Raw genomic sequence first — 55,994 nt, 5'->3', positions numbered from 1 at the left:
CAGCCGGACAAGTACAGGGTGGCCGGATGGTTCCGGCCCGGTCGCACAAGGAGTGGAACAGATGACCAGCACCCCGAAGCGGCGGCAGTCGCTCGACCACACGGAGCTGAGGCACCTGCTGCCCGCGGCCGAAGCAACTGCCGCCCCGCTCGGCCGGCAGCGCCAGATCGAGGAGTTCCTGATGAACGAGATCGCCCGCACACCCGAAGCCGCAGTTCCGGTCCGCCCGGCGGCCAGGAGCCGTCGTCGGCTGCTGATCGCCGTGCCCGCCACGCTGGCGACCCTCGCCGTGGCCGCCACCGTGGTGGTCCTCACGCCCGGCGACCAGGGAGCAGCCCCCGCGCGGAGCGAGCGCGTCGCCGCCCCCGTCGTCCCGGTCACGGTCGGCTCCGTCACCGGCCTGGCCGGCGCGGTGGAGCGGATCTCCCAGGCCGCGCAGGCCACGCCCGACCTCGTCCTGCGCCCGGGCCAGTACGTCTACATCGAGAGCACCGTGTCCCACCTCGCGAGCACCGTCGACGCCGACAGCGGCACGGCGAAGAGCTGGGTCGACAAGCCCCACCAGCGGCAGGTGTGGCACTCGGCCGACGGCCGCAGCGGCTGGCTCACCGAGGAGGGCAAGACCCCGGAAGGCGGCACGGCGTTCAACTCGGGCACCGGCGCCGCCCTCAACGGTCCCTCCTACGACTACCTGCGCACCCTGCCCACCGACCCGCAGGAACTGCTGCGGAAGATCTACGCCGAGACGAAGGGAGCCGGCAGCGGGCCGGACCAGGAGGCCTTCGTCACCATCGGCGACCTGATCCGCGAACAGGCCGTGCCCGGCACGCTCGCCGCCGCGCTCTACCAGGCCGCAGCCCGCATCCCCGGCGTCGTCCTGGTCGACAGCGCCACCGACGCCGCCGGGCGCACCGGCATCGCCATCGCCCGCACCAACGCCGCCAGCGGCTCCCGCGACGAGATCATCTTCGACCGCACCTCGTACGCCTTCCTGGGCGAGCGCAGCGTCCAGGTCACCGAGGTCTCCGGGGTCAAGCCCGGCACCGTCACCGCCAGCACCGCGGTCCTCAAGCGCGCCGCCACCGACGCCCCGGGCATCCGGCCCGGCACCGCACAGGCCTGACCACCCCGCCCGCCGCCCCCGGCCTCATCCCCGGGGGCGGCGGGCGGACGGATCCGAGTCCTCGTCAGGAACCGCCGCTGCGGTCCGCAGCGGGTCGGGTCCGGCGCCGCCTCCGCGAGGGTGCGGCCACCCCGGGCGGCCCACCGGCCGTACGGGAGGGTGACGTAGACCTCGCCGCTGACGGCGCTTCGGCGGCGGTCGGCTTAAGGAACGGGGCCACTCGACGGTGAGCAGGCGCGCCCGGCCGTCGGTCCGGGTGTGTCGACGGGCTCGGAGAAGGCTGCCACAACGGGCGCGGGCCGGACGGCAACTGCCCAAGCCTGGCAGCCCGGCGGCGCCTTGCCCGCGTCGTCGTGGGGGAACCTCTTCGGTCGGCACCTCGACTGCGTAGAACCGTCGCCGTGGCACGTGCGTCCGGAGAAGCATGAATATCCCTGTCGATGCAAGGTCCGGGCGGGCCCCCGGGGTTCGGGGGCCCGCCTTCCTGCGGGGGGTCGCCGGGGTCGGGATCGGGGCCTTGGGCCTGGCCGGTGGGTGCGGGGCGGCCTTTCTGGTGGCGTCTGCGCGGAGCTACTGCGATGCGGCCTGGGAGCCGCAGCACCAGTTCGTGTTCTCGTTTGTCGAGTGGCCCGGCATGGAATTGCTGTGCTTGGTCGTGGCGGTGGCGGTGTGGGCGGGCGCGAGGCGGCTGACCGCCGGGCTGTCCATCGCCTGGCGGGGGATCGTGCCGGTAGGACTGGTGCTGCTCTCGCTCGCGGTGCTGGCGGCCGGGTGCTTCGCGCTGCTGGGCGCGCCGAGCGGGTACCACGGTGACTCAGGGCTCTGCCCGACCAGCAACGTTCCCCCGTGGTGGCCGTCCTGGTTGCCCGCCTGAGCGGACCGCCACCGTGCGCGGCGGCCCCGCGGACCGCACCTGGGACAGGCGGATCCGCGAGCTCGTCCGCCCAGCACAGCGGCGAGCCAGCCGAGCAGGTGGGTACGGCCGGACTGCTGCTCCTGCCGTCCGTGTTCGCCCACAAGCCCGTGCCCCCGGTCAGCCCGGACCGGCCACCCACGGTGGCTTACCCCAGCAGGGGAGCAGCGACGCTCTGGGCCCCGGCCCCCGTGGCCGACGCAGCCGCTCTGGCCTCCCTGCTCGGCGCGCCCCGGGCGGGGCTGCTCCGCCTGATCGAAGAGCCGCTGCCCACGGTCGAGATCGTCCGCCGCCTCAGGGTCACCCCGAGCGCCGTGTCCCAGCACCTGCGCGTGCTGCACGCCACCGGTCTCGTCACCCGGGCGCGCGACGGGCGCCACGTCCTGTACCGTCGCAGCCCGCTCGGCGACCAACTGACGGGGAAGCGAGGGCGCCCGGGGCGGGGGGAGTCGGTGCTTGTTCGGCAGGCTGATTGAGCTGCTGCTGCCTGCGGCGCTGCGCATCGCGTAGGTCCTCGACTCGCTGCGTGAACTCTGCGAGCAGCTGATCTTCCTGATCGAGGCCGAACTCCTCGGAGACACCGGCTCCCAGAGCTGACGCGTCCCCGCGCGACGTAGCCGGCGCACCGGGGACAGCCTGACCCCGCGACGCGTCTGAGTGTACGGCCGCCTGCCACGTGCGGCCGTCGTCGCACACCGTGCACCGCGCACCCGGAACACCCGCCGGTGCGAGCCGGGCCCGATGGTCGCCCTGGCCAGGCTCTCGTTCAGGCCGGGTGTCACTGAGCCGCGATCAGTGGGTGCTCCTCGAGGAGGAAGCGCGTGCGACGGGTCGTGATCGTGAACCGTGCGGGGGCACGCTGACCTCACGTTCGCCCAGCATGCGGTCGCGGTGAACAGGACGATCGCCGCGTTCGTCCTCGGTCGGACTACGAGCCCTTGGGGACGCCCGGGTACCACTCGCTCCAGCCGTCCCAGGGGGTGAGGGTCCGGGACCAGGTCACGTTGTTGCTGTCGAGGGAACTGATGGTGAAGTTGAAGTCGCCCTGGTGGTTGAGGACCTTCACCTGCCGGACGAAGGGGCCGCCGCCGAGGGAGCCCCATGCTCCGTTGTCGTCGTTGATCCACACCGCGTGGTCCAGGCCGATCACGAAGCGGACCTCGCCCTTCGACGTCTTCATGATGGTCTCGCCGGAGCCGTAGGCGAACCCGCAGTAGAAGAGCCCGCCACGGTTGGAGCAGGTCTTCCCGACGACGACCGGTTTGTCCGATGCCCCGGCGGCGGGGGCGGCGGCCAGTACGGCGGCCAGTGCCGATGCGACTGCGACCGCACTTCGGATCTTGTTCATGGTTCTCTCTCTTGCTCTTGGCAGGGCTGTGCGCCGGAGATGGTGATCCGGGCGCGAACCACCCTGTCGTCCTTGCAGACGCCCGGTCAAGATCCCGCCGTGACAACGGCGCGAGCCCACGCAGTGCACTGCCCGATCGTGCAGGCCGGCTTCGTTCAATCGTGAGGTCGATCGGCAGGTCCTGATGCCGGATCCGCTCCCTCGCGGCCCTCTCGGCGGCGGTCGAACCGCCGCCCTGCGCATACCTCACAGTGCAGGGCCACCGACAGCATCTGCCGGTTGTCGGGCGAACGGCACCGACTCCACCCAATCAAGTTGACCACATGTCACTCTCCACGACGGCGCCTGTAGTACGCGTACGTCAGAGCCAGGAGAAGAGGGCCCCACAGAATCAGCGGGAGAGTGGCCGCTGCCGCGAGGGCCTTCCACCAGCCGTTGGAGTACTCGACGAGGGGGACCCCGCCGATGTGGAGAAAGGCGAGCGGCAGTGGGTCCCACAATGCGATAAGCGCCAGACCGCCCAAGGTGGCCGGAACGATCGCTGCGAGCGGTGGAATACGTCGGCCGCCGATGATCGGGATCCAGGAAGGAGCCACTTCGCCCCATCCGGCCACCAGTCCGAAGGAGAGGTAGGCGAGCCCCTCGGAGAGAAGGCTGAGCCCGAAGACGTAGAGGATCACCCACCAGTGCCAGGTCTTGTGGACGGCGTAGACCTGGCCCATCTCGTAGTCGAACGCGAACGGCAGGCGCCAGAGGCACGATGGCAAAACAGCCAGGGGTATGACCTGGGCGGAGCGGACGGCCCACTTGGGGACCGGCTGCGCGGTGTCACCGACCGTCGGGGATGGATGAAGCGTCTTGAATCGCATGAGCCGATCCTCCTTCCCCGGCGGGCGCAGGGGATCGGCCTGAAGTAGTGCCCGACGGTCACCCCCGCGAGGGGCATCGAGTCCTCCGCTGGAAGGGCGGCCGCGGCTCCGGGCGAGTTTCGATGGCAGGGATGGCTGCTACGAGCCGGGCGGACGGCTGCTTCGCCGGCACCAGCCATACCCCGGAAGGCTGACCGACATCACGCTTTCAAGTTCGGTAGCTCGTCATACACGGGGAAGAAGGCCAGGTCACCGCGACCGGCCGGTTCCGACCACCGCGTCACGTCACAGTTCGCCGGAGACCAGCCACCGCCAGCGTCGGCGCTCCGTGACCAGGGTCGCGGCGGCCAGCAGGGTCACGGGGCCGGCCGCCCACACGGGCCAGGCCAGCCATGAGGAAACCACGGCCGCGGCGAGCTGGAGCAGCACCAGGAGGATCGTGACCAAGCCCGGTACTGCGATGATCACCTGCGCTTTGTCACCTGGAGTGGAGAAGCACGTGGGAAGGCCGACCAGGAGCACCACGGACAGAGCGGCGAGCAACCAGGAGTGGCCGGCCAGCGCCCAGGGTGTCGCCACCCAGGCGACGAGTTCCACCACGAAGCGCAGAACGGACGCGGCGCGGTCGTCCGGTCGAGCCGAAAGCGGTCCCCCCGCAGTATTGATCACCTGTGGACGGTTTCATCGCCCGCACCCAACGGTCAAGTGCCTGAGCACCGTTGCTCGCCAAGCAGGCTTCTTCCCGTGCCCTGTGCAGCTGGCTACCGCGCGGCCCGGCTGACGGAACCGCAGGACGAGGACCGGCTGCTGTTCGCCGGCGAGATCGGCACGGCCCGGCTGTGCGCCGCGACCGGCTGCACCGGCCGACCCTGGAAGCGTGGGCACGGCGCAACAGGACACGCCGGTAGTGCGGTCAACGGGTCGGTGGACGGCCTTGCCCGAGGAGGACAGCCGGAAGGAGAACAGCAGGACACCAACTCGCCCGGCGAGCCGCACCGTCACGTCGCCGAAGTCGACCTCGGCCTCCATGTCCGGTTGGTGAGTCTGCGGGAGGCCCAGGGAGCCGCCAGGCGCTGAAGCGGAGCGGAGGGGCCCGGGGCCCGGGGGCTGCGGGAGCTCGTCGTGGTGCGCGGCGGGGACAGGGCTACTCGGCGGGCGGGCGGGCGGGCGGCCGGCGCGGTGCGGCCCGGCGTCCGGGTGCCCGGCGGGGCGCTTCCCGGTGCCGGGGTCCGGGTTGCTCCTGGGCCTGGGCGTCGGCGCTGTGCCCCGGGGCGGCGCGGCCGCCGCAGCGGGGTTGCGGCCGCAGCGGGGTGGCGGCCGCTGATCAGGGCGTCGGCCCCGGCGAGCGCGGGCGGCCTGCCCTCGGCTAACCTCCCCCCTCGTGGACGATCACCCCGAGCCCTCGACCCTGCGCGTCTTCGTGGCGCTGGCTCCGCCCGACGATGCCAAGGACGAACTGGCCCGGGCCCTGCAGCCCGCCTACGCCATGTATCCGCGGCTGCGGTGGAACCGGATCGAGGACTGGCACATCACCCTGGCTTTCCTCGGCGAACTGCCGTCCACGGCAGTGCCGCTGCTGCGGTCGGCGCTGGCCGGTCCGACGGCGTCGCGCCCCGCCCTGCAGCTAGGCCTGCGGGGCGGCGGCCACTTCGACCAGCGGCTGCTGTGGAGCGGGATCGACGGGGACCTGGAGGGACTCCACCTGCTCGCCGCCGACGTCCGGGACCTGGTCAGGTCCTGCGGGATCGAGTTCAGCGACCGGCCGCTGCGCCCCCACCTGACCCTGGCACGGTCCCGCCGCGACGATCCCACCAGCGTGCCGCAGGCCGCGGCCGGGCTCACTGGGTTCGTGGGCCGGCCGTGGCAGGCCGAGCGTCTCCACCTTGTCGGCAGCAACATCGGCCGTGGCCCCGGGCCGATCCGCTACCGCGACATCGAGGCGTGGCGATTCGGTCCCGCCGTCCGGGCCGGGGGCGACGGCGCTCCCACTGGGCCGTAGCCGGCAGGCGAGTGCCTGCGGTGGGTGGGTGGCTGTGTCGGTCCGTTGGTGACGGAACCCCGGGTGGGGTGGTGCTGCGCCGGGAAGGGTCGGGCCGTGTTTGCCGTCGTCGGTTCGTTGTTCCGGCTGGCCTGCGAGAGCCGCCCGATCCCCCGGGCTGTGGGGTGTGCCTGAATCCGCCGCCAGCGCCCTGCAGGTCTTCAGCTCCCCGGCCTGGCGGCCTGGTCGAGGACGACGAGGACCCTCCCGAGGCGCTGCGCCGGGAGCTGCGCGAGGAACTCGGCCTCGACCCGGCGGTGCTGCCCGCGCCGCCGGCGGGTGCTGCGCTACGTCCAGGACCAGGTGACCGGAGCGCCCGGGCGAGAGCGCGCCGTTCCGCCGCCGGTACCCGGTCTTCACGGCCCACCCAGACGACTCAGGGCCCGACACACAGCACTGCCCCGTGGTGCGCACCGCCGTGCCGGAGGAGCGCACCATGGGGCGTCACCGGCGGGCGTCGTGCGAAGCGGGCCCGAATCTCTCAGCCGGCTGCTCTTCCGTTCGAGGCGGAGGTCAGAGCGTGAGGTAGACCAGCCCGCCGAGCCCGGCCAGTGAGCAGTACCAGGCGAACGGTTTCAGCGTGTGCGTCTTGAAGTACTTGCTGAGGAAGTGCACGGCCGCGTACCCGCCGACGAAGGCCAGGACGCTCGCGACCGGGACCTGTGCACCGAGGTCGGCGCCGTCCGCGTCGACCAGCGAGGGCAGTTCGAACAGGGCGGCGGACCCGATCACGGGCGCGGTGAGGAGGAACGCGAAGCGGGCCGAGTCCTCGTGGGACAGGCCGTTGAGGACACCGGCGCCGATGGTGATCCCCGTGCGGCTGATCCCGGGCAGGAAGGCGGCGATCTGCGCCGCCCCGATGCAGACCGCCTGCCAGAAGCTCAACTGGACGATTCGACGGTCCGACTGTCCCTCGGCGGAGAGGTCCTTGTCGCCCGGGGCGACGAACGGCTGCGCCCGTCGTCGGCCGGAACCGTCGCGCCGGAGCAGCTCGACACCGAACAGCAGGAGGCCGTTCACGGTGAGGAAAACGGTGGCGGGGACGGGCCTGCCCAGCGTCGCCTTGAACACCCCGCTGATGGCCAGCCCGGCGACACCGACGGGTGTGGCCCCCGCGATCACCAGCCAGGCGAGGCGCTGGTCCGGTTCGCGGATCAGCCGCCGGCGGACCGAACTGCACAGGCCACGCGTGATCCGCGCCCAGTCCTGCCGAAACCTGATCACCAGAGCCAGCGTGGTGGCCAGGCGAAGCCCGACCAGGACGGCCAGGTACGGGGAGCCCGGCGCGGACACGTCGAGGTCGTGCCGCCAGCGCCCGCCGACCAGCGCGGGCAGCAGGATGCTGTGGCCGAGGCTGGAGACCGGGAACAGCTCGGTGACACCTTGGAGCAGGCCGACACCGACGGCCTCGGGATAGGTCAGGACGGACATCTTCGACGATGACTTTCACAATCGGCGGGAGATCCGTACAGGGCCTCCGCACGAGGGTGACGCCGCTTCCCCCGTCCCTCGGGCGGAGCGAGACTACTACAAGATGATCTATGTACTCCGCCGGCTCCCCTACGTTCGGTCCCGATCGGTAACCAGGCCGAATGGACCGACGGACCGTCACGAAAGACCGGGGCCAGGCCCGCTGCGCCCTCGGCGAGCGGTTCGGCGCCCTACGACCAGCACGGCGCAACGACGCCCCCTGGGCGCCCCGGTCGACCGGCCGTTTCGTTCAGGCCTTCAGCCGTTCCCGTCGGGAGGTCCGCGTCCTCCCGCCGGGGGAGCGCGGCGAGGACGAACGAGCCCGCCCCGCTGCGCAGCCCGGTTGTCGACCGCTCTCCCGCTTTCGGCCGGTCGGACGGAGGCGGCCGACCTCGTGGTCACCTTCGGCGATGCCAGGACCGATGCCCGCAGCGCGGCCCGCGGTCGAAGCCCGCGGTGCCGAGCCACGTCATCGCGGACGCCGCCTGGCGGCACCGGCCGGCGGGGGACGGTCAGGACGGCTGCCACGGCTGGAGCTTGTCCGGGTTGCGCACCGCCCAGATGTGCGTGACCCGGTCGTCCTCGGCGATCTCGAACGCGAACACCGTCTCGATCCGGCCCTCCGAATCGATCACCAGGCCCGGCAGGCCGTTGACGGTGCGCTCGAGGATCGTTCGGGGCGGCGCGAGCCGGGCGATCGTGAGATAGAGGCGGGCGATCCGCTCCGCGCCCTCGACCGGCAGCAGGTGGGCGATGGCGCGGCCACCACCGTCGGAGACCGCGGTGGCGCCTGGGGCGAGGAGGCCGAGCAGGGCCTCGATGTCCTGCGCCTCCCAGGCCGCCTTGAACCGCCGGACGACGCTCGCCTGCCGGGCCGCGCCGGGGCTCGCCTCCGCCCGCGCGGCGATGCGACGGCGAGCCGAGGACGCCAGCTGACGGCAGGCCGCCGGGCTGCGGCCGATGACCTCGGCCACCTCGGCGAACGGGTAGCGGAAGACGTCGTGCAGCACGAACGCGACGCGCTCGGCCGGGGTCAACGACTCGAACACGACCAGGAAGGCCATGGTCACCGACTCGTCGAGGGTGATCCGGTCAGCCGGGTCCCCGCCGACGCCGCCCGCCGCCCCGGCGATCCACTCGGCCGGATCGGGCAGGGGCTCCGGGATCCACTCCCCGACATAGGTCTCCCGTCGGCTGCGCGCCGAGCCGAGCAGGTTCAGACAGAGACGGCTGGCCACCGTCGTCAGCCAGGCGCCCGGGGACTCGACGGCCTCCTGCCGCGCCCGGGACATCGCGTACCAACGGGTGTAGGTCTCCTGGACGATGTCCTCGGCGTCGGCCAGGGACCCGAGCAGCCGGTACGCGAGATTGAGCAGCTGTCGCCGCTCGCTCGTGATCGTGTCCAGGCCCGGGTCGTGTTGCTCCTCCGCCTGCCGCTGCGACTGTTCCCACGGCGTGGTCATACGCTCTCCGGCTCCCTCGTTCGCGGCCCCTCTCCCTTACGACAAATCAGAGCGGCGGAATGTGAGGTCGGCGGCTCGCCTCACATTCGGCAGGGCTGCGTTGTCGGACCGGGTGAAGGGGAACACGCCGGCCACAGGACAGGACGCCTCACATGAACGACTTCCAGGAGATCGCCGACCGCGTCGAGATCGAGGCGCTGCGCGGCGAGTTCACCGACGCGGCGATGATGCGCGACCGCGCCCGCCTCGCCGCGCTGTTCACCCCCGACGGCGTGCTGCGCATGCCCAACGTCCCGGTCGAGTTCGTCGGCCGCGGGGAGATCCGGACCGGAGGCGAACGCCTGCAGGCCCAGTGGGACTTCTTCGTGCAGAACAGCCACCCGGGCACGATCCGGCTCGACGGCGACACGGCCACGGGCCGCGCCTACATGCAGGAGATCGCGCGGATGCTCGACGGCCGCTCGGGCCTGAACTTCGCCGTGTACCACGACAGCTACCGGCGGACGCCGGAGGGTTGGAAGTTCGCCGAGCGGGTCTACGAGGTCAGGTACGTCGACACGACCCCGCTGCGGGGCTCCGCGTCCGGTCCCGACGTTCAGTCGCACGGCTTCGGTGAGGTCCGGGACGCGGGTCCGGCCTCGGAGGCCGCCGGGACGGACGGGTCGGTCACGGGTGCGCCCGACGACTTCGGCGCACCGGTGTCCGCCGAGCGGCTGGACCGGGTGGTCGCGGCACTGCGGGCGAACGGCTTCACCGCCGAACTGCTCGACGACGCCGCGGCGGCCCGCGCCCGCGTCAAGGAACTGATACCGGAGGGCGCGAGCGTGTTCACCGGGGCCAGCGAGACGCTCGGGCTCTCCGGCATCGCGCAGGACCTCGAGGAGGGCGACCGCTACCAGGCCATCCGGCGCAACGTGCTGGGGATGGACCGCGCCACCGAGTTCGACCGGATCCGCCGGCTGGTGGCCACCCCGGACGTCTTCGTCGCCAGCGTCGCGGCCGTCACCGAGACCGGCTCGCTCGTCATCGCCTCGGGCAGCGGCAGCCAGCTGCCCGCCTCCGCGGGCGGCGCCGCAAAGGCGATCTGGGTCGTCGGGGCGCAGAAGGTGGTGCCCGACCTGAGTACCGCACTGCGCCGGGTCGAGGAGCACGCCCTCCCGCTGGAGAACGCGCGCGCCCAAGCGGTCTACGGGCAGCCGAGCGCGGTCAACCGTCTGCTCGTCCTCAACGCCGAGCCGCAGTCCGGCCGCGGCACTGTCCTGCTGCTGCGCGAGGCCATCGGATTCTGACGTCCCGCGCCGGGCCGGGCGGTCAACGCCTGCGCCAGACCACCCAGTTCTGCTGGGTGTCGGCCCGCTCGACGTACCAGCCGGCGGGGTGGCCGGGCGGACCTGCCGCATGCGCTCGTTGAGTGGGTCACCACGCTGATCGTCACCCGGTATGGTGACCGTCGGTGCAAGCTCCGGCCCTCGCAACGGGCGCTCGTCGCACTGGTGTACCTGCGCAAGCACGACACCCCCGCGCAGATCGCGCCGGCTTCCGGATCAGCGTCGGCACCGCCCACGCCTACGTCCATGCGGTCACCGCCCTCCTCGCCCCCCCTGCGCGCCCGGCCTGACCCAGGCCCTGCGCGAGGCCGACCCCGAGTACGTGCTGGTCGACGGCACTCTCGCGGAGTGCGACCGCGTCTGCGACGGCCGCGCCGACTACTCGGGCAAGCATCGCCGCCACGGCGTGAACCTCCAGGTCATCGCCGGCCCGGAAGGCAAACTCGTGTGGGCTCACGAGCGTTGGCGGGCCGCACCCACGACCTGACCGCGGCCCGGACCCACCGCATCGTGAAGACCTGCGTGAGACTTCGCATTCCTGCGCTGGCCGACCTGGCCGACCTGGCCTATACCGGCGCCGGCGGGACGTTCGCCGTGCCGGTCAAGCGAAAACGTCGGCAAGGAGCTCACCGCGGGCAGAGATCGCTGAACCGGGCCCACGCCCGGTTTCGTTACCCCGTCGAACGAGGCGTGGCGACACTCAAGCGGTGGCGGATCTTCCGCCGTGCCCGCTGCAGCCCGAACTGGCTTACGTCAGCAGCTGAAGCCGTCCTCACCCTCGAGCGGCAACGCTGAAAGGCTCACTGTGCCCGATCACGGCCTGGTGGCCAACCAGGCGGTCACGGCCGCGGTGGCGGTGAGTCCGACATTGAGTGTGATCCGCCGGTCCTCGCCGGTCAGGTGAACGGCGATCGCACCGGTCTGCAGGAGTACGAAGCCGATGGCTGCGGCCGGCGCCAGCGCGGGAGCGGTGCCGGTCATCGGTGGCAGGATCAGACCGGTCGCGCCGAGTATTTCGACTGTCCCCAGTGCCCGGAGGGCGGGCAGAGGTATCCCGTCGACCCAGGCCATCATCGGTCGGAGTTGATCGCGGCTGCGGATCACCTTCAGCGTGCCTGCGTAGAAGTAGAAGAGCGCGAGGAGTCCCGCGACGATCCAGTAGGCGATGTCCATGGTTTCCCGTTCATGGGCCCCCGGTTCGCGGGGGCCCGTCGATTGCGTCGATTTGCCAGGGAAGCCCCTGGAGAAGCCCGGTCCGCCGTCCGAGGAGTTTGGACACGAAGGCGGGAGCGCCACGGCCCCACCGGACGGAAGTCGGAGGGAGGCGGCCGGGCCACTCCGTCCCGTCGGCTTCAGGTGAGGTCGGTGGCAGGCTGTGTCGCGTAGCGGCTCATCGCGTCGATGTTGGCCTGTGGCGTCAGCGGCCGGCCGCCGGCGAGCGCCTCCTGAAGGTCTCGGAAGTACTGCATGTACAGGTCGGGGGTGAAGGTGCTGAGCATGACAGCGGGTTCGTCGGTCAGGTTGGCGAAGGTGTGCGGGGTGCCGGGCGGAACCATCACGAGCGTGCCCGTGGTGGCGTCGTGGTCCTCCTCTCCGACGGTGAACCGCACGGTTCCGGAGAGGATGTAGAAGCCCTCGTCGTGTCGGGCATGGCGGTGCTGAGGCGGTCCCTGGGTGTGCGGGGCGAGGACGGACTCGGCGATCGCGAGGCGGTGGCCGGTGTGGCTGCCGTCCTCCAGAACGCGCATGCGCGTCGTGCCCAGAACGATCGTCTCGCCGTCTCGGGGACCCACCACCGATACGGCGGGGTCGGCCTGCGGCTGCCTGGTCTTCGCTTCTTCGGTCATGTTCACGAGTGCACCGCCGGGACCCCGCCGGTGTCCAAGACCCATTCCGCAGCGCCGATACCTCGTGGATATCGTTGCAGCATGGAGCTACGGACCTTGCGCTACTTCGTGGCGGTCGCCGAGGAACTCCACTTCGGTCGGGCCGCCACCCGACTGCATATGAGTCAGCCGCCGCTGAGCCGGGCGATCAAGCAGCTGGAGGCCGAGGTCGGGGCTCTGCTCTTCGCCCGCTCGACCACCGGCGTCACGCTCACTCCGGTGGGCATGGTGCTGCTCGACGATGCGCGAGCCCTACTCGAGCACGCCGACCGCGTCCGGGTACGCGTGAGCGCGGCAGCCGGCGTCGCGACCATCACCGTCGGCATCCTGGGCGACGGCACCGACCCGGGAGTGGCCAGGCTGGCTGCGGCCTACCGCCGAAACCACCCCGGCGTCGACATCCGCATCCGCGACACCGATCTGACCGACCCGACGTGCGGACTGCGCGCGGGACTGGTCGACGTCGCCCTCACCCGGGCGCCGTTCGACGAGACCGCCCTGACGGTGCGTGCGCTGCGGACCGATCCGGTCGGCGTGGTCCTGCGCGCCGACGACCCGCTGGCCCGCAGCGACCGGCTGCGGCTGGCCGAGCTGCGCGACCGCCGCTGGTTCCAGTTCCCGCAGGGCACCGACCACATCTGGCAGTCGTACTGGAACGGTGGCAAGCCCCGCGAGGGACCAGTGGTGCGCGGCGTCCAGGAATGCCTGCAGGCTGTGCTGTGGAACGGCACTGTCGGCCTGGCCCCACTCGGGCACGACCTGCCCGCAGAGTTGACCGTGGTGCCGCTGATCGACATGGCGCCGAGCCGAGTGGTGGCGGTGTACAACAAAGGGGATGCCAACCCGTTGATCCGATCATTCATCGAGATCGCGACAGCCGCGTACCGCCACAGAGCACCGGCAACGGTGCCGCCGCCCGCGTGAACAAACGCTGCGGCCCTCGCGATCGCCTCCCGAAGTGGTGAGCATCTGCTGCCCCTTCCGGGGCTCTGGCACGAGTTCTGTGGTGTCTCACGCTGCGTGATTGTTGATCTTCTTGTCCGCCTTTGTGAGGTTGCCTGAAAAACGGCGGGCGCGGTCAGCGAGACCGCCGAGCGATGCGTCACCCGCCACCGCACCTGCCTGCGGACCGTCGTTCCCGAGCTGGACCAGCAGCCCGAGCAGGAAACCTCCGACTCCGACCAGCAGCCGGGCTCGCACTGGCCGACCGGCCACCGCTTCGCCGACCGGACCCGCACGGATAGGTGATGTTCATGAGAACGGGAGTCAACTGCCGCAGGCCTTCCCCCTGGCGTGTCCGTCACTGCCCGTTCCGGTTGGTGAGGGGCGGTTGAGAGGCGGCCGGTGGTGCGAATAGTGCCTGGGCGGTTTCGGTGGCCAGGTCTCGCAGCCAGGTGTGGGCGCGGTCGTCGTCGTAGCGCTGGTGCCACAGCAGGTACAGGGGGACGTCGGGCAGCGGGAGTGGCGGCGGCAGTGTGGCCAGGCCGAGTTGTTCCCGGGCCGCGCGGGTGACCGCGTCGGGGAGGGTGACGACCAGGTCGGTGTCGAGGGCGAGTTGCAGTGCGAAGGCGGCGGAGGGCCCGGCGGCGACGACGCGTCGTTCGAGGCCATGGGTGGTCAGGACGTCGTCGATCGGGTCGCGCAGGCTTCCGCGTCGCGAAACGGTGAGGTGTTCGGCGGCTGCGTAGCGCTCGATGCTCAGCGGGCCTTCGGTGAGGGGGTGGCCTGGTCGGACGGCGACGACCAGCCGGTCGCTGCCGATGAGGCGGTGGCGGATGTCGGGGAGCGTCGGGGCGCTGGAGCTCGATTCGAGGTCGACCTCACCCCGGCGCAGCTCGGCGTCGTCCGTCCCGGGTTCGGCGGACAGGCGCAGCCGGACGCCGGGGGCTTGGCGGTGGACGGCGGTGACCAGGGCGGTGCCGCAGGCGGCGGTCAGGGCGTCGTGCCAGCGCACGGTGAACACCCTGTCCAGAGCTGCCAGGTCGAGTTGTTGCCGTGCGGACAGGAGTTGGTGGGCCTGCTGAACGAGGGCGTGGACCTGGGCGCGCATGGCCAGCGCGCGGGTGGTGGGGACCATGCTGCGGCCGGTGCGGACCAGGATCTGGTCGCCGGTGGCCTTGCGGATGCGGCCCAGGGAGCGGCTCATCGCCGGTGCGGTGACGTGGAGGCGGGCTGCGGCGCCGGCGACGCTGCCCTCTTCCAGAAGTGCGTCCAGGGCCGTGAGCAGATTCAGATCCAGTTGCATGCCGGTAACTCTATAAGTGAATAGCATGCACTTGTTGTTAATGGTTGGGGGGCCTACCTTCGAAGTGCGGGCGCGAGACAAGCCGCCCGCACACATCGAACCCAGGGAGCCCGCCATGAGCACAGCCATGCCTTTCGCCGCCGACACGACGCTCCTGTCCGAGACGACCGCCGCGGTGAAGACCGCAGGCCAGACCCTGCGCGACCGCCACACCCCGCACGCTCGCGGCGTGAGCCTGGAGGAGGTCGTCGCTGAGATCCACGCCAACGACGACGCGGTGCTGGACGTGCTGCGGGAGCCGCTGCTGCGGGCCCGGCGGGGATCGCAGTGGGCCGAGGACGAGCTGGCCGGCGGTGCGCTCCCGTCGGGGGAGTGGTGGGTAGTCGACCCCGCCGAGGGCAACATCAACCACGTTCACGGCATGGAGGAGTGGGCTGTGACCGCCACCCTGGTCCGCGACAACCGGCCGGTGCTCACCGTCGTCCACCTGCCGCTGACCGGCGACACCTACACCGCTGTCGCCGGCGGCGGTGCCCGCCTCAACGACCGGCCCCTGATGGTGTCCGCCAAGACCGATCTGGGCGCCGCGCTCGTCGGCACAGGCCAGGCCCGGCCCGGCGAGGACGAGCGCACCTTCCGACGGATCGGTGAGTCGGTCACGGCCATGCTCATCAACGGCCTGGTCGTGCGCGTGTCCGTTCCCGCCACGATGCAGCTCATCCACGTCGCGGCCGGACGCACGGACGCGTTCTGGCAGTTCTCCGACGTTCGCTCCGGTCTGGTCGCGGGTGCGCTGCTGGTATCCGAGGCCGGAGGTACCGTCACCGACCTGGCGGGCGAGCCCTGGCACACGGGCAGCCGCGACTTCCTGGCCACCGCCCCCGGCATCCACACCGCCGCCCTCAAGGTCCTGTCGCCGATCGCCTGACCGGGCACCTCCGCTTTACCCACCTCACACCACAAGGAGCAGCACCTCATGACCAGCATCGGCATCCTGGGCGCCGGCCGCGTCGGCGCCAACCTCGCCGGCAAGCTCTCCGCAGCCGGACACCGTGTCACCCTCGGTCTCCGGAAGCCGGAAGGGGCCGCAGCCCTTGCCGCCGGCATCGCCCCGCAGATCGCCTTCGCCGACCAGCGCACCACCGCCCGCACCGCGGACATCGTGATCAACGCGACGCCCGGCTACACCTCCCTGGACCGCCTGGCCGGCCTGCGCACCGAGCTCTCCGGGAAAATCCTCGTCGATCTCTCCAACGCCACCCGCGACGCCGATGACGGCCTGCCCGCCGACTTGTGCTATCCCGGCAGCAGCCTCGCCGAACAACTCCAGGCCGCCCTCCCCGACACCCAGGTGGTCAAGACCCTCAACACCATGTTGTTCATGGTCATGACCGCTCCCGAAACCCTGGCCACCCCACCGACCGCCTATCTCTCGGGCGATGACCAGAACGCGAAGAAGACCGTCACCGGCCTGCTCGGCGACCTGGGCTGGCAGCCCGCATGGATCGAGGACCTCGGCGGCATCACCACAGCCCGCGCCACCGAAGCCATGATCCTCGTGGTTCCCCACATCCTGCGCCGACACGGCTTCAAGCCCTTCGCCGTCTCCCTCGCCCGCTGACCCATCAAGATCAAGACCGGGTTCAGGCCAAGCCGGTAGCGGGCCGTCGATCTCCAGGGAGTGGACCACCGGCGCGCACGTACCGCGCCTGGGCGTCCGGCCAGGCCGCCGAGTTTCGGCGATACATGGGTGCAAGCGATCCATGGAGTACGCAGTCGGCGGTGGCGGGCGGCGGACAGGATCGCCTGGCCGTAGGCATTGCCGCCCCAGAAGCCGCAGTTGATCCGGTCGTTGAGGGCCGTGCCGTAGGCGACGTTGTAGTTCAGGCTGTACTTGGCCTTCAGGATCTCCACGGTCTTCTGCACCGCGCCGCGGCAGCCCTCCTGCACTCCCAGCACCTGGGGGCGGTACGCGGCGATCTCCTTCGCGTAGTCCTCGGGTTCGGCGCTGCCGGGTGCGTAGAGGTTCCACGTCGTGATCCGGCCCGGGAAGACGGCGGCGCGGCTCTGCGCGGCGACGCCGGTGACCGGTTCCCCGCGATCGCCGGCGCCGGGGGCGTCACCCGTGCCGGAGGCGGTGGTGACGGACGGGCCGGTGGCAGTCGTGCCGTCCGGGGCCGCACCGGCCAGGGCGAGGCCGCCGGCGAGGAGGCCCGGCCTCGGCTGACGGGTCGTCGGGGGTCGGCGCCGGGTCCTGGCCGGGCCCCGGGGCGGGGGAGTCATCGGACTCCGGGCTGTCGCCGGGAGCGGCGGGCGGGGTCTGCGGGGCGGTCGTCTCCGAGGAGGAGGGCCGGTCGTCAGCGGGCGGGGTGGGCCGGCGCCCTGGGCAGGTGCAGTCGGGCGGGGTGGCCGAGGGACCCGGGGTGGGACGGTGGGTGTGGCCGGCCGCGGCCGGGTGGGAGCGGGCGGGGACGGGGCCCTCGGCGGCGGCGAAGGCGTCCGGAGCACCCGGGGTGGTGGCGGCGAGGACGGGTACGGCCAGCGCGCCGGCGCCCAGCAGCATCCCGGCGCCCAGCCACCGGCTGATCCGGTGCCGTGCACCGGAGTCCTTGCGGTGCCGGCCGGTACCGGCGGTGAGCCACGCGCTCCGTCCCATGTCGGATTCCCTTTCCTCGCCTGTTGTCACGGATCCCGGTGAGCGTGCCCGGCGGGTCTTGAAGGGGACAAGGAGGTTCGGCGTCCGGTCCGCGCGGCCGGAAGCGGTGGTGGCCCGTTTCCGGGGACCGGGTGCGGTACACGTCCGGCGGCCGGCTGCACCCCGTCTGACCTGCCCGGACGGTTCGAGACTGTCTCGGACGCCCCAGACCCTGGCCGGACGCGCACGGGACTAGAAGGCTCCCGGTCGAAGGCCGCCGGTAGCGGCCGCTGAGGGAGGTAGTGATGGCAGAGCGCACGGGGCAGTTGCCCGGTTCGGGCCCGGGGGAGACCAGCTCGGCACGGGGGCGGTTCGTGGTCGCCGGTATGGCGGCGGGGATGGCGGCGAGTCAGGTCCCGGTACCGGAGAGGAGCGTGCCGCTGGGGCGTGTGATGGTGTCCGGCCCGCCCCCGGACGTTGCGGGTGAGGGGGCGTGCACGAGCGGGAAGGGCAAGGACGGGGCGGGGGTAGCTTCTTACGACGGCGGGCGAGTCGCGTGGCGCCGCGCACTGTAGCGGTGGAACGGTGGCCGATGCGGCCCGCGGCCGGGTGCGGCGGAAGGTGGTGCCCCTCGTCCTGGTGGCGGTGTGCACAGTGCTGGTGGGCGTCGGCGTGCACCAGGCGACCGGCGGCTCTACCGCCGGCTCGGTGCCGGCCGCTGCCTCCGGCGCGCCGGGGGTCTCCCCGGACGAGGAGCAGAACCATGGCGACGCGCCCGGGCCGCAGCCCCCGGCCGGATCGGACGCCCCGGCCGGTGCCCTCGGGTCCGGCGTAGCCCCGGGTGAGCCGGCTGCGAGCGCCCCGGCTCCTGCCCCGGTGACGTGCGAGGTGGTGCTGAAGCGTGGGGACACCCTGTGGGAGCTGGCCCGGTATCACCACACCACGGTGCGGACGCTGCAGGAGCTGAACGGGCTGGGCGACTCGACCCTGATCTACGCCGGCGCCACGCTGCGTGTGCCCGGAGCTGCGGCCGAGCCCTCGGCTGTGGCGGCTGTGGCGGGTGCGGCGGGTGCGGCGGGTGCGGCGGGTGCGGCCGGTGAGACGGTGCCCGTCGGGTATGCCGACGAGGGGATCGGCCTCCGCTCGGACGCCGCCGGGGACACACTCGGTCCGGCCTTCGGCCCCGGGACACCGTCCGGGGGCTGGGTGACGCCCGAGGCGGGGCCCGGGGCCCTGGGCATCCGTGAGCTGCCCGAGGACGAGAAGACCCCCGGCACCAAGTCCGGGTCCGGGACGAAGAAGAACCAGGGCCGTGATGACAAGGGGAGCAAGGACAAGGGCAGCAAGGACAAGGTCCACGAGCCCGCGGCCGACCGGGGCGCCGCAGCAGCCGTGGCCTTCGCCCACGCGCAGATCGGCAAGCCGTACGCATGGGGTGCCACCGGGCCGGGATCCTTCGACTGCTCGGGGCTGGTGATGCGCGCCTGGCAGGCCGGCGGGGTGACACTGCCGCGCACCACCTGGGGCATGGCCGAAGCAGGAAGGGCCACCACCCGCAAGGCCCTGGCGCCCGGCGACCTGGTCATCACCAACGGCGGCGGCCACGTCCAGCTCTACATCGGGGACGGCAAGGTCCTCCACGCCCCCGGCACCGGCAGGCACGTCACCATCGCCCCTCTGACTCCTGCCTCCGGGGTTCTCACTTACCGCCACCTCGACGTCTAGGGTCCGTCCGGCGGATCTTGTGACTGTCTGACGATCGGATCGTTGCTCTGGTCGTGGGGCGGGGAGATCTGACCAAAGAGGAATGGATGCGGCTTGAGCCGCATCTGCCGAAGTCCGGCGGTCGCGGCGGACGTTGGTGCGACCACCGGCAGGTCATCAACGGGATCCTGTTCCGGGTCCGCACAGGAGTGCCCTGGCGTGATCTGCCCGAGCGTTTCGGGAGCTGGAAGACCACTTACGAGAGGCATCGGCGCTGGTCCGCAGACGGTACCTGGGACAGGATCCTCCAGGCCGTGGTGGCCGACGCCGACGCCCAGGGGCGAGTGGACTGGAGCATGGTCAGCGTCGACTCGACCTCATGCCGCGCCCACCAGCACGCGGCCGGGGCACCGCACAAAACACCGCGGATTCCGAAAAAAGATCAACGCCTCGGCAGCACCGCCCCGACGAGGGACTCGGACGCTCCCGGGGCGGCCTGACGAGCAAAGTCCACCTGGCGGGAGAAGGCGGCTGCCGCCCGCTGGCCCTACTGATCACGCCCGGCCAGTGGGGTGACAGCCCCCAACTCATCCCTGTCCTGGAGCGCATCCGGGTCAAGCGCACCGGCGGCGGGCGTCCGCGCACCCGCCCTGACCACCTGGGCGGCGATAAGGCATACAGCTCTCGCCGCAATCGCCGCTACCTGCGCCGACGCCAGATCAAGCACACCATTCCGGAGCCCAAGGACCAGCGCGCCAACCGGCAACGTCGAGGCAGCCGGGGTGGTCGGCCGGCGGCCTTCAACAAGGAGATGTACACGCGCCGCAACGAAGTCGAGCGCACGATCAATCGCCTGAAGCACTTCCGCGCCGTCGCGACGCGCTACGACAAGCGCGCCTACGTCTTCCACGGAACTGTCAGCGTTGCATCGATCCGGCTCTGGCTCCGCGGATAGATCAAGTATCCCAACATCTGGACGTACCTGTCACCGTCCTCCAGGAGGAGATTTTGTCGTGATTTGCGCACCTAAGGTTGCGGATGACCAGCGAGAACTTCGATCTGACTTGGAGTAGGGATGGCATCCGACGTTGCCGCGGTGGCCGCGGAGCTCACCGCCATGGTTGCGGCAGATCACCAGGCCGCGCGCCAGGCGAACAGCGATGACCCGGCGGAGCAGTTGGCGTGGCGTCGCTTGACGGCGCAGCACGCGGATCGTCTCGGCGAGATCATGGACGCGCACGGGTGGCCGACCGCGGAACTGGTCGGTGACGACGCGGCTCGGGCTGCGTGGCTGATCGCGCAGCACGCCGACCGTCAGCTCGACGTTCAGCGACGTGCGCTGCGGCTGATGGAGCAGGCGGTGGCCAGCGGCACTGCCAGCCCGCGCGATCTCGCCTTCCTGCGGGATCGCACGCTTGTGAACGAAGGGCGGAAGCAGATCTACGGCACACAGATCGCCGGAGTGAAGGAGGGCTCGCCGATCCCGTGGCCCTGCGAGGATCCCGAGCGCATGGACGAGCGCCGTGAAGAAGTCGGCATCCCGCCGTTCGCTGAGTACGTCGCTCAGTTCTCGATGGTCTGAGTCTCTCCGGGCATCCGGCGGATCACGCTCGCGCCTGATCCGCCGGACAGACCCTAGCGGTCGGACGTGTCCCGTGACAGGTGATCTTGACCATTTGTCAAATGATCTCGACGGCCGGTGGGTTCTGTCACTTGTTCTCGATCGGCGGGGGAAGCTGCAGCCGTTGCCGCGCCGGGCCCGCGCGATGTCGGTCGGCTGTCAGCGGGGACAGCGACCTGCCGGTGGGATGTGAGTGGCCCCCGGGACCGTAGGGACTGGGCGTGGCCGGCTGTGAATGTGCGGCCCGCTCCCCTTGAGACCACTCCGAGCTTCCGGGAGCCCGCCATGCCCTCCGTACCCCAGGCCCCGCGATGGGACGCTCACCGACTGCCTCATGCGCGGGGAAAGAGCTTCCTGGTCACCGGCGGCAACGCGGGCATCGGGTATTTCGTCGCCGAGCAGCTGGCCGGCACCGGGGCCACGGTCGTTCTCGGCAGCCGAGACAGGGCGAAGGCCGAAGACGCGATCGCTTCCATCGGCTCGCGCGTCCCCGGCGCCAAGGTGAAGCACATGCCCCTGGACCTGGCCGATCTCGCTTCGCTCAAGGCATCCGTGGACGCGCTCGGGCTGGACCGCCTCGACGCGGTAGTTCACAACGCCGGGGTGGCGCTCGACCATCCACCACGCCGCGAAACCGCGGACGGCCACGAGCTGATGTTCGCGACCAACCATCTGGGGCACTTCGCGCTGACCCACCACCTGGCCCCCCTGCTCATGGCGACCCCGGCGAGCCGGATCGTCACCACCGGCAGCTTCGCTGCCAAGTCCGAACGCCTGGACCTCGCCGATCTCCAGAGCACGCACGACTACCAGCCCAAACGTGCCTATGCGCGCTCCAAGCTGGCCCAGATGCTCTTCGCTCTCGAACTCGACCGCCGCCTGCGTGCCGCCGGCAGCACAACGCTGAGCGTGCTCGTTCATCCCGGCGGCGCGCTCGACTCCCTCACCCCTTCGCGCCCGCCATTCCATGTCCGAACCGCCGGCGAGCGGCTGAGCCACCTACCGCTCGGCCTTGTCGTCCAGGGCAAGGACGCTGCGGCATGGCCCGCAGTCCGGGCCGTACTCGACCCGAGCGTCCGCGGTGGCCAGCTGTTGAGCCCCCGAGCGTTCGGACTGCGCGGTGTACCCAGGACCGGACCCCTCTGGAGCCACCTCGCCGACACCACGACCGCGGCACGTCTCTGGGCGGCCAGCTGCGACCTGACCGGCAACGACCCGACGGTCGGCAAGACCGAAGGCCCGGCGACGGAGCACGGCGAAGCAGACGCCTCGACCGGATGAGATCGGGCCTGCGGTCAAGATCGTTCGGCAAAGCGGGAGGCGAGGCGGCAGCGCAGAGCCGTGGGCCACGACATGTGACTGGAGGAGGCCTATGTCGCGGCGGGCCTCGATCTCCTCGCGCACGATCGCGGCCAGGACATCGGGCAGCAACGCCTCGGCCTGTGGCCGGCCATGCCGTGTGCGCGGGTTGCTCGTTGACGGGGTGCGGGCAGAGCGCCTGTCGGTGGCTTGGGGTGGCGTGTCGATCCGGGTGTTCCCGCGCCGCGTCATCGTGGGTGGTCTCCTCGCCGGATCCCTGGCCGAGCGGGCGGCGGAGTTCCGGGGGGTCTGGTTCCGGTGGAGGTTGCTGGTCTGCGCGGACCTCGCCCACCCGGCGCAGTTCGTGGACTCCGCCCACGTGCTCCCGCCCCGTCCTGGTCGCTTGACCGGGCGGGCCCTGGACAACCGACCTACCGTGGAGGCATGGCCGAACCGAGGGGCCACGGATGGTCGTGGCTGAGCTGGGAGCGGAGCCAGTCCGGTCCGGACGACGCCGAGCACCGTGTGCTGCTGCTGCCCGGCGGACTGTGCACCGCGGATGAGTACCGCGAGCTGCTGGCCGAACCGGCGCTCGCCGCCGTCCGTCTGACCGCCGTCACCCTCCCGGGCCACGGCGGCACTGCCCCGCCCAGGGACTTCGATCTGGAGAACTACGCGCGGCTCGCCGCCGAGTGCGCGGCCGGCCTGGGCGCCGATGTCGTGGTGGGGCACAGCATGGGCGCCAACGTGGCGATCGAGATGGTCGCCACGGGCCGTTTCCGGGGGCCGGCGGTCCTGCTTGCGCCCAGTTTCTCGCGGCAGGACGAGTCCCGGTTCCTGCGCACCCTGGACCGGCTCACGCCGGTGCTGGGCCATCTGCCGTACGTCGCGATGTTGAAGCTCCTCGACGGCGCGGGCAAAGACGGTCCGCTGCCCCCGGAGCGCCGCGCCGAACTGATCGCGGATCTGCGCCGCAATGATCCCCGGGTGATACGCCGCGTCATGCGTGGCTACCTGGAGTACCTGGACCGGTACGGCTCCCTCGCGCCCCGGCTGCGGGCCGCACAGGGCCCGGCCTGGGTGGTGCACGGCGAGAGCGGCGACGGCGGCATCACCGACGACGAACGCCGGATACTGCTGTCCCGCCCGGGGATCCGGGTCATCACCCTCCCCGGCGAGAGCTTCTTCACCCCGGCCGAGGTGCCCGCCCTGGTCGCCTCGTACATCACCGAGGCCCTGACCGTGGCCCGCGCCCCGGCCCCGGACGCCTGACCGCCGTCACCCGGGGTCGGGAGCCCGGGGCGTCGGCGCTTCGGTCCTCGGTGGGGGCCGGGGCCGCGGCCGGGCGCTTGAACATCCGGGGCGCGGTGAGAGAGAGGAGGTCGTTTCCCCGGTGAACGGAAGCGGCCTCCGGACGATCCGTGGTGGGAGCTGCGGCTGCTCCACGAGAAGCTCTACCCCGCCTGGAAGCGCCCAGTGTGATCTGCTTCCGATTCAGGGCGCCTGTATAGGGGTTCCTGGGCCGGGGTGTGCGGAGGTGGGGTCCGGCTACTGGCCGAATTCGTCGGAGGCCGCCTGGAGGTCGTCGGCCAGGGATCGGAGGTCGCGTGCTTGATCAGGGCGTTGACACCTGGGGCACAGCTCGTGGCGGCCCTCGGGTGTGATCACGGTGCCCCAGCTGCGGCATTCTTCGCAGCCGCGGGCACGGTCGATGTTTGCGCGGACGGTAGGAGCGTGGGGGTGGGCTCCATGAGTCATGGGTGATTTTCCTCTGTAGAGCATTATCACTTTCGCCCAGTCTGCCACGGTTCGTATAGATATGCGGCATGGGTCGCTGGAGCTCGTGATCTGCTTGGGCGGCAAGACACAGCCTGGATGCGGTGCTCCAGGCCCGGACAGCGCCCCGGTCTCCGGGGTCCGGTGGTCGGTGAGCAGGTCCGCGACCTGCGTGCCAAGCATCAAAATGTGTGCTTTGGGACCACTGCGCCGGCAACCTCACCGGGAAGGGCTGCCCTCGGCGGGCGTGATCCACGGGTCGTGGACGAGGTGGGCATGCAGAGCATGGAACTGATGATTCAGGCCGGGCTCTTCCTCGATCAGCGTCAAGAGATGCTGCCAGGCCGGCGAGGAGGTGCACGGCACAAGAGCACTGGTCAAGGGCCTGCTGCTGAGCCGCCACCCGCCGCACGAGCGCCTGGTCGCCGGCCTCGCGGCCGCGCTTCGGGCCGGCGTACTGACCGCCGACTCGGTCGCGCTGGAGGCCCGCAAGGCGGCCGAAAGCCGGCACCGCGGACCCGGCCGAGCGGGGGCCGCCTGCGGCCGACCTTCCTGGCCGAGCTGCCGATGTCCGAGTGCGATGACCGCGACGAGCGGCGCAAGCAGCGGCGGGTCAAGGCCGCCGGGTTCCCCCGCGACAAGTCGCTGGAGTTATCCGGGGTCGGTGGCCGCGGCGACCATATCTGTGCAGGTCGTAGTGTTGCGGACGGCGTCCGTAGCGTGGGTGCCACTCTGTCAGAAGTCGATCACCTCACGGTCCAGCGGGTACTCCGACCGGTGCGCGCCGTCGTACGGCGAGGGTTGGATCGGCAGGACGCCGGTCGGTTGCCGGCCGAGATTGTCGTCCCAGAGCCGGGGCGCGACGTGTCCGGCGACCCGGAACTCCCGGAAGGTGAAGGGAGGGCTGTCGGTCGGGAAGAACTCGGCCGTCGTCAGCACCTGGAAGTGCAGGTGAGGGGTGGTGGAATTGCCGCTGTTGCCGATCAGCCCGAGGGTCTGGCCGGGTTCGACGCAGTCCCCCTCCCGAAGGTTCAGCGAACCGGGATGCAAGTGGCCGTAGAGGAGGTACCGGCCGGGTGCGACCTCCAGCGTGATGTGGTTGCCCACGGTGTCCGCGACCGGCGGGACGGGGGGTGACACGGGCGGCGGGTTGTCCGGGAGACCGTCCTGGACCTCCACCACCCGGCCGCCGGCCGACGCCACGACCGGCTGGCGGTAGCTCAGGTAGCTGGTGAGCTGCGTGGGGTCGCCCTCCCAGGTCTGTCCCTGCCCTCCGACCCGGTACCAGTCGATCGCGAAGCGCTGCGGCACGTAGAAGCGGCCGTTGATCGGCGCGAAACCGCGCCGGTGGTGGGTGTTGCCGCAGCACGACTCGCTGGCGTACCAGGTGCCCGGGAGGACCGGCGGGCGCAGGTCGAGCGGAGATGTGCGGGCGGTCGGGGTGGACTGCACCGTCTCCTCGAACGGCGACACGCCCGATGCGGTCAGGACAGCGCCCACCAGGTGGTGTTCGAGCACGTCGGGCACGGGCTGCCCGTGGTCGAGGGTCAGATCGATCCAGATGATCCACTGCTGGGAACCCTGGATGACGGTCTCCGCCGGAGGTGGTGGCGGCGGCGTGTACGCGTCCGCCCCCGGCAGGGGGTCGCCCACCGGGTTGGCGGCCCCGCCCAGTGCCTGTCCGCTCAGCGAGCCGATGACCTGCTGGGTGTTCGCGTCCTGGACGTCCACCCGGTCGAGTCGCACCTGAGCACTGCTGGGCAGAGCACTGGTGGTGACTAGCCGTTGCTCTATCGATCTTGGTGATCGTGAGTTCGAGTCTGCCGACTCGGTCGGGTGATCTTCTGGTCGGCGGGGCATGAAAGTGGGGCCTCCCGCACAGCTCGTGGGTGTCGAATCCAGCCGAGCAACAGGAGGCCCCTGGTGCCGCAGTCTTCCGTCTCCGTGACGTTGCCGTCCAACTCCGCACCCCTGTCGTGTGATTGCCTCGCTCACCGGTTCGGGAATGCCGGGGACCGGCCGCACAGACGTCCGAGGTACCCCTCGGACATGACCGACGCGGAGTGGGCAGTCGTGCGCGACGCGATGCCCGTGCCCGCCTGGCTGGAGGGAAGGGGCGGGCAGCCGGAGGGCTACTGCCACCGGCAACTGGTCGACGCGGTGCGCTACCTGGTTGCGGGCGGCATCGCCTGGAGGGCGGTGCCCGCGGACTTCCCCGCATGGGACCGCGTCTACGCCTTCTTCCGGCGCTGGCGGGACAAGGGCCTGGTCGCGGAGTTCCACGACCGGCTGCGCGACCGGGTCCGCGAGGCGGCTGGCCGTGATCCGGAGCCGACCGCCGGGATCATCGACGCGCAGTCGGTGAAAGGGGCCGCGTCGGTGCCGGCTGCCAGCCGGGGGTTCGACGGCGGGAAGAAGGTGAACGGCCGCAAGAGGCACATCGTGGTGGACACCGTCGGGCTGCTGCTGGCCGTGATGGTCACCGCCGCATCCGTCACCGACCGCGAGGCCGGCCGGACGCTGCTGGAGCGGCTGCGTGAGCGGCACTGGCGCATCTCGCTGGTGTGGGCCGACGGCGGCTACACCGGACGCCTGGTCGACCTCGCCCGCGATGTCCTGCGGATCGCGCTGACAGTGGTCAGACGCACCGACGACGCCGCGGGCTTCGTGGTGCTGCCGAAAAGGTGGCTGGTGGAACGAACGTTCGCATGGCTGATGCACTCACGCCGCCTGGTCCGCGACTACGAGACCCGCACCGACACCTCCGAGGCGATGATCCGGTGGTCGATGAGCATGGTCATGAGCCGCCGGCTCGCCCGGCGAGCACGCTGAACATCCCCGGGTGTTCCTCGGCCAGCCAGCCCCGCGCGGCCAGTCGCTTCGCCTTCGACCGCACTCCCTCCACCTTCGCCGTGACCACCTCCAGACCCAAGGCCGCCGCGAGCTGCCGACAGTCCATCTCCTCCCCGCTCCCCGCCAGGACCTCCACGAGCCGCTGGTAGTCCGGCGCCAGCGCACCCGGATCGAGACCTTCCCTCCAGGCGGGAACCACCGATCCAGGCGCCGCCCCGGCGACCCGCGCAGGCCGTTCACCGGCCACCCCGGCCGGCGGCGCCTCCTCGCCCACAGGAGGCCCTGCCAGGACTTCCGCCACCGTCTGACGGGCAATCACGAACCGCTCCCACGCGGCTTCCGCCTCCTGAAGCTCGGCCTGCAGGACCTCCACCCGTTGCCGGGCGGCACGCTCGCGCTCCTCCAGCAGCCCCATCACCGACGGCATCCGGCACCTCCACCGAAGAGACGACACGACACCGCGTCTCTGCCACCGAGGCACCCGCACTATGCCTGACCAGCGGAAACGCACCCGTCACTATCGGTTCGACAACGGCTTCTGAGCAGCTCGTACGAGAGGTGCACCTTGCCGTCAGTGGCATCGAACGGCGCGGGCTCGGTCAGCACCGCTGCGGTGAGCGGGGTGAACTGTGTGCCGGGCGGCAGTGCGGTCAGTGCGGCTCCGTGCCCGGGCACGATCGCGGTTGCCGCCACGAACGCTCCGAGCACGCCGCCGGCGAGCCCGCGGAGCAGTGCCCGGTGGCCGGTGGACTTGGGGGAGTTTCGGTGTGCCATGTGGCCCCCGTCGTTTGTCGAGGCCGGCAGCTCCGGGGGAGGAGCGCCGGTACGCCCCGGGGCGGAGACGCAGGCTCATACAACGGGCTGGCGGCCCGATCATGACAGATGCTCTCCGCGGGCCCACGCCGAATTGCACCCGTCCGGGCTCACCGCCACCGGTCGAGCCCGCTGTCGGGCGGTCAGAGCGGGGTGGTGACCTTGAGGATCAGCAGCAGGGCGGCGGCTGCGTTCAGGCGACATCCGCGCCTGGGCAGCCGACTGGAACGACAACCCCCCCCGCCCATGCGTCCGGACCAAGACCGCCGGTCAGATCCTCGAATCCCTCGCCGGCTACTGCCGGCGGGATCAAGGCCTCAGGACACTAGGATCGTTGTCATGGGGGCGGACATCGACGGCGTGATCGAGACACGTGGGTCCGGCGGTGGCTGGGAGACCGAGGTTGATCTCTTGGACTTCGGGCTCGGACGGGAGCGCGATGCCTGGGAGTTCCTCTTCGGCTTCGGCGGGGGTGTCGGTGTGGAGCGGCCGCTGTTCGACCGGCGGGGACTTCCGGGCGATGTCTCAAAGCCCGTTGTCGAAACGGGCAGGGAAGAGTGGCAGCACAGTCATTCGTACGCCCTGTGGGCCGAGGTGGCGGCGGTCGACTGGGACGGACCTGTGTGCAACGGTCCCGACTACACCCGCGTCGGGGTGTGGCGACCGGGCCCTGACTGTGAGCTCACCCTGGACGACGTGGTCCCGGCGTCCATCGAGGTCCTCGACGTGGCGGAGGAGCTCTTCGGGGAGGAGCTGATGCCGTCGGAATGGCCACCTGGTGGTGAGGTCCGCCTGGACGGGGCCGTTTACCGCCCGGTGATTCTGACGCCCCGGATGTTCGCCCCGCCGGACGGGAGCTGGGGGCCGGTATGGGCGGCAATGCGCGAACTGGCGGTCGTGTACGGGGGCGAGAACGTCCGCCTGGTGGTCTGGTTCGGCTGATCCGGGCAGGATCCGGAAGACGGTCTTCCGGGTACTCTCACGGCCGCGGGGCTGGATCACCCGGCGGGCGGTCGGGGCGGGCGGCCGAAGGCGCGGCGGTAGGCGCCTGGGGTGGTGTGCGCCGCCGCGTGGAAACGCCTTCGGAGGTTCGTGGCTGTGGAGAGCCCGACCTTGGCGGCGATCGCCTCCACGGCCAGGTCGGTGTCCTCCAGGAGGGTTCGGGCCGCCATGACGCGTTGGTGGAGGAGCCATCGACCGGGGGAGGTGCCGAGTTGTTCGGCGAACCTGCGAGCGAGGGTTCGCGGCGAGACTGCCACCCGGGCGGCGAGGTCGTCGATGGTGAGGGGCTCGTGGAGGTGTTCGACAGCCCACTCCAGGACGGCGGCCAGGGAGTCCGGTGGTGTGCCGGTGCGGGCGGACGCGGCGTACTGCAGCTGCCCGCCCTCCCGGTGCGGCGGCATGACCATGTGCCGGGCGATATGCGCGGCGTGGGCCGCGCCGTGGTCGGCGCGGACCAAGTGCAGGCACAGGTCGATGCCCGCGGCGGTCCCGGCGCTGGTGGCTACATCGCCCAGGTCGATGTAGAGCGTGTCGGCCTCGACCTCGATCTTCGGGAAGCGGGCGGCGAATTCGGCGGCCATCCGCCAGTGGGTGGTCGCCCGCCGGCCGTCCAGCAGCCCCGCCTGTGCGAGCACGAAGGCGCCGGAGCAGATCGCGACAATGCGGGCGCCGCCTCGGTGGGCCTGCCGGACCGCGTCAAGCACGGCGGGCGGGGCAGGTTCCCGGCGGCACTGCAAGCCGGGGATGACCACGGTGTCCGCAGTCTGTAGTGCGTCGAGACCCTGACTGACCATCATGTCGTAGCCCGCCAGGGTCGCAATGCGGCCCGGTCGTTCGGCGCACACGCCGAACTCGTAGCGGGAAGGCAGCCCATGCCGGGACAGGCCGAACACCTCAGCGGCACATGCCAGCTCGAAGGTGGACTGCGGTGGAATCGCCAGGGCGACCACGCGATGAGAAGTCATGGCAGAAAAGTACCCTCACTCGTCATTATGGACACTGGGATTCGGTGATCCACACGACGACAGTGGGACCCATGAGCCACGAACCCATGCAGATGCAGGTCCTGGACGTGCACGAGGTCGAACCGGTGGAGGTCGCTCCCGGAATAACCCGGCGTCGGCTGCCCGCCACGCCTCGGGCGCGGGGATGGATGTACGACTTCGCCCCGGGGGCGCAGTGGCCCGAGGAGGATGTGCACGAGGCCGAGGAACGCTACTACGTGATCTCCGGAGAGTTCATCGACTGCGGGCACCGCCTCGGACCGGGCAGCTACGTGGTGTTCGCGCCCGGGAGCACGCACCGCCCGCGCACCGAGACCGGAGCCCGCATGCTCGGGATCAGCATCCTCACCCGCTGAGCGACCCGCTGCGCACGGGCTGGTGTCCAGTGCGCAGCCGGGCCGGGACGGCGTGTCGCCTGGCCCGCCCTCCGCATGCCTCACCCCTTGACGACGAAAGGTCACATGCAGTGGAGAATCTGCTCGATCACACGGAGCTGCAGGCCGCCTTGGAGGACGTCCACCGTGCGGGAATGCCGGGAGTGTTCGCCGAGGTGCGCGACGGCGCCCAGGTCTGGCGCGGCGCCGCCGGGGTCGCCGATCTCGCCACCGGCCGTCCCGTCTCCACTGATATGCGGCATCGCGTCGGCAGCATCAGCAAGACCTTCACCGCCGCCGCAGTGCTGCAACAGGTCGAGCGCGGTGATTTTGTCGGGTCATATGAGAGCCGTTGCTCCGGTGTGAACGGGAGCCAGGGGTAGGCCGTTCGTGGCGGTGACGTACTCGGCTGTGGCTGGGGTTCTTCGGCGAGATTGGGAGCCACTGATCGGGTGACCCGGCGGGCCTGGGCGGAGTGTTTGAGGGGGCCGGGACCGGGGTGTCGGTAGCTTTTCGATGCGGGCCCGGGTCGCCTCCCTGACAAGTCGCGGCCACGGGCTCGCGCCTATGACGCGCCAAGGGCTGGACCCGTGGGTCCAGCCCTCCGATCGGAGACAAGCTTCCGAACGACATAGGTGTCCTCGATTCCGGGCCAGGCTCGGGCGTCAGAAAGGCGACCCTTCAGCCTGGAACACCAATGACTCGGCAGGCGGCACCGGGATGCTGTTGTGGAAGCAGCGCGGCTGCTCAGGGCTGGGACAACCGCTCTTCGTAAGCCAGCGAGTTCGGCCCCCAACCGTCCACCTCATTGCCGTTCACGTCCACGGTGGCGTCCATGTAGCCCATGGCATAAAGGACCGCCAACGCCACCGCCTGGGCATCGTGGTCGTCGATCTCGTGGACGGAGTAGCGGAGCGAGTTCTGCACACGGCCACAGAGGTTGGCGGCGACGCCGAGAACCGAGAAGCTCGACCTGCGCAGACCGGAGGCCTCCAGGGCACTGCTGCCGCCGCGCAGGATCTCGCAAGCAGCGTCGAATGCCTCGGCGAAATCCGCGGCGGCATACGGGCCGGACGCGCTCATATGCATACGAAGAAAATGGTTCTTGATGAGCCAGTCCCGCAGGTTGTCCACTTGCAGGACGAGCCGCTCGGCCGCCTCCACCCACCGGATGGTGGATGCGCCGCGCATGAGCAGCCTTTCGAGTTCGGTCAGATCCTCGGGAAGGCGGTCGGCATCGTCCATCAAAAGCATCCTCTCTGTCAGAGTGTCAGGCCTCGGCGCCGCCGAGGACAGGTTGGACCCTGATGGTTCTGCAGACACGGATAGCCCGGTTGATCACATGCGAGTGGCAAGCATGCCACCGGCTGCCTGCTACCAGCTACCGGTACACCTGCGACGGGTAGCCCTCACGGGCTGATTCGGGGCAAACATTGCCTGGCGCGGCACTAGTTGAGGCGGCCGGGCTCTCTAGGCCGTTGCCCGCCGGACACGGTAGTTCCAGCGGGCGAGTGACCTGACGACGGTTTCGGCACCGATGGGGTTGGCGCTGTGGACGAAGACAGCTCCGATCTGAAAGGGCTGTCCGTTGAAGGCGGCTTCTTCCATGAGGGCCACCACCGGCATGATGGTGTCGTCGCCGCCGAGATCGTGGTCGAGCCACAGCTCGTCGATGAAGCTGTTGCGGTGCTCTTCCAGAAGCTGGATACCTTCGCGGCTGGTGCGGGCGATCCGCGTGGCCTGGGGAAGGGAGCGGAGGTCGTCTATGCCGAGGACGACGGGTATCGGCGAGGTGGGGGCTTCTTTCACTGGGTGATTGTCACAGTAGGCGGGCGGGATAACCACGGAGTATTGAGGCTCTGCGGGGCGGGTGGTGCCACATCAAGGCGGGGCAGCAGGCTCCTGTTGATCCATCATGAGTGGGTCGTGCCCGTCCAAGGCCGTTTGGGGGTACCGACTTGGGCCTGAGTGGTGCATTCATGGCAGTCCAGGGACGGGCCTGTCAGTTCGGAGTAGGGAAGAGGGATTCCTGGGTGGCCTGGTAGCGGTAGGACTCGGTGCCGGTCTGGATGAGGGTGCAGCGGAAGGTGATCCGGTCGGCGATGGCCGCGCAGAGGCGGGCGTCGCCGAAGGTCTTGTCCCACTCGGTGAAGGGTGAGTTCGTGGCGACCGCGGTGGCCTTGCGCTCCTCGCGCTCGGTGAAGATTTGGAACAGCAGTTTGGCGCCCCTGCGGTCCAGGTTCAGGTAGCCGAACTCGTCCAGGCACAAAAGATCGATCTTGCTGTAGCGGGCGATCACCGAGGACAAGCGTCGGCTTGCGTCGGCCTCGGCGAGCTCGTTCACAAGTGCGCTGGTGGTGGTGTAGCGGACCGACAGGCCGGTCTCGGCGATCGCAGTGCCGATGCCGATCAGCAGGTGGGACTTTCCCGTGCCGGAGTCGCCGATCAGTACCAGCGGCCGGCCCTCGCGGACCCAGGTAGGGGATTTGAGGTCCGCGACGACCTCGGGGGTGACGTTGGGGTTCTTCTCGAAGTCGAAGTCCTGGAGTTATCCGGAGTCAGTGGCAGTGGCGACCACATTTCTGCAGGTCGTAGCGTTGCCGACGGCGTCCGCAACGTGGACGACACTCCGGTTCAGGCGTCGAGGCTGGGCCTTGTCCAGAGCGTGATGTCGCTGCTGGTGGCGACGACGAGCGTGCGTCCCGAGGGAGAGAACCCGGCGGCTCGCAGTTCGGAGTAGTGGGCGTGGAAGATGTGCCACCACTTCTCACCGGCGGGACCACGGCAGAGTCCGCCATCGGCCGAGAGGAGGACTCGGTGGTGCGGCCAATCCGGGCTGACGACCTCAACGGTCCACCCGTCTTCGGTGGTGGAGTGGAGGCCGCCGCCGAAGAGGCCGGCGATCCGAACCTCAGTGCCGGCGAGCGGCCCGAGTCCAGGACAGGTCAAGTTGGGGCCAGCTGGTGTGCTGTGATCGAGGTCGGGGTCGTGGTCGCGGGCGAGTCGCTGCCCCGTGGAGGCGTCGAAGAGGCCGTGACCGTTGCTGGAGACGACCATCAGGAGGTCGTCTCCGCTGGCGGGGTCGGCTCCGAAGCCGACTCCGAGTAGCCCGCCGATGGGCGTTCGCCGCGCGAAGACGGGCTGCCAGGGGTCTGGCGCTGGGATGACGGAGGCAGCGAGGAAACGATCCCTCAGTTGCTGCTGGTATTCGGAGAGCATCGTGTCCTCAGGATGGATGTCCCAGGCGCGGCTGGGGCAGCTTACTGGTGGTTCAGAATCAGCTCGTCGTGGACCGGGGCTGCGGTCGTTCGTCGATGCGTTGAAGGATGTGCGTGAAGTCGCCGGTCTCGACCAGGCCGACGAGGACCTGGGTCATCTTGCTGATGCCGGCGTCGCGGACGATGAGGCCGTCCGAGCATGAGAAGTAGGCGCCGCCGAGGGCCTCCCCGGTCGCCGCCCACCTCTCCATGATGGTCTCCACTTGAGCGAGGGTGATGACGGTCGCACTCCACCGGGTTCCGTTGTTGAGGTCCACGAAGACGTCGATGTTGTCCACCGATTCCAGGTCTTCGCCGGCGTTCGGCAGAAACGCCGCCTCGAAGTGCACCGTGCGGACCCTGTACCAGGGTCCGTCCCATCTGCCCGCTTGTTCGTTGTGGTTCACCGGGCGAGTGTGCCGGGCTGATCCTGCGGCCTCAACTGCATTGTTCTGGCACGCTGCCGGCTGTAGCAGCGGGCCTGCCGTTCACCCGGGCGCGTCGTCGCGTTCCCGAAGCCGACGCTGGAGGCGAAGGATCTCGCCGTGGGCGGCGGCCAACCGTTGTTCGAGCTCTTGGACGCGCTCACGGTGAGCGGCGCGTTCGCGCCGGAGGGCCTCGGTGAGGCTATGGATCACCGTGCCGTCGTCGGCTGATGGGTCCTGACGAAGAGGCCGGTGACCAGCCCGTTGCTGACCGCGCAGAGTTTCGATGCGTTTGCGCAGGTCGGCGTGGGCGTAGAGGAAGTCCAGGCTGACGCCCCCCACGCGGGCGACAGCCCGGAAGTTGATCTCCTCGCCTGCTTTGACCAGTCGCCGGATGCCTGCCTCCGCTCGTTGGACGGCCTGCTCGTGCTTGTCCTGAGCTGCCTGCCGCAGGGCGGCGATGCGCCGGTTCTCGGCGAGGGCAACGTCAGGAACCGAGGCGGTCGGGCGGGTAGTCATGCGGGCTATGTCCCTTTGTGATCAGGTGAGTTGGCGGTGTTCTGGTAGCCAGTGCGACCGAGCACGCCCGCGCCACGGACGACGGCGGTGCTGTCCGCCGGCTGGGCCTCCAGAGCGATGATCTCCAGCTGCATGCTGCGGATCTCGGCATTGCGCTGTTCGAGCCAGACGTTGGCCGCGCTCATCGGCTCGCCGTAGCGGTCGGCGTGTCGGGCCTGCCGGGATGCGACCAGCGACTCGGTCTCGGCGAGTTGGCGCTGGATGTCGGGCAGGAAGGTGCGGTCGGTGGCGAAGTGGTCGCAGCCGTGGCAGGCGTTGCCCTTGTCGCAGGAGCGGGTGGGCGGCAGGAGGCAGTAGCCGTTGGGCAGGATCCGGTCGGTGCGGCGATCGAGCTGGACCAGGTCCAGCATGTCCCGGCGGTCCATCCCGAGCTCACGGCCGTCCCGGCCGACCTTGGCCAGGGCGAGGAATTCCCGCTCGGCGGTGCTGGCCAGAGTCGCGGCATAGCGCATCGTCATTTCGGGAGAAAGGTGGCCAAGGTATCGCTGGACGACGTGGATGGGGGCTCCGGCGTTGATGAGGGTGGTCGCCTTGGTGTGGCGGAGCCGGTGGCTTCGTGAGTAGAGGAGGAGCTCGCCGCGTGAGTCGCGAAGGTCCAGGTGGCGGCTGAAGTCCTTCAGGACGCGGTTGTAGTTGCTGGTCTCCCAGGACTTGGTGCCGTGCCGGTTGCCGGTGGTCTTGGGGAACAGGTAGCGGATGGTGTCGGCGGCGCCCAGGTGCCAGTGCTCGCGCACCCACGCCTGCTGTTCCCGGACGATCTCGACGACATCGCGGCCCACCAGGATGGTGTTCGGTGCCGCGTCGATCTTCGTCTGCTGGTAGCGGAGCCGGGCGACCATCCCGCCCTCGGGGACGGCTGCGGTATCCAGGCCGGGGATGTCGGAGAGCGGCTCGAAGTCCATCATCAGTACTTCGCTGGCCCGGCGTCCGGTCATGGCCTGGATGAGCCAGGCCCGCATGACCGCAGGATGTCCGAGGCCGGCCAGCTCGACCTGCCGGGCGTCGCGGACGACGGTGCGGGTCTGCTCGGTCGGCAGGCCGAGGAGCTCGATGTGGGTGAGCATGCTGCTGAGGTCGGTGTCGTTGATGTAGTTGCGTTCGTCGGCCTCGCGGACCTCGCGTTGCCGGGGCCGGTCGCCGGAGCGGAACATGCGGGCGTGGCTGTCGGTGAGCGCCAGCCACCGGGAATCGTCCAGGGCTTCGGCGGCCTCGGTGCGGCAGTCGGTCATGACCCGGTAGAACAGGTCGATCGTCTGCAGGTTCTTGTTGATCGTCCTCGGCTGGAGGCTGCCGCCGACCTCGGACCGGCCCGACGTCTCGCGCTGCCAGTGGTGCAGGAAGGTGCCGAAGTCCAGTGCGAGTGCGCGCAGGCTCCGCTCGGAGCCGTCCGCCAGGGCAGGGTGGTCGATTCCGCGTTCGGCCGTGAACGCCGCGAAGCGCGCCGTGTTCACGCGGTGCTGCATCACCGTCGACCAGGTCAGTTGTCCGGACTCCATCTGCAGCCGGAGGTAGAACTTGGTTCCCTCCCGCAGCCAGACCGGGGTGATGTCACCCCAGCGGACGGCGGTGTTGGCGCGCGGCTCGTGCTCGCGCCGCGGGATGCGCAGGTCCAGCCGCAGCGACCAGATGTCGTGCCGCCACCAGTCGACCTCGCTGGCGTACTGCCGCAGCAGCCGCTCCAGCATGCCGCGCAGAGCGTGCTCGGCCCGGAGCCGATGCCCGGGGGCGGGCATGCGGCCCCGGTCGGCGTGGAATCTCCGGGCCCAGGCGGTCATCCACTCGGCCAGTGGTCGGTCGGCGAAGGAGGCGACGTGCGGGTGGCGTGCGATGACGTCGGCGGCGGTGACCGCCCAGCGGTTCCACTCGCTGGCGTGGGCTTGGCGTTCGCCGGTGCGCGCGCAGGTGGCCAGCCACCAGCCCACCTCGCGGCGCATGACCAGCGGCAGGGCGCTGATGTCCAACCGGACCTGCCGCGATCCGCGCATGAACACCCCGGTCAGCTTCGGGTCCCGTCCGTCGAACAGCGGCCCGGCGAACACCGGGTCCAGGCCGTCGACCAGCGCGGCGCTCTGTGCAGACCGGTCCGGGGTGGTCGAACCGCCGGAAGGAATCAACGGGATGCGATGGTCGGTCATGCCGAACTTTCCTCCAGGCCACGCCAGTTGGTGGTGAATGACTTCCAGTTCGCCAGGGTCTTCAACTCGGCATCCTCGGTGACCCAGCCATAGAGGGTCAGCGTGGTCTGCACGTCGGCGTGGCCCATCCGCCGCATCACCACGTGCTCGTGAGCCCCGGACAGCAGCAGAGCGGTCGCGTGGGTATGGCGCCACCAGTGCGGTGTCCAGGCGGACGGAACCGCCCTCCCCAACCGGCGCTTGAGACCGTCGACCAGGTCGTAGACGGTCTCCGGCCGCAGCGGCGCGAGCCACTCGCCGCGACGCAGGTTGACGAACACCCACCAGTTCTCCAGGTCCACCGCCCGGTGGGCGTCGGCGTCGCACAGTTCCCACACGTACTCGCTGTGCAGACGCTCCAGGTCGTCGCTGATGTAGACGCGACGGAACCGGCTGTTCTTCACCCGAACCCCGGCCGGGTGGTCCTGCCGCGGCACGACCTCGACGAACGGCGTCCCGCCCCGGCCGACATGCCAGTCGGAGTGCTTGAGCGACAGGCACTCGCCCAGCCGCATCCCGGTCTCGCTCAGCGTCGCGAACAGCAGCCGGTCGCGTACCGACCCCGACCACCGTCCGGAGACTGCGTCGAAGCGCGCGCATCCGTCGAGGATCGCCTCGGCTTGGGCCGGTGTGAGCACCGGTGCCGGCCCGCGATCGCGCGCTCGGACGCGCACTGCCGGGTTCACATGGTCATTCCCGCGGTCCAGGTGGGCCAGGGCCCCGACGTATCGGCTGCGGGCCCGGCGCCCACCGACCCGGTAGAGCCTGCCGGCGACCGCCACCCCATGCACATCCGCGTGATACCGGTAGAACGACAGCACCGCTGCCACCCGCAGCCCCACCGTCGACTCCGCCACCCCGCCGACCGAGGCGGCACCAGCACCCGGCAAACGGTGCACTCCGACCGGATCACCGGTCCGCAGCACCGTCAGGAACGGCAGGAACGACGGCAGCGTCACCTCGTCCCACGCCAGCCCGGCCGCCTCCAGGTAGTCCCACCACGCGCTCAGAGACGTGGCATAGGAACGGAGGGTGTGAGGCGACGCATCTCGCCCGACGCGCAGGAACTCCAAGAACTCCTCGACAGGCACGACCGGCAGGTAGTCGGGACCGACCACCGTCCACGTCCGCCCATCACCCAACTCGATTCTCTGCACTGGCACAGCGCCATGCTGCCGACGTCACCGACGCTGTCGGGCCACCCCGGATAGCGCAACGCCAACGACCACCAAGACGAGTGAACCCCACGCTGACTGACGTTCCAGACGGGCACAAATGAACCCCGGATAACTCCAGCCGCTTGGGCCGCGGGAAGCGGGCCAGCCGCAGCAACCGCTGCTGACGGCGAAGGTCCCGGTCGGCGAGTTCGACCTGCAGCAGGTCCAGCAGGAACTGCTTGTAGGTGGCCTGCTCGCGCCGGGCGGTGCCTGCCAGGTCGATGAACCGCTCGCGGAACGCCGGCAGGCGAAGCTCGCGGCATGCCTCGTCGATGAGCATGTCCTCCGGGTCGCCGGGCAGCGACATCCTGCGGCCGGGGACCTTGCCAGTGTCCTGCTCGTCGTCCTGGTCGGTGACGGTGATGGTCGGCCTCATGCGCCGTGGCCTTTCTGGGTCTGGCTGTCGCGGCTGGCGACCGGGCTCAGCAGCCGGTCGTACTTGCTCATGTCGGGCAGTGTCGGCCGCGGGTCGGGCGGCAGGCGGCGCGCGTGCAGGGAGATCACCTGGGCCGCGGCGGCGGGTGTGGCCGTGGCGCCGTCCGCGGCCACTTCGCCGGCGTCGGCCAGGAGCTCGGCGTCGTCCGCGTCGGTGCCTTCCATCGCCTTGCGGGCCTCGATCGCGACGAGGTCGGTGGAGACCGACCCGACCCGGAGGCAGGTCTCCATCGCCGTGACCAGCGCCTCCGGCGGGAGCTGGCGGTGCAGCAGCAGCACCTCGATCAGCATTCTGGTGCCCTCGCGGTCACCGGCCCTGGTCTTCGCCGCCGCCCAGAATGCTTCGTGGATCTTGGTGAAGCCGCCCTCCGCGCGGGCCTGCGCGAGCGCGGACGCCCCGGCGAACGCGCCGGGCTTGACCAGCAGGATCTCCAGGTAGTGGTCCAGGAAGTCGTGGTAGGTGTAGCGGCGCGTCAGCCTGGGGTGGCGGGCGACGACCTTGCGCCCGTCGAACACCCACAACTCGTTCGCCCGCAGCTTGACGCGCACCTTGGTGCCGATGAGCTTCGCCGGCACCGAGTAGTAGCACTGCCGAACGGTGATCCGGGAGTTGCGCGCGACGACGGGGGTCAGGTCGATCCCGCAGTCGTAGTCGTCCGCCGGCAGCGGCCGCAGCCGGTCCCGCTCGGCCTCGAAGTCGAACCCGATCGAGGTCGGCCGGCCGTGGATGTGCCGGGCGTCCTCCGCGATGTCGATCGCGGCCAGGCGCTCGTTCAGCTCCGCCAGCGAGTCGACCGCGGGAGGCGGGACCAAGTGCTTGCGGCGGAACCTGCCGCCCTCGTGCTCCACCCCGCCCTTCTCATGGGCGCCGTCCTCACCGGGCGCGCAGTAGAACGCCGAGAACTGATACCAGGATTTGAACGCCGCCCACCGTGCCGACTCCAGCCGCGAGCGCCCGAACAGCACCTGCTTGACCGCCGGCTTCAGGTTGTCGTACCGGATGTGCACCGACGGTACCCCGCGCAGCACCGTGAACGCCTCCACGTGCCCTTCCAGGAACGCCTCCTGCGACGCGGTCGCATAGACCCGGTGCACCGCCTTGCCCGAGTAGGACAGCCGCAGCGTGAACAGCACGCACTTGCGCCGCTGCCCGGCCAGGTCCAGCCAGAAGTCCGCGAAGTCGACCTCCGCCTCCTCGCCCGGCCTCTTCGCCTGCGGCACCATCCCGTCCAAGTGCCAGCGGCCCTCCAGTGCCTCCGCGCGAATCTCCGAACGCCGCTTGGACACGTAGTCCCAGACCGTGGTGGGACGGGCCTGCTCGAAGTCGTGCTCCGCGGCCAGACGCTCGATGATCCGCGGGATCGTGTGCTTCTGCTTCGCCGGAGCGTCCAGGTCCTCGCGCAGTATCGCGTCGATGAAGCCCTTCACCGGCTCCAGCACGCTCTTGCGCGGCGGCGGCGACTTGCGCTTCGGCGGCACCGGCGACTCCAACGCCTTCTTCACCGTGTTCCGCGACACCTTGAACCGCACGGCGAGCTCCCGCCCCGACAGCCCCTGCTCACGCTTGGCCCGGCGGATCCTCTCGAATAGCCACTCACGTGACCTGTGCACCAGCGGTCTCCCTGACCTGGACCGTGATCAACAGGCACAGACTGACGGCCAGACGGCGCAAGCCCCCCTCGATTACTCCGAAAGCGGCATGTTCCACACCATCACACGGACTGGCTCCCAAACTCACCGAAGAACCGCTGGCTCCCCAACAGGCCGAAGCCGTGGCTCTACTTCACCCCGGTAAAAACAAGCGCGGCCTGATCGGGCTCGACACGCCCATCTGCCACTACCTCCCCGAGCTGGTGCCCGGGCAGCGCGGTGACGCGATCACTGTCCGGATGCTGATCAACCACACCAGTGGCCTGCCCGACTACCTTCCTTACGCCTACCCTTCCCTCGAGGCGTTTCCCGCCCTGGCGAACACCACGCCCGAGAGCATCATCGACAACCGGATGAGGCGGTTCCACCCGACCGAGCTGATCGGGATGGGAACCGCGGCACCCGCCCACAGCCGCCCGGGCGACACTCCGGGGGTGTACTCCAACACCAACTACCTGCTTCTGTGCCAACCCCTGGAGAAGGTGACCGGTCTCGCCGCGGAGCGGTGCATCACCCAGGACGTCATCGGGCGCGCCGGGCTGCGGGACACGACCCTGCCGTCGGGGCCGGAAATCGACGGGCCACACGCGCTGCACTACGAGGCGTGGTTCGGCATGATCGACCCGCCGCGCGACTTCAGCGTCTACGACATGTCATGGGTGGGACCGGCGGCCTCGCTGATATCGACCGTCGCGGACCTCAACCGCTTCTTCGGCCTGTTGCTCGCCGGCGAGATCGTCGCCCCGGCCTCGCTGGCGGAGATGCAGCGCACAGTGCCGGTCGTCTCCTTCGAGGGGAAAGTCATCGACTACGGTCTCGGCCTGCACAGGACCCGGGTTCCCGGCCGCGGAACCTTCTGGGGCCACGACGGGAGCGCCTGGGGTAGCGGAGCGCTCTCGATGGCCAGCGCCGACGGTGCGCGGCAGGTGTCCGTCGCGGTGAACCTGCAAAGGTGGAACCGACTCGGCTCATCAGGAAAGCCGCAGCCTCATCCCCTCGACGAGGCCATTGCCGCATTCCGCCGGACGGCGTTGGGCGACGGCAGTGCAGGTGTTCGGCGCGTTCACCGCTGACCGTCGTGGTGATGCGCCGCCACCGTCGCGCCGATCTGTCCGGTCAAATCTTTCGGAAGGTCTGCTTGCTTCGGCTGCTTGGCGCAGGCGCAGGCGCAGGCGGTCGGCAGGCGGTGGTGGAGCCGTCGGGCTCGGCGCTACGGTAACGAGCTCGGAGGAAGCCTGGACGATGTGAGGAATGCCCTGAAGTGACGTACGGCCGCGAGAGCATCGACCTCCCGGAGGACAGGGGGTGCCTGCGCTGGGTGCTGGGCGCGCCGCTGGTGCTGATCCATGCGTTGAACGCGATCGTCGTGTTCTCGGCTGTCCGGTTCGGCCCGGCGGGCGACTGGGACGATCAGGGCTACGCCGGCCTGACCGTGACTTGCGGGTGCGCGAGCGCACTGACCTTGTCGGGTCTGGCCGTCACGGCGATCCCGTCGGTGCGGCGCGCGATGGGCCCGTGGTGGTTCGCGCCGCCGGCGATCCTCGGGGCGATCGCCTTCCTTCGGGCCTGGACCCTGTCCTAGGGTGCGCGCCGAGGCGTGAAGACTCTTCGGGTTCTGCGCGCTCCGAGGGCTCAATCGTGAGCTGACCCGCGAGGTCGTCCTCATGGAGGCTGCCCGCCGTCATCGAGCCGGGGCACAGGCGGTTCCCGCGTCGCCCTGTCAGGGGCGGGCGGTGCCACGGCCGGTGGCTCTCCACCGGGGCGTCCTGTTTCCGTCACCGCAGTCCCGGGCGGGGCCGGATCGTCCTCGGATCCGGCCTCGTCGGCCGCGGCGGCGATTACCTCCCGAACGCAGCGGCCGGTGGTCTTGGCGGGCTGTTTCTCGTCTGCGGCCTCGACGAGCTCGTCGACGAGCTTGGTGGCGAGCACGTACGTGACCCGGAGGCCGGCCATCGCGGCCTCGGTGCCCAGCGCAATCAGCACGAGGCCGCCCGCCTCACCCGGCAGCTGCTGAACGAGGGCTACACCGAGCGGCAGGTCGCGAAGATGCTCGGCCGCGACGCCTCCCTCGTCTCGCAGTTCTTCACCAAGGGCAAGGGCGTCCCCGGCGGCACCCCGGTGGCCGGTGCCGCCATCGTTGTGAACGAGGGGGCGGTGAAGCACGGCTGCTGGACTTCCGGCGCGGTCAGCAGGGATGGTGGCCAGTCACCGGCATCTGGACCTCGCTTGTACTGCCGCGCATCGCGTGCGGTGCGTCGTTGACCTCCGGCATGGACGATGCGACGTATGACTTGATCCGTCGCGGCGGGTCCGGACCGGCCTGCCGGGGGTGCCGTCACCGCGTACCGTTGCCCGCGCCGGCAGGTACTGGCCAGGCATGGGGGGTCTTGTCCCGGGACCACGGCTGTGCTTGTGCGCGGTTGACTCGTGTTGCTGCCGTTTGGCTGCGAGAGGGGTCGGAGGCGTCCGGGCTGTTGTTTGGCCGGGGGGTTCCGGGCTTTACCGGGCTGACGTGGCCGCGGTGTCGGGAGTGCGGACATGCTGTGTGAGGAAGAGGGCTGCGCGGTCCAGTGCCCGGTCGGCCTCGTCGAGCACGCCGACGAAGGACTGGAACACGTGGGGTACGTCGGCGGTGATGTCGAGGATCACGTCCACTCCGGCTGCGCGGGCGCGGGCGGCCATGCGGGTGGAGTCGTCCAGGAGCACTTCGTCGGTGCCCGCCTGGACGAGCATCGGCGGGAAGCCTGTCAGGTCGGCGAGGACGGCGGGGCTGAGAAGGGGCTGGTGCGGGTCGGCTCCCGCCAGGTACATGGCCCCGGTGTGTCCCAGGCTCTCACGGGTGAAGAACGGGTCGATGCCTGCCTTGGTGTCCATGCTCTCGCCCGTCCGGGTGGCGTCGAGGCCGGGGGAGAAGGCCACGATCGCGGCGGGCATCGGGAGGCCGGCGTCGCGGGCGGCGAGGCAGGTGGTGACGCTGAGGCCGCCGCCGGCGGAGTCCCCCGCGAACACGATGGTCGAAGGGTCTTCGCCGCTGTCGAGGAGGGCGCGGTAGGCGCTCAGCGTGTCCTCGATTGCGGCCGGGAACGGGTGCTCGGGGGCGAGCCGGTAGTCCGGCGAGTACGCCGTGAACCCGGTCCTGGCCACGAGGTTCCCCGTGAGCGACAGCGCGGTCTCGGGGGAGCCGAACACCCAGCCGCCGCCGTGGAAGTACAGGATCGTCCCAGTGCGCGTCCCAGTGCGCGTCCCAGTGCGCGTCCCGGTGCCCGGCTCGGTGCCCGGCTCGACGTGCAGCGCCGGTCGGTCGCCGAGCGTCGTCTTGGTGATGCGGAGGCCGTCCGGGACGACCATCTGGGCCATCATCGCCTTGAATCCGGCTCGGATCGCCTCGACCGACCGGGAGCCGTCGGGCCGGGGCTGCCGCAGCATCGCGCTGACCTGCGTGCGCTGTTCCTTGCTCATGGTGCGTGCTCCTTCCGTACGTAGCTTCTTCCACACTATATGCCGTGGCATCTAATGTAGACTATATGCCATGGCATCCAAAGTGAGCGGTGAGACGGTCGACCTCCCGAGCTTCTTCGCCGACCTCGTCCGATGCGAGACGCGTCTGTACAACGCCCTCAACGACCGTCTTCGCGAGCGGCACGGGATCGTCACGTCACAATTCGAGTTCCTGCGCCACCTCCGCGACCACCCCGGGGCCCGGGTGGCGGATCTGGCGGCCGAGTTCGCCGTCGGCATCGGGGCTACCAGCAAGGGCGTCGACCGTCTGGAGCGGCAGGGATGGGTCGCCCGCGTGCCGAACCCGTCGGACCGCCGGTCGTCACTACTGGAACTGACCGGCGAAGGCCTGCAGTTGGTCGACACGGCAGAGGGGACCTTCACCGAGCGGTTGGCCGAGCTGATCGCAGATGCACTGAAGGCGTCCCCCATGACGGCCGCTGCGCAGGCGCTCTCGGAGCTGCGTTCCGTCCTGGAACGCGACCGGATCGGCATGCCCACGGGCTGACGCGTTTTCGCATCCCCGAGGAAGAGGGTGGTAGGTGGGTTGACGTCCGTCGCGGTTGGGGCGAGCGGCCTGGCCCGACCCGATCGGCTAAACACATGAGAGTCTACGATGGTGTTCGCCCTGGCAGACGGCAGGGTGCGGCAGGCCGACAGACCTGGCCCATACCTTCTCCTGAGCGGATCGTCCAGCGTTGCTCGAACCTTGTTCAGGCCAGCGCCAGCAGGCGATCCCAGGGTTCACGCGGGGACGCGCAGACCCGTGCTCCAGCTGGCAGACACCCCTGGGCGCTTTGCGCAAGGCTGCCTGCATCGGGCAGCGCGTGTCAGTACCAGATCGCAACGGGGCGCCCGTGCGGGTCGAGGGCCCTCATACGCGACCACCGCGCCTTCGAAGCAACCACCGGCCGGCTTGCTACTCCCGCAGGATGACGCAGTCACCTGGCGTCACTGCTCAGGTTTGACAACATCATTGGGAATCCTCCTCGAGTGATCACTACACAGCGCTACCACCATTACGGGACAGCCCCCTGTAGAACCGAGTGTGTTCAGAAGGGATCGGCCGTCGGCAGGGCCTGCTCCGTCCAGACGATCTTGCCGCCCGCCGTGTAGCGGGTGCCCCAGCGCCGGGTGAGCTGGGCCACCAGGAGAAGGCCACGTCCACCCTCGTCGGTCGTGCGAGGGTGACGGACCCGGGGAGCTGTGCTGCTTCCGTCGCTGACCTCGCAGATCAGCGTCCGGTCCCGGACCAGGCGCAGGATGATCGGGCCGGTGGCGTACCGGATGGCATTGGTGACCAACTCACTGACCAGCAGTTCGGTGGTGAACACCAGGTCCTGCAGACCCCAGGTCGCCAGCTGCCGGTCGACCAGCCTACGGGCGGTGGAGACGACGGCGGGGTCGCTCGGGAGCGTCCATGAGGCCACCAGGTCCGCGCCGAGGGTGCGGGTGCGCGCCAGCAGGAGCACGACGCCGTCGTCCTCGCGCTCGATCGGCTGCCCGTAGACGACCGCGTCGCAGGCGTCCTGCGCGGATGCGCGCGGATGGGCCAGGAGGCGTTCCAGTCGGCGCAGGCCGTTCTCCGGCCCGTCGGGCCCGGACCGGACGAGGCCCTCGGTGTAGAGGGCGAGCAGGCTGCCTTCCGGGATGGTCAGTTCGGCCGTCTCGAACGGCAGGCCGCCCACTCCCAGTGGCGGGCCGTCGGGGATGTCGGCGACCTCCACCGTGCCGTCGGGGAACGCGATCACGGGGGCGGGGTGACCGGCCCGGGCGAGCACGCAGTGCCGGGAGACGGGGTCGTAGACCGCGTAGATGCAGGTTGCACTCGTGGCGCTGGCGGCCTCGGTGGTGAGGGGGTCGCTGCGCGTCAGCTGCCGGCGTTCCGCGGCCAGGCCGACCATCAGGTCGTCGAGGTGGGCGAGTAGTTCATCGGGGGCCAGGTCGAGTCCGGCCAGGCTGTGGACGGCGGCCCGCAGCCGGCCCATGGTGACCACCGCCTGGATGCCGTGACCCTGGACGTCGCCCACCACCAGGGCGACCCGGGCGCCGGGCAGCGGTATGACGTCGTACCAATTCCCGTCCGCGTCGGCGGGGATGTGCGCGTAGGCCGATTCCACCGCTGTCTGGGCCGGCAGGTCCTGCGGGAGCAGGCTCCGCTGGAGGGTGAGCGCGAGGTTGCGCTCACGGGTGTACCGGCGCGCGTTGTCGATGCAGAGTGCTGCGCGCGCGGCGAGCTCCGTGGCAACGGTCAGATCGTCCTCCTCGAACGGCCCGGCCGTCTTCGACCGGTAGAAGGCGGCCACCCCCAGGACGACGCCGCGGGCGCTGAGGGGGACGACCATCAGCGAGTGCAGCTGTTCGGTGTGCACACGCTCGGCGCGGGGCGGATCGTGGACCAGCCACTCGCTGCCCTCGTCAAGATGGGGGACGAGACGCGGACGCAGATCGGCCAGGCACTGGGTGAAGGGGGTCGGGAAGGAGAAGCTGCTCCTCTCGCCGACGGCGTGGGCGGGCGCAGTGCCGTGGGTGGAGCGGAAGGCGGTGTGCCGCAGGGTGACGCTGTCGGCCACCGGCCCCGGGCCGGGTGCATCGCCCTGGAACACAGAGTCGAGTACGTCCACCTCCACGGCGTCGGCCACCTGCGGCACCGCGACCTCGGCGAGCTCCTGTGCCGTCCGCGTCACGTCCAGGGTGGTGCCGATCCGGCTGCCAGCGTCGTTCAGCAGGTCCAGCCGGGCGCGGGCCCGGTACCGCTCGGTCGCGTCGGTCACCACGCCGGCCACCCCCAGGACGCGCGAGGACTCGTCCTTGAGCTGGAAGGCCGACATGGAGAACACCCGATGGTGCGCGGGGTCGGACGGGGGATAGCCGGGCTGGACGAAGTCGACCACTGGCTCGCCGGTGTCCAGGACGTGCCGCAGGGTCTGCTCGATCGCGTCGGTGACCACCCCGGGCGCGACCTCGCGCAGCCGCCGCCCTACGACCTCGTCCGGCTGGACTCCGCGCATCCCCTGCGAGGCGCTGTTGAAGCGGACCAACCGCAGGTCAGTGTCCAGGATGTGCAGGCCGACCGGGGACTCCGTGAGGAGCGCCCTCAGCACTGCCCGGTCCACTGTCCGCACGTCGGGGCGGTCCGCCGTGGCGAGCAGAATGGACCAGGCCACTCCTCCGTTCAGGTCAGCCTCCGGGCGTATCAGGATCTCGACCTCAACCGGCAGGCCCGACTGATGCCGCAGCACCGCTGCCGACCACTCGGCTTCCGCCGATCCCGCACCCGCGCCGACCGGGGTCAGGAGGTCCGTCACCGGCCTCCCCAGGACCTCCGAGGCTGGATAGCCGAGCAGTGCCTCGGCTTCCTCGCTCCACTCCCGAACTGAGCCCCGCGCGTCCACGCGCAGGGTGACCCGCGCCCCCGCCGAGGAGACGCGCGGCGTCGTCATGCCGCCGGGTTTCTCTCGACGTGCTCCACCGCCGGCACGGCATAGGCACGCGTTCCGTGGATGACGTGGATCCCGCTCCCGGCCTGGCGTCCCGGCAGAGCCGGGGGGCAGCCCGTAACCGCTCGGTCTGCGAACCCCACCCGCCGTGCTCCTGTGGTCACGCAGCTCTCCCTCACTCCGTGCGATCATCCGGGCCACCGACAACCGGACCCGGGCCGCGACCGGACGTCGACGACGATCGGCCTACCTCCCAGCCTGCGCCTTCGGGGACGCTCCGGCACGGCAACCGGAGCGACGACCACCAGAGCCCCGCCGTTGTTGTCGCATTCGTGGCCGACGAGCCGAACTGGTGCTGATCCGTTTGTCGCCCCGGCCGGCCGTGAACGGGGGCGTCGACAGTGTGCGCGGGCCGCGAGTAGTGTCGAAGGTGGTTAATAAGTACTTCGCCGCGCCGGCGGGCGGCAGGTCGTGGGGGAGGTGGCCCCCCTGGCAGCCGGTTCGGGACTCGTACGGCAGGGCATCGGCGATCTCGCGCATGTCGTAGTTGCCCTGGTGGCCGCTGACCGAGCGGTGCCGGGCCTTCCAAGCGGCGATCACGGGCTCGATCAAGGCCCGGCGCTCGTCGGACAAGTCGCTCTTGTAGGGCCGGCGGTCGCCCACTGGGGACACTCCAGCACCTCCAGGCCTCACGGGAAGCGGTGATGCGGCGATCCCACCCCCCGGTGGCGCCGGCAAGACCCGGCTCGCCGTCGAGGCGGCCCGCCGCCGGCACCAGGCGTACCGCGACGGCACCTGGCTGATCGATCTCGCCTCGGTCACCGAGCCGGCCAAGGTGGGCGCAGCCCTGCTCGCCGCAACCGGGCTGCGTGGCGGCGCGATATTCGAGGCCCGGCCCCGGGGCGAGAGCAACGAACTGCACGTACTCGTGGACCGGCTCCGTGGACGGGAGAGCCTGCTGCTCCTCGACAACTGCGAGCACCTGATCGACGCCGTGGCCCACCTGGTCGCGGCGCTGCTGCCCCGCTGCCCCGGGCTGAGCGTGCTCGCCACCAGCCGCGAACCACTCGCGGTCGACGGCGAGGCGTTGGTGCCGCTCGGCCCCCTCACGCTGCCCGGCCCGGACGACGACGTCGAGCAGGCCCGGCGGACAGAGGCCGTACGCCTGTTCACCGAGCGGGCCGCTGCCGTGCGCCCCGGCTTCGAAGTCGATGAGGCGACGCTGCCCGACGTCCGACAGGTGGTGCGCGCCCTGGACGGGATGCCGCTGGCTCTCGAACTGGCCGCGGCGCGGCTGCGGACGCTGTCCCTGCCCGAGCTCGCCGACGGGTTGTCCGACCGGTTCCGGCTGCTCACCACCGGCAGCCGGACCGCGCTGCCCCGCCATCGCACACTGCGCGCGGTCATCGCCTGGAGCTGGGACCTGCTCGGCGAGCACGAGCGCACGGTCGCCGAACGTGTCTCGATCCTGCCCGGCGGTGTCACTGCCGCCTCGGCCACCGCCCTCTGTGCCGGTACGGCGGTGCCGGCCGCGGACGTCCCCGAGCTGCTCGCCGGCCTGGTCGACCGGTCGCTGCTCCAGCTCGCGCCCGCCCCGGGCCGCTACCGGATGCTGGAGACGCTCCGGGAGTACGGCACCGACCGGCTGGCCGGCGCGGACACTCTCGGCACCGTCCGCGACGTGGCCGCCGACCACTTCACCGCACTGATGGCCCGTCACGACACACAGCTGCGCGGGCCCGGCCAGCCGGTGGCCCTGCGCGTGATCAGCGCCGAGTACGACAACACGCTCGCCGCCCTGCGCCGACGCTGCGACACCGGCGACGCGCCCGGCGCCCTCGCGCACGCCCTGGACCTCACCTGGTACTGGCAGATGCTGGGCCGCACTTCCGAGGCGGCCCACTGGCTCGGCGAGGCGCTTGCGGTGCCCGGCGGCGGACCTACGCCCGAGCGCGAGTGCGCCCACGCGATCTACCTGCTCAACCGGGGTGCCACCCGGCCGGGCACGGCGGCCGTGGAGGCCGCGGACGACCGGGCCGGCATCCTCGAACTGGCCGACCGGCTGATCGCCTATCCGGAGCTGCCGGGCCCCTACGGCGCGCTCGCCGCGCTCCCGCTCGCCTTCCTGCAGGCGGAAAGGACACAGGGCGAGAAGACCACGCCCGCGATCACCGAGCGGCTGGCCGACGGCGACGACGTGTGGCTCGCCGGGCTGGCCCGTATGTTCGGCGCCCAGTTCGCCGAGCACGCGGGCGAACTCGACCGGACGCGCGCCGACGTGGAGGCCGCGCTGGCCTGTTTCCGGCAGGTCGGCGGCCGCTGGGGCCAGGCCGAGGCGCTGCCGATGCGCGCCCGGTTGCGGCAGTACGACGGTGACCTCGACGGCGCGCTGGCCGACCTGCGCGAAGCCCGGTCGCTGGCAGCCGGGTTCGGCTCGCTCAGCCTCGCGGACGAAGTCTTCGGCGACCTGCGCTGGATCGATCTGCACATGCGCAGCGGCGACACCGACCTGGTGATCGGGATGATGGACTCGGCGAGGGAGCGGGCGCTGCGCTCGCAATCCCCGGAGATCCTGTTGCTGGTCGACGCGTGGGAAGCCGGCTTCCGGGTGGGGCTCGGCGACCTGGACCGGGCGCGGGAACTCCTCGACACGGCCGAACGGGATCTGCCCGACGGCATCCCCTTCCCCGGGGACCACGCGCGGACGCTGATCGGCACCGCACGTGCCTCGTTCCGTCTACGGACCGGCGACCAGCCCGGTGCGCGGAAGGCGCTGGCGACGGCCTACACGGCGGCGCTGCGGACCCGGGACCTTCCCATCCTGGCCGTGGTGGCGGTGCACACGGCCGTGCTCGCCGACGCGCAGGCACTGCATCACCAAGCGGCGGTCCGCCTCGGCGCCGCCTCCCGGCTGCGCGGCACGCACGACCACACCGACCCGCAGGTGCGCGACCTCACCCGCAACGGGCGGGACGCGCTGGGCGCCGAATCCTTCGCCGCGGCGTACGAAGAGGGCTGGGGGCTGGACCGCGCGACGGCCGCGACCGAGGTCGACCCCGCCCGGATGTCCGGAGACCAACGGATGCACTGACCGGCTGCCGGTGCGCCGTCCTCGGCGGCTGTGCTCTGGGGGAGACGGCCCGACCAGGGCTCTGTTCCCGGCTTCCCCGCCCCAGCGGGTCTTGGATTACGGTCCAGCGGTTGACGTAGTCGCACTTCTCGGTCTCGACCGGGCGTCATTCGGCGATGTCCTTATCGGATTTCTGCCTGTTCGAGCGGGCGGTGACGGCGACCACCGTGAGCCGGTGGAACGGTGCCCGCAGTGGCGGGCTTGAGGCATTGGTCCGAGGTCCGGTTCCGGATCGGGGCCGTCGGCCGCTGCTCGACGGTCCACGCCGCCCGGTACCGGACCTCGGATCGATTTCCGGGTCAGCCGGTGTGGGTGAACTCGTCGACCGGAACGGCGGGAGACAGGTAGCCGTTCACCCGTACCCGGACGTCGATGGTCTTGGGCTGGAGGGGATCCGGCACCGGCACCGTCGCCCTGATCTGGGTCGGCGAGACCCCCGTGACGGTTGCGGTGCGGCTGCCGAAGTACACGGTGGGCGTGGTGCCGAAACCCACGCCGTTGATGGTGACGGTGTTTCCGAGCTTCCCGCTGTCCGGGACGATGCCGGTGACCACCACGGGCTCCGGGCCGCCGTAGGCGAACTGTCCGAACGGCACGGCCTGGGAGGTGCCAAGGCCGTTGGTGACCCGGACATCGACGACACCGACCCCGTCGGGCGCGATCGCGGTGATCTGGGTGTCACTGACGACGTTGGGCGGCACGCACGGGACGGTACCGAAGTCGACCATGCTCTCGGAGTCGAAGCCGCTGCCGGTGATGGTGATCAGGGTACCCGGGGCACCGACGCGGGGGCTGATGCTGTCCACCACCGGCGCGGGAGCCGGTACGGGGGAATTCAGCAGCTTCAGGTAGGTCGGGTTGGAGTGCTGGAAGGCGACCTGGGCCAGGAAGTCCTGGGTCGTGCTCTTGAGCACCTTGGGGTCGTAGGCCTTGTAGTCCGCGTTCAGCGGGGAGGAGGTGGTGGCCGGCTGGATGTACGCGTTGGTCCCGCTGAGGCCCTTGATCACCGTGAGGAGATCCTTGACGGCCGGGGGCGCGACCGGACCGGGGGAGGGGTACCACTGTTTGGCGGTGTCGAGACTGGCCCAGGCCAGCGGCACGAGGTCGTACGTGTTGACGTAGCCCTGGTACAGGGCCCACTTCACGGAGTTGAAGCGGTCCGCGAAGTCCTTCAGGCCGGCGGTGGGGGCGGCGAAGGTGCTCACGGCGAACTGCGGTGAGTCGTTCCAGGTCTGGGCCTGCAGGTACAGCGCGAGCATGGTCGCGATGCAGCCGCCCAGGCTGTGACCGACCACGTAGACCGTCGCCCCCGGGGCGGGCTTGAGCAGGGAGGTGAGCGCCTCCACGAGGCCGGCACCGGCCGCCGACGACTCGTCGGTCATGGCGACGACCTGGGTGAACGCCGTCATGGCCCCCTTCGAGACGGAGACCGGCGACGGCCCGCCGACCGTGAACGGGACCACCGTGCCGACGTCGAGGTCCTCGATCGTGTCGATCGCGTTGCCGACCGTCCCGCGGACGACCACGGCGAACTGGCTCGACGGACCCTTCGCGATGTACGCCATGTTGGCGTTGTCCGGGCTCAGCCCGAGCCAGGCCAGCTCCCAGTTGCCCTGCGTCGCCAGGGTCTTGTCGGAGAGCTGCTGGACGATGCCGTTGGAGATGCGCTGCTTCTGCACCGCCAGGGTCTCCCCGGACGGACGCGGGGCCGCCCCGGTCGCCGCGATCGCGGCCAGGGTCATGGTCACACCGGGCGGCAGCGCGCTCAGGTCTTCCGTCATGATCACTCCTCGGGTGTTCTGCTCGGTCGTCGAACGTGCCAGATAGGTCGCATCCAATGTATTTTCTGGCGTGAACACCTGAGTGCATATCAGCTCCGCGGCTTCCCGGTGTCGGGCCGGCAGCCGGTCGGACTCGGGCCGGTCGCCACGGCTGACCCGATCGGACACGAAGGCGCCGGCCCCCGACGTGGCGGCCGGTGTCCTCACGCTCGACGCCAAGGACGTCGAGGTGATCGGCGAAGAGCCGGGCCTGGTCCTGCCTCCGAGCGCCCGGGTCGGGGCTGCGGCCGACGAGGCTCCGCGCGTGGCGGCGCTTCACTGCCCGCCGAGCTCCCGCGCACCCCCGGGCCGGGTTCCGCGCCCGGCGGACCGCTCGGTTGGTGGCGGCTGAGATAGGTGAGGACCGCGAGGACGCGGCGGTGGCCGCTGTCGGCAGGCGAGAGGCCGAGCTTGGCGAAGATGTTGCCGATGTGCTTGTGGACGGCGTTCTCGGTGATGACGAGCCGGGCCGCGATCGTGGCGTTGTCCTTTCCCTCGGCCATCAGCGCCATAACCTCGCGTTCGCGTGGCGTGAGAGCGGCGATCGGGTCGTGGGCGGGACGGGTGAGGAGGTGCCCGATCACCTCGGGGTCCATGACGGTGGCGCCGGCGGCGACCCGCCGCAGCGCGTCGACGAACTCGCTCACCCGGCTCACCCGGTCCTTGAGGAGGTAGCCGACGCCGCCGCGCCCGTCGGAAACCAGTTCGCCGGCGTACTGCTGCTCGACGTACTGGGAGAGGACGAGCACGGGCAGGCCGGGGTGCCGGCGGCGGGCGTGGATGGCGGCGTGGATGCCCTCGTCGCGGAAGGTCGGCGGCAGGCGCACGTCGACGATGGTGATGTCCGGCCGGTGTTCGGCGACGGCGGCGGCGAAGCCCGGGGCGTCCTGGGTGATCGCGGCGACGTGAAAGCCCTTGGCGGTCAGCAGGAGTTCCAGCCCGCTGGACAGCAGGACGTTGTCCTCGGCGATCACGACCCGCATGCCAGGCTCACAGCGATCGTGGTCGGGCCGCCGACCGGGCTGTGGACGCGGAGGGTGCCGTCGAGCGCCAGGACACGGTGGCGGATTCCGGCGATGCCGGTACCCCGCGTCTCGTCGGCGCCGCCGACCCCGTCGTCGCCGATCTCGATCGACAGCCGGTCACCGGCGCGTGCGACGCGGACGGTGGCCCGGGTGGCCCGGCTGTGCTTGGCGGCGTTGGTGAGCGCCTCGGCGATCGTGAAGTACGCCACGGCCTCGACCGCGGCGGGGACCGTGCCGAGGCCGCCGATGTCGAGGGCGGTGTCGATCGCCGACCGGGCCCCCAGAGCGGCCAGCGCTCCGGCGAGGCCGCGATCGGCGAGGATCGGCGGGTAGATCGTCCGGATCACCGCACGAAGCTCCGCCATGGCCTCCTCGGTCCCCACATGCGCCTCCTCCAGGAGCCCGGCCACCGCCCCGGGGTCCTCGCCCAGCAACTCACGGGCCACGCCCAGCCGCATCGCGACGGCCACCAGCCGGGCCTGGGTGCCGTCGTGCAGGTCACGTTCGATCCGGCGCAGTTCCGCGCCGTGCGCGTTCATCGCGCCGGCCCGCGTCTCGGTCAGCGTCTCCACCCGCTGCGCCAGCCTCTCGGCGGTCGAGGGTGACAGCAGCGCCACGCAGATCCGGGCGTGCAGGCGCGCCAGCGGTGGAACCAGCCAGTAGGTCAGGGCCGCGAAGACGACGAACTGCGCGGTCCCCAGGGTCAGCGCCGTGCCCCACCCGGACAGCGGGACACCGGCGGCGAAGCCGCCCGCGCGGGTGCCGGCGGGCAACGCCCACCACAACGGCACCGTGACGGCCGTGGCCACCGCGTTGCCTGCGCACAGCACCACGACGAGCCCGAACGCCAGACCGGTCACGACGCCTGCGCACAGCCACCCGAGTACACGCCGCGTACCGACGCTGACGGGACCGGAGCACGGAGACAGCAGCAGCCGGCCGGCGCGGCGGCGATGCCAGGACGCCCACGCGCGGGCTGTCGCCGGGACGACGAGTACGGGCAGCGCGAACAGGGCGACTCCGGCGGCGACCAGGCTCCCCGTCAGGTAACCCAGACCGCGCCACATCGCCGAAAGCCGGCTGTCCTCGAGGTGGTTCATCCGCACAAGTCTGGGCCATGGCGACCGAGCCCGGCACTACAGCCCGCTACCCCTTTTTCCCGCCAGTGAGGGGTACCGACTGCCCATGTCGGCCACACCTAGTGTCAACGCCCATGACGACTTCACCGATACGTCCGCCCCGGCGGCGCGGCCGGTCCGTCCGACGGAACCTGGCGCTGGCCGCCGTCGTGACCGCCACCCTCTGCACCTGCGTGCCCGGCGCGACGGCCGCCGGGCAGCACGACGACCGAAGCCGGCTCCGGCTCCAGCTCCAGCGCGACGCCGATGCGATCACCGCGCTCGGTGTGACGGGAGTGCAGGCCCGCCTGGTCACCTCCGACGGCCGGAACCTGACCGCCGCCGGCGGCGTCGCCGACCTGACGTCCCGCCGGCCGGTCCCCAGGGACGGATACTTCCGGATGGCCAGTGTCACCAAGACGTTCGTGGCCACCGTGGCCCTGCAACTCGCCGGCGACCGCAGGCTCTCCCTGGACGACCCGGTCGAGCGGTGGCTGCCCGGCGTGGTGTCCGGCAACGGAAACGACGGGCGCGCGATCACCATTCGCCAACTGCTCCAGCACACCAACGGCATCCACGACGACTACCCGGACTACACCTCGGCGCAGGACTTCCGCCAGCACCGGTACGACAGCTACACGGCCGAGCAGACCGTCGCCCGGGCGATGAGCCACAGCCCGGACTTCGAGCCCGACGAGGACTGGAGTTACGGCAACACCGGGTACGTCCTGCTCGGCATGATCATCGAGCGGGTCACCGGACACCCCTGGCACGAGGAGGTGAGGGACCGGATCGTCCGGCCGCTCGGCCTTGACCACACCTTCTGGCCGGGTACCTCACCCACGCTGCCCCAGCCACACGCCGAGACCTACCAGCGGTTCAAGGCCGGAGAGCCGCTCGTGGACGTCACCGAGCAGGTCGGCTCGGGCGCCAACGGAGAGGCCGGGCTCGTCTCCACCACCGCCGACCTCAACCGGTTCTTCCGCGCCCTGCTCGGCGGCAGGCTCCTGCCACCGGCGCAGCTGGCGCAGATGACACGGACCGTCCAGGTCAGCGAGAAGTTCGAGCGCTTCATGCCGGGCGCCCGTGACGGCCTGGGACTCTTCTCACGCCCGCTGTCCTGCGGCGGGGAGTACTGGGGCCATGAGGGCGGCGACTCCGGCTGGATCACCGCCACCGGCGTCACCGCCGACGGCCGGCGCAGCGTCACGGTCTCGCTGTCGGGCGTCCGGGCCGATTCCGAGGCCGACGTCCTGCGCGTGGCACAGGCCGAGAACAAGCTGGTCGACGACGCCCTGTGCACGACTGCGGACACCGACCACCAGCAGCGCTGAGGCCCTCCGCACGGAGCGGGCAAGGGGACGCCCGCGCCTGGCCGGCCGGCACTGCTCCGGGGTGGTGATCGAGTGCGGCCCACAGCACCAGTTCCCGACCGGCCCTCCGTCGACGTCCCCTTCGCCGAGCGACCAGCGCCACCCCGCCGCCCACCGGCCGTAGCGCTCGATCAGCACGAGCGTCATGGCATCGGACCAGGGTTTGGCCACCTAGGAACCGTCGGGATCGACGATCTTGTTCCAGACGAAGTCCGGGTCGGTCACGGGCTCGTCGGTGCCACCGAGCGGGTCGTAGACGAGGACGTCGGCGGTGGCGGCAGGGGTCGCCCAGTGAACCGCCGCCGCGACCGGGTCCTCCAGCAGTTCCGGGGCCAGGTGCAGATGCTTCCCCCAGAGGGACATCCGCAGTTGCTTCGCCCAGTTGTACGTGGTCAGCACGTCGTACACGCCGGCCGTGATCTCGCTGTCGTGGGTCATCCCGCGGCGGTTGCAGTTGGCGGAACCGATGATGGCGAACTGGTCGTCGAAGATCCAGACCTTCGAGTGCACGATGCTCCTGCGGTGCGTGCAGACCACGACCTTCCCCGGAGCGGCGGAGAGCAGGGGGTCGAGGAACGCGCGACGGCGGCTCCACGCCTGGTGGACCTCCTTGTTCACGGCGTTCGTGTCCGGGATCAGGATGACCAGTGAGGCGAGCCCGGGGAGCACGGCCTGCAACGCCTCGCTGGTGGCCCGGTCCACGAGGTACTGGTCCTCCACGTAGATGCACCGGCGTGCGCGTTGGACGGCGTGATGGAGGAGGTCGCGCACCGACCGGTCTCCCGAGCGCGCGAACGCGTAGCCCGCGGGTGCGCCGGTGATGCCCCTGGCGCCATTGGGGTAGGTCGCCGCGACCTGGACCTGCATGCTCCCCACCGGTGTGGGTCGGGCTGCCGTCCAGCGGTTGCTCCAGGCGGACGTGGACCGTCAGGGAGAGCCCGGAGCCCCTCGACCGCAGGGGGAGGATGGCGCCCGCGTCGTTCGTCACCGCGGGCTCCCAGTCCAGGGTGGTGACCACGGCGGCGGGAGTCGTGAAGCTGACCATCGCCGGGAACTGCGCGGGGCTGAAGTCGGCTGCCACCAGCCGGC

The 55,994-nt window shown here is 70.7% G+C and carries 52 protein-coding genes and 8 pseudogenes (2 of these 60 cut by a window edge); 28 read left to right on the top strand and 32 right to left on the bottom strand.

What is annotated here, in order from left to right:
- From OG286_RS02115 to OG286_RS02100, 4 genes and pseudogenes are all read left to right on the top strand, one after another.
- Positions 1-65, top strand: the final stretch of a protein-coding gene (locus OG286_RS02115) for an RNA polymerase sigma factor (protein WP_396320561.1). The gene continues 565 nt to the left of window position 1, outside the view; 65 of the gene's 630 nt are visible here — the last part of the coding sequence; its start codon lies off the left edge, out of view; the stop codon is at positions 63-65.
- The gene (locus OG286_RS02110; protein ID WP_396320287.1) at positions 62-1,123 is read left to right on the top strand and encodes a CU044_5270 family protein; all 1,062 of its coding nucleotides are present in this window, start codon (positions 62-64) and stop codon (positions 1,121-1,123) included. The genes OG286_RS02115 and OG286_RS02110 overlap by 4 nt, the downstream gene beginning before the upstream one ends.
- Positions 1,124-1,757: 634 nt before the next feature.
- Complete coding sequence (locus OG286_RS02105; RefSeq protein ID WP_405364660.1) at positions 1,758-1,997, top strand: hypothetical protein; 240 nt, start codon at positions 1,758-1,760, stop codon at positions 1,995-1,997.
- A gap of 110 nt (positions 1,998-2,107) precedes the next feature.
- Positions 2,108-2,512 (top strand): annotated as a pseudogene (locus tag OG286_RS02100) (ArsR/SmtB family transcription factor); the annotation flags it as partial.
- A gap of 452 nt (positions 2,513-2,964) precedes the next feature.
- Here the strand turns inward: OG286_RS02100 and OG286_RS02095 are convergent.
- The 3 genes from OG286_RS02095 to OG286_RS02085 form a co-directional block, all read right to left on the bottom strand.
- A complete protein-coding gene (locus OG286_RS02095; protein WP_396320280.1) occupies positions 2,965-3,384 on the bottom strand; it encodes a hypothetical protein in 420 nt (139 codons plus the stop codon).
- A 326-nt stretch (positions 3,385-3,710) separates the two neighbouring features.
- Positions 3,711-4,253 (bottom strand): hypothetical protein, encoded by a 543-nt coding sequence (locus OG286_RS02090; RefSeq protein WP_396320279.1) that lies wholly within the window; start codon positions 4,251-4,253, stop codon positions 3,711-3,713.
- A gap of 285 nt (positions 4,254-4,538) precedes the next feature.
- A complete protein-coding gene (locus OG286_RS02085) occupies positions 4,539-4,853 on the bottom strand; it encodes a hypothetical protein (protein ID WP_396320278.1) in 315 nt (104 codons plus the stop codon).
- 144 nt (positions 4,854-4,997) lie between these two features.
- On the opposite strand from OG286_RS02085, the gene OG286_RS02080 reads away from it, so the two are divergent.
- From OG286_RS02080 to OG286_RS02070, 3 genes are all read left to right on the top strand, one after another.
- A complete protein-coding gene (locus OG286_RS02080) occupies positions 4,998-5,330 on the top strand; it encodes a hypothetical protein (protein ID WP_396320277.1) in 333 nt (110 codons plus the stop codon).
- 304 nt (positions 5,331-5,634) lie between these two features.
- Positions 5,635-6,252 (top strand): RNA 2',3'-cyclic phosphodiesterase, encoded by a 618-nt coding sequence (thpR, locus tag OG286_RS02075; RefSeq protein WP_396320276.1) that lies wholly within the window; start codon positions 5,635-5,637, stop codon positions 6,250-6,252.
- The gene (locus OG286_RS02070) at positions 6,195-6,815 is read left to right on the top strand and encodes an NUDIX domain-containing protein (protein WP_396320275.1); all 621 of its coding nucleotides are present in this window, start codon (positions 6,195-6,197) and stop codon (positions 6,813-6,815) included. The genes thpR and OG286_RS02070 overlap by 58 nt, the downstream gene beginning before the upstream one ends.
- Here OG286_RS02070 and OG286_RS02065 read toward each other — a convergent pair.
- Both OG286_RS02065 and sigJ read right to left on the bottom strand, forming a co-directional pair.
- Entirely contained in the window at positions 6,805-7,722 is a 918-nt protein-coding gene (locus OG286_RS02065) for an undecaprenyl-diphosphate phosphatase (protein ID WP_405364657.1), read from the bottom strand. The two genes, OG286_RS02070 and OG286_RS02065, sit on opposite strands and share 11 nt — an antisense overlap.
- Before the next feature lie 551 nt (positions 7,723-8,273).
- Positions 8,274-9,224: an RNA polymerase sigma factor SigJ gene (gene sigJ, locus OG286_RS02060; protein ID WP_396320273.1), complete on the bottom strand. Its 951-nt coding sequence runs from the start codon at positions 9,222-9,224 to the stop codon at positions 8,274-8,276.
- Positions 9,225-9,376: 152 nt separating this feature from the next.
- On the opposite strand from sigJ, the gene OG286_RS02055 reads away from it, so the two are divergent.
- Entirely contained in the window at positions 9,377-10,513 is a 1,137-nt protein-coding gene (locus tag OG286_RS02055; RefSeq protein WP_405364655.1) for an LUD domain-containing protein, read from the top strand.
- Between the two features lie 102 nt (positions 10,514-10,615).
- A pseudogene (locus OG286_RS02050) lies at positions 10,616-11,347 on the top strand (transposase family protein).
- 18 nt (positions 11,348-11,365) lie between these two features.
- Here OG286_RS02050 and OG286_RS02045 read toward each other — a convergent pair.
- Positions 11,366-11,725, bottom strand: coding sequence for a DoxX family protein (locus OG286_RS02045; RefSeq protein ID WP_396320271.1), 360 nt, complete (start codon positions 11,723-11,725; stop codon positions 11,366-11,368).
- Between the two features lie 179 nt (positions 11,726-11,904).
- On the bottom strand, positions 11,905-12,399 hold the full coding sequence (locus OG286_RS02040) for a cupin domain-containing protein (protein ID WP_396320270.1): 495 nt from the start codon (positions 12,397-12,399) through the stop codon (positions 11,905-11,907).
- Between the two features lie 81 nt (positions 12,400-12,480).
- On the opposite strand from OG286_RS02040, the gene OG286_RS02035 reads away from it, so the two are divergent.
- Entirely contained in the window at positions 12,481-13,362 is an 882-nt protein-coding gene (locus OG286_RS02035) for a LysR family transcriptional regulator (RefSeq protein WP_396320269.1), read from the top strand.
- Between the two features lie 87 nt (positions 13,363-13,449).
- Here OG286_RS02035 and OG286_RS02030 read toward each other — a convergent pair whose 3' ends face one another.
- Positions 13,450-13,638, bottom strand: a complete 189-nt coding sequence (locus OG286_RS02030) for a hypothetical protein (protein ID WP_396320268.1) — start codon at positions 13,636-13,638, stop codon at positions 13,450-13,452.
- Positions 13,639-13,738: 100 nt separating this feature from the next.
- Positions 13,739-14,683, bottom strand: a complete 945-nt coding sequence (locus OG286_RS02025) for a LysR family transcriptional regulator (RefSeq protein ID WP_396320266.1) — start codon at positions 14,681-14,683, stop codon at positions 13,739-13,741.
- A 115-nt stretch (positions 14,684-14,798) separates the two neighbouring features.
- Between OG286_RS02025 and OG286_RS02020 the strand changes: the two genes are divergently transcribed.
- Both OG286_RS02020 and OG286_RS02015 read left to right on the top strand, forming a co-directional pair.
- On the top strand, positions 14,799-15,611 hold the full coding sequence (locus tag OG286_RS02020; protein ID WP_396320265.1) for an inositol monophosphatase family protein: 813 nt from the start codon (positions 14,799-14,801) through the stop codon (positions 15,609-15,611).
- Positions 15,612-15,659: 48 nt separating this feature from the next.
- Positions 15,660-16,304: an NADPH-dependent F420 reductase gene (locus OG286_RS02015; protein WP_396320264.1), complete on the top strand. Its 645-nt coding sequence runs from the start codon at positions 15,660-15,662 to the stop codon at positions 16,302-16,304.
- 498 nt (positions 16,305-16,802) lie between these two features.
- On the opposite strand, the gene OG286_RS02010 is transcribed toward OG286_RS02015, so the two are convergent.
- On the bottom strand, positions 16,803-17,339 hold the full coding sequence (locus tag OG286_RS02010; RefSeq protein ID WP_396320263.1) for a hypothetical protein: 537 nt from the start codon (positions 17,337-17,339) through the stop codon (positions 16,803-16,805).
- Between the two features lie 564 nt (positions 17,340-17,903).
- Here OG286_RS02010 and OG286_RS02005 point away from each other — a divergent pair.
- The 6 genes and pseudogenes from OG286_RS02005 to OG286_RS01980 form a co-directional block, all read left to right on the top strand.
- On the top strand, positions 17,904-19,043 hold the full coding sequence (locus OG286_RS02005; protein WP_396320262.1) for an NlpC/P60 family protein: 1,140 nt from the start codon (positions 17,904-17,906) through the stop codon (positions 19,041-19,043).
- Between the two features lie 53 nt (positions 19,044-19,096).
- Positions 19,097-19,977, top strand: a protein-coding gene (locus OG286_RS02000) for an IS5 family transposase (protein WP_396320260.1) whose coding sequence is annotated in 2 segments (ribosomal slippage) — positions 19,097-19,457 and positions 19,457-19,977 — 882 coding nt in all. Because the reading frame shifts where the segments join, the coding sequence is not laid out codon by codon here.
- Between the two features lie 120 nt (positions 19,978-20,097).
- Positions 20,098-20,604, top strand: a complete 507-nt coding sequence (locus tag OG286_RS01995) for a DUF6624 domain-containing protein (protein WP_396320259.1) — start codon at positions 20,098-20,100, stop codon at positions 20,602-20,604.
- A 324-nt stretch (positions 20,605-20,928) separates the two neighbouring features.
- Positions 20,929-21,924, top strand: a complete 996-nt coding sequence (locus OG286_RS01990) for an SDR family NAD(P)-dependent oxidoreductase (protein WP_396320258.1) — start codon at positions 20,929-20,931, stop codon at positions 21,922-21,924.
- Positions 21,925-22,386: 462 nt separating this feature from the next.
- Complete coding sequence (locus OG286_RS01985) at positions 22,387-23,214, top strand: alpha/beta hydrolase (RefSeq protein ID WP_396320257.1); 828 nt, start codon at positions 22,387-22,389, stop codon at positions 23,212-23,214.
- A gap of 1,053 nt (positions 23,215-24,267) precedes the next feature.
- A pseudogene (locus tag OG286_RS01980) lies at positions 24,268-24,366 on the top strand (AAA family ATPase); the annotation flags it as partial.
- 87 nt (positions 24,367-24,453) lie between these two features.
- Here the strand turns inward: OG286_RS01980 and OG286_RS01975 are convergent.
- Positions 24,454-25,464, bottom strand: a complete 1,011-nt coding sequence (locus OG286_RS01975; RefSeq protein ID WP_405364651.1) for a M23 family metallopeptidase — start codon at positions 25,462-25,464, stop codon at positions 24,454-24,456.
- 303 nt (positions 25,465-25,767) lie between these two features.
- Between OG286_RS01975 and OG286_RS01970 the strand changes: the two genes are divergently transcribed.
- A complete protein-coding gene (locus OG286_RS01970) occupies positions 25,768-26,550 on the top strand; it encodes an IS5 family transposase (protein WP_396326183.1) in 783 nt (260 codons plus the stop codon).
- On the opposite strand, the gene OG286_RS01965 is transcribed toward OG286_RS01970, so the two are convergent.
- Both OG286_RS01965 and OG286_RS01960 read right to left on the bottom strand, forming a co-directional pair.
- Complete coding sequence (locus OG286_RS01965; protein ID WP_405359522.1) at positions 26,516-26,998, bottom strand: hypothetical protein; 483 nt, start codon at positions 26,996-26,998, stop codon at positions 26,516-26,518. The two genes, OG286_RS01970 and OG286_RS01965, sit on opposite strands and share 35 nt — an antisense overlap.
- A 59-nt stretch (positions 26,999-27,057) precedes the next feature.
- Entirely contained in the window at positions 27,058-27,345 is a 288-nt protein-coding gene (locus OG286_RS01960; RefSeq protein WP_405364649.1) for a hypothetical protein, read from the bottom strand.
- A 378-nt stretch (positions 27,346-27,723) separates the two neighbouring features.
- Between OG286_RS01960 and OG286_RS01955 the strand changes: the two genes are divergently transcribed.
- A complete protein-coding gene (locus tag OG286_RS01955; protein WP_396320255.1) occupies positions 27,724-28,326 on the top strand; it encodes a hypothetical protein in 603 nt (200 codons plus the stop codon).
- A 56-nt stretch (positions 28,327-28,382) separates the two neighbouring features.
- Here OG286_RS01955 and OG286_RS01950 read toward each other — a convergent pair whose 3' ends face one another.
- Positions 28,383-29,351, bottom strand: coding sequence for a helix-turn-helix domain-containing protein (locus OG286_RS01950; RefSeq protein ID WP_396320254.1), 969 nt, complete (start codon positions 29,349-29,351; stop codon positions 28,383-28,385).
- Positions 29,352-29,422: 71 nt separating this feature from the next.
- Between OG286_RS01950 and OG286_RS01945 the strand changes: the two genes are divergently transcribed.
- Complete coding sequence (locus OG286_RS01945) at positions 29,423-29,746, top strand: cupin domain-containing protein (protein WP_396320253.1); 324 nt, start codon at positions 29,423-29,425, stop codon at positions 29,744-29,746.
- Between the two features lie 110 nt (positions 29,747-29,856).
- Positions 29,857-30,090: pseudogene (locus OG286_RS01940) on the top strand (serine hydrolase); the annotation flags it as partial.
- Between the two features lie 421 nt (positions 30,091-30,511).
- On the opposite strand, the gene OG286_RS01935 reads toward OG286_RS01940, so the two are convergent.
- The 10 genes and pseudogenes from OG286_RS01935 to istA form a co-directional block, all read right to left on the bottom strand.
- A complete protein-coding gene (locus OG286_RS01935; RefSeq protein WP_396320252.1) occupies positions 30,512-31,009 on the bottom strand; it encodes a hypothetical protein in 498 nt (165 codons plus the stop codon).
- Positions 31,010-31,234: 225 nt separating this feature from the next.
- A complete protein-coding gene (locus OG286_RS01930; RefSeq protein ID WP_396320251.1) occupies positions 31,235-31,573 on the bottom strand; it encodes a cyclic-phosphate processing receiver domain-containing protein in 339 nt (112 codons plus the stop codon).
- Between the two features lie 193 nt (positions 31,574-31,766).
- Positions 31,767-32,300, bottom strand: a pseudogene (locus OG286_RS01925) (ATP-binding protein); the annotation flags it as partial.
- Between the two features lie 98 nt (positions 32,301-32,398).
- Positions 32,399-32,983, bottom strand: coding sequence for a hypothetical protein (locus OG286_RS01920; RefSeq protein WP_396320250.1), 585 nt, complete (start codon positions 32,981-32,983; stop codon positions 32,399-32,401).
- Between the two features lie 58 nt (positions 32,984-33,041).
- Positions 33,042-33,428, bottom strand: a complete 387-nt coding sequence (locus OG286_RS01915) for a hypothetical protein (RefSeq protein WP_396320249.1) — start codon at positions 33,426-33,428, stop codon at positions 33,042-33,044.
- 81 nt (positions 33,429-33,509) lie between these two features.
- Positions 33,510-33,965 carry a DUF6262 family protein gene (locus OG286_RS01910; RefSeq protein ID WP_396320248.1) on the bottom strand — a complete coding sequence of 152 codons (456 nt, stop codon included), beginning with the start codon at positions 33,963-33,965 and terminating at the stop codon, positions 33,510-33,512.
- A gap of 5 nt (positions 33,966-33,970) precedes the next feature.
- A complete protein-coding gene (locus OG286_RS01905; RefSeq protein ID WP_396320247.1) occupies positions 33,971-36,160 on the bottom strand; it encodes a tyrosine-type recombinase/integrase in 2,190 nt (729 codons plus the stop codon).
- Positions 36,157-37,356 carry a tyrosine-type recombinase/integrase gene (locus tag OG286_RS01900; RefSeq protein WP_396320246.1) on the bottom strand — a complete coding sequence of 400 codons (1,200 nt, stop codon included), beginning with the start codon at positions 37,354-37,356 and terminating at the stop codon, positions 36,157-36,159. Before OG286_RS01900 ends, OG286_RS01905 begins: the two co-directional genes overlap by 4 nt.
- Complete coding sequence (locus OG286_RS01895) at positions 37,334-37,792, bottom strand: ATP-binding protein (protein WP_396320245.1); 459 nt, start codon at positions 37,790-37,792, stop codon at positions 37,334-37,336. The genes OG286_RS01900 and OG286_RS01895 overlap by 23 nt, the downstream gene beginning before the upstream one ends.
- Positions 37,789-39,462 carry an IS21 family transposase gene (istA, locus tag OG286_RS01890; protein WP_396320243.1) on the bottom strand — a complete coding sequence of 558 codons (1,674 nt, stop codon included), beginning with the start codon at positions 39,460-39,462 and terminating at the stop codon, positions 37,789-37,791. Before istA ends, OG286_RS01895 begins: the two co-directional genes overlap by 4 nt.
- A gap of 161 nt (positions 39,463-39,623) precedes the next feature.
- On the opposite strand from istA, the gene OG286_RS01885 reads away from it, so the two are divergent.
- Both OG286_RS01885 and OG286_RS01880 read left to right on the top strand, forming a co-directional pair.
- Positions 39,624-40,574 (top strand): serine hydrolase domain-containing protein, encoded by a 951-nt coding sequence (locus tag OG286_RS01885; RefSeq protein WP_396320242.1) that lies wholly within the window; start codon positions 39,624-39,626, stop codon positions 40,572-40,574.
- A 188-nt stretch (positions 40,575-40,762) separates the two neighbouring features.
- A complete protein-coding gene (locus tag OG286_RS01880; protein ID WP_396320241.1) occupies positions 40,763-41,083 on the top strand; it encodes a hypothetical protein in 321 nt (106 codons plus the stop codon).
- Between the two features lie 224 nt (positions 41,084-41,307).
- Here OG286_RS01880 and OG286_RS01875 read toward each other — a convergent pair.
- Both OG286_RS01875 and OG286_RS01870 read right to left on the bottom strand, forming a co-directional pair.
- Positions 41,308-41,484: pseudogene (locus tag OG286_RS01875) on the bottom strand (AAA family ATPase); the annotation flags it as partial.
- Between the two features lie 516 nt (positions 41,485-42,000).
- The gene (locus OG286_RS01870; protein WP_405364647.1) at positions 42,001-42,960 is read right to left on the bottom strand and encodes an alpha/beta hydrolase; all 960 of its coding nucleotides are present in this window, start codon (positions 42,958-42,960) and stop codon (positions 42,001-42,003) included.
- Between the two features lie 70 nt (positions 42,961-43,030).
- On the opposite strand from OG286_RS01870, the gene OG286_RS01865 reads away from it, so the two are divergent.
- The gene (locus OG286_RS01865; RefSeq protein ID WP_396320239.1) at positions 43,031-43,507 is read left to right on the top strand and encodes a MarR family winged helix-turn-helix transcriptional regulator; all 477 of its coding nucleotides are present in this window, start codon (positions 43,031-43,033) and stop codon (positions 43,505-43,507) included.
- Positions 43,508-44,051: 544 nt separating this feature from the next.
- On the opposite strand, the gene OG286_RS01860 is transcribed toward OG286_RS01865, so the two are convergent.
- The gene (locus OG286_RS01860; RefSeq protein WP_405364645.1) at positions 44,052-46,442 is read right to left on the bottom strand and encodes a SpoIIE family protein phosphatase; all 2,391 of its coding nucleotides are present in this window, start codon (positions 46,440-46,442) and stop codon (positions 44,052-44,054) included.
- Between the two features lie 438 nt (positions 46,443-46,880).
- Positions 46,881-47,102: pseudogene (locus OG286_RS01855) on the bottom strand (transposase); the annotation flags it as partial.
- Positions 47,103-47,274: 172 nt separating this feature from the next.
- On the opposite strand from OG286_RS01855, the gene OG286_RS01850 reads away from it, so the two are divergent.
- Entirely contained in the window at positions 47,275-49,530 is a 2,256-nt protein-coding gene (locus tag OG286_RS01850; protein ID WP_405364643.1) for an ATP-binding protein, read from the top strand.
- A 338-nt stretch (positions 49,531-49,868) separates the two neighbouring features.
- On the opposite strand, the gene OG286_RS01845 is transcribed toward OG286_RS01850, so the two are convergent.
- From OG286_RS01845 to OG286_RS01835, 3 genes and pseudogenes are all read right to left on the bottom strand, one after another.
- On the bottom strand, positions 49,869-51,350 hold the full coding sequence (locus OG286_RS01845; protein WP_396320236.1) for an IPT/TIG domain-containing protein: 1,482 nt from the start codon (positions 51,348-51,350) through the stop codon (positions 49,869-49,871).
- A 383-nt stretch (positions 51,351-51,733) separates the two neighbouring features.
- Positions 51,734-52,372, bottom strand: a pseudogene (locus tag OG286_RS01840) (LuxR C-terminal-related transcriptional regulator); the annotation flags it as partial.
- Positions 52,360-53,514 (bottom strand): histidine kinase, encoded by a 1,155-nt coding sequence (locus tag OG286_RS01835; protein WP_396320235.1) that lies wholly within the window; start codon positions 53,512-53,514, stop codon positions 52,360-52,362. The pseudogene OG286_RS01840 and the gene OG286_RS01835, both read right to left, overlap by 13 nt.
- A gap of 113 nt (positions 53,515-53,627) precedes the next feature.
- Here OG286_RS01835 and OG286_RS01830 point away from each other — a divergent pair, with 113 nt between their 5' ends.
- Positions 53,628-54,866 carry a serine hydrolase domain-containing protein gene (locus OG286_RS01830; RefSeq protein ID WP_396320234.1) on the top strand — a complete coding sequence of 413 codons (1,239 nt, stop codon included), beginning with the start codon at positions 53,628-53,630 and terminating at the stop codon, positions 54,864-54,866.
- 210 nt (positions 54,867-55,076) lie between these two features.
- Here the strand turns inward: OG286_RS01830 and OG286_RS01825 are convergent, their stop codons facing one another.
- Complete coding sequence (locus tag OG286_RS01825; RefSeq protein WP_396320233.1) at positions 55,077-55,772, bottom strand: phospholipase D-like domain-containing protein; 696 nt, start codon at positions 55,770-55,772, stop codon at positions 55,077-55,079.
- A 98-nt stretch (positions 55,773-55,870) separates the two neighbouring features.
- On the opposite strand from OG286_RS01825, the gene OG286_RS01820 reads away from it, so the two are divergent.
- Positions 55,871-55,994 carry the 5' portion of a hypothetical protein gene (locus OG286_RS01820; RefSeq protein ID WP_396320232.1) on the top strand. Its footprint extends 50 nt past the window's final position, so the window shows 124 of its 174 coding nt (coding positions 1-124); it begins with the start codon at positions 55,871-55,873; the stop codon falls past the right edge of the window.

This window comes from Kitasatospora sp. NBC_00039, assembly GCF_045160625.1.
In the GTDB taxonomy this organism is placed as follows: Bacteria; Actinomycetota; Actinomycetes; order Streptomycetales; family Streptomycetaceae; genus Kitasatospora.
The sequence above is the reverse complement of the archived record's forward strand: the minus strand, read 5'-3'. Positions and strand labels throughout refer to the sequence as shown.

Coding starts and splice junctions, on each gene's coding strand:
- OG286_RS02110 (WP_396320287.1), top strand. CDS start 62: ATGACCAGCACCCCGAAGCGGCGGCAGTCGCTCGACCACACGGAGCTG.
- OG286_RS02105 (WP_405364660.1), top strand. CDS start 1,758: ATGGAATTGCTGTGCTTGGTCGTGGCGGTGGCGGTGTGGGCGGGCGCG.
- OG286_RS02095 (WP_396320280.1), bottom strand. CDS start 3,384: ATGAACAAGATCCGAAGTGCGGTCGCAGTCGCATCGGCACTGGCCGCC.
- OG286_RS02090 (WP_396320279.1), bottom strand. CDS start 4,253: ATGCGATTCAAGACGCTTCATCCATCCCCGACGGTCGGTGACACCGCG.
- OG286_RS02065 (WP_405364657.1), bottom strand. CDS start 7,722: ATGTCCGTCCTGACCTATCCCGAGGCCGTCGGTGTCGGCCTGCTCCAA.
- sigJ (WP_396320273.1), bottom strand. CDS start 9,224: ATGACCACGCCGTGGGAACAGTCGCAGCGGCAGGCGGAGGAGCAACAC.
- OG286_RS02055 (WP_405364655.1), top strand. CDS start 9,377: ATGAACGACTTCCAGGAGATCGCCGACCGCGTCGAGATCGAGGCGCTG.
- OG286_RS02045 (WP_396320271.1), bottom strand. CDS start 11,725: ATGGACATCGCCTACTGGATCGTCGCGGGACTCCTCGCGCTCTTCTAC.
- OG286_RS02040 (WP_396320270.1), bottom strand. CDS start 12,399: ATGACCGAAGAAGCGAAGACCAGGCAGCCGCAGGCCGACCCCGCCGTA.
- OG286_RS02035 (WP_396320269.1), top strand. CDS start 12,481: ATGGAGCTACGGACCTTGCGCTACTTCGTGGCGGTCGCCGAGGAACTC.
- OG286_RS02025 (WP_396320266.1), bottom strand. CDS start 14,683: ATGCAACTGGATCTGAATCTGCTCACGGCCCTGGACGCACTTCTGGAA.
- OG286_RS02020 (WP_396320265.1), top strand. CDS start 14,799: ATGAGCACAGCCATGCCTTTCGCCGCCGACACGACGCTCCTGTCCGAG.
- OG286_RS02015 (WP_396320264.1), top strand. CDS start 15,660: ATGACCAGCATCGGCATCCTGGGCGCCGGCCGCGTCGGCGCCAACCTC.
- OG286_RS02010 (WP_396320263.1), bottom strand. CDS start 17,339: ATGGGACGGAGCGCGTGGCTCACCGCCGGTACCGGCCGGCACCGCAAG.
- OG286_RS01995 (WP_396320259.1), top strand. CDS start 20,098: ATGGCATCCGACGTTGCCGCGGTGGCCGCGGAGCTCACCGCCATGGTT.
- OG286_RS01990 (WP_396320258.1), top strand. CDS start 20,929: ATGCCCTCCGTACCCCAGGCCCCGCGATGGGACGCTCACCGACTGCCT.
- OG286_RS01985 (WP_396320257.1), top strand. CDS start 22,387: ATGGCCGAACCGAGGGGCCACGGATGGTCGTGGCTGAGCTGGGAGCGG.
- OG286_RS01970 (WP_396326183.1), top strand. CDS start 25,768: ATGACCGACGCGGAGTGGGCAGTCGTGCGCGACGCGATGCCCGTGCCC.
- OG286_RS01965 (WP_405359522.1), bottom strand. CDS start 26,998: ATGCCGTCGGTGATGGGGCTGCTGGAGGAGCGCGAGCGTGCCGCCCGG.
- OG286_RS01960 (WP_405364649.1), bottom strand. CDS start 27,345: ATGGCACACCGAAACTCCCCCAAGTCCACCGGCCACCGGGCACTGCTC.
- OG286_RS01955 (WP_396320255.1), top strand. CDS start 27,724: ATGGGGGCGGACATCGACGGCGTGATCGAGACACGTGGGTCCGGCGGT.
- OG286_RS01950 (WP_396320254.1), bottom strand. CDS start 29,351: ATGACTTCTCATCGCGTGGTCGCCCTGGCGATTCCACCGCAGTCCACC.
- OG286_RS01945 (WP_396320253.1), top strand. CDS start 29,423: ATGAGCCACGAACCCATGCAGATGCAGGTCCTGGACGTGCACGAGGTC.
- OG286_RS01935 (WP_396320252.1), bottom strand. CDS start 31,009: ATGGACGATGCCGACCGCCTTCCCGAGGATCTGACCGAACTCGAAAGG.
- OG286_RS01920 (WP_396320250.1), bottom strand. CDS start 32,983: ATGCTCTCCGAATACCAGCAGCAACTGAGGGATCGTTTCCTCGCTGCC.
- OG286_RS01910 (WP_396320248.1), bottom strand. CDS start 33,965: ATGACTACCCGCCCGACCGCCTCGGTTCCTGACGTTGCCCTCGCCGAG.
- OG286_RS01905 (WP_396320247.1), bottom strand. CDS start 36,160: ATGACCGACCATCGCATCCCGTTGATTCCTTCCGGCGGTTCGACCACC.
- OG286_RS01895 (WP_396320245.1), bottom strand. CDS start 37,792: ATGAGGCCGACCATCACCGTCACCGACCAGGACGACGAGCAGGACACT.
- OG286_RS01870 (WP_405364647.1), bottom strand. CDS start 42,960: ATGAGCAAGGAACAGCGCACGCAGGTCAGCGCGATGCTGCGGCAGCCC.
- OG286_RS01865 (WP_396320239.1), top strand. CDS start 43,031: ATGGCATCCAAAGTGAGCGGTGAGACGGTCGACCTCCCGAGCTTCTTC.
- OG286_RS01860 (WP_405364645.1), bottom strand. CDS start 46,442: ATGACGACGCCGCGCGTCTCCTCGGCGGGGGCGCGGGTCACCCTGCGC.
- OG286_RS01845 (WP_396320236.1), bottom strand. CDS start 51,350: ATGACGGAAGACCTGAGCGCGCTGCCGCCCGGTGTGACCATGACCCTG.
- OG286_RS01835 (WP_396320235.1), bottom strand. CDS start 53,514: ATGAACCACCTCGAGGACAGCCGGCTTTCGGCGATGTGGCGCGGTCTG.
- OG286_RS01830 (WP_396320234.1), top strand. CDS start 53,628: ATGACGACTTCACCGATACGTCCGCCCCGGCGGCGCGGCCGGTCCGTC.
- OG286_RS01825 (WP_396320233.1), bottom strand. CDS start 55,772: ATGCAGGTCCAGGTCGCGGCGACCTACCCCAATGGCGCCAGGGGCATC.